Raw genomic sequence first — 57,671 nt, 5'->3', positions numbered from 1 at the left:
ACTCATACCATTTTGAAGAAGGTGCAAGAAAGTGATTTTCGTGGTCTAACTGAACTCAATCTCTCATGTCCCAATGTTCCAGGAAAACCTCAGATTGCCTATGATTTTGAAACAACAGACCGTATCTTGTCAGAAGTCTTTGAGTATTTTACAAAACCTCTAGGAATTAAGCTACCACCTTATTTTGATATTGTACATTTTGATCAAGCAGCAGCGATTTTTAACAAATACCCACTCAAGTTCGTCAACTGTGTTAACTCTATCGGAAATGGTCTTTATATTAAAGACGAGTCTGTCGTAATTCGTCCTAAGAATGGTTTTGGTGGAATTGGTGGAGAATACATTAAACCAACTGCACTTGCCAATGTCCATGCCTTTTATCAACGCTTAAATCCTCAAATTCAAATCATCGGAACTGGTGGAGTGCTCACAGGGCGTGATGCCTTTGAACATATCCTATGTGGTGCCAGCATGGTACAAGTAGGAACTACTCTTCATAAAGAAGGTGTAGGTGCTTTTGAACGTATTACAAAGGAACTCAAAGAAATTATGACGGAAAAAGGATACCAAAGCCTAGAGGATTTCCGTGGAAAATTGAATTATATGGATTAAACAGAAGCTAAATTAAAAAGAAAGGAGAATAAATGCTAGCCATAGAAGAAAGTCGAAAGCTATCCTTAGCAAACCTTCCTAGTTTGACCCTGTTTACAGGGGCAGATCAAGGCCAGTATGACGTCATGAAAGCACAGGTTCTAAAGCAAATCGGATACGATCCTGCAGATTTGAATTTTGCTTATTTTGACATGAAAGAAGTAGACTACAATAGCTTGGAACTTGAGCTGGTCAGTCTTCCTTTCTTTGCGGATGAAAAAATTGTTATTTTAGATCATTTTCTCGATATTACAACTGCTAAAAAACGCTATCTAACTGATGATGAGCTAAAGGCCTTTGAAGACTATCTGGAAAATCCTGTACCCTCAAGTAAATTAGTAATCTTTGCTGAAGGCAAGTTAGATAGCAAGAGACGTTTGGTCAAATTACTTAAGCGAGACGCGACAGTATTTGAGGCTCTTGAACCTAAAGAGCAAGAGTTGAGAGCCTATTTTCAAAAGTGGGCTCAGGAACAAGGACTTACTTTTGATGGAAATTCCTTTGAACAGTTGCTTATCAAATCTAGTTTTCAATTCAGTGAAATTCAGAAAAACCTGCTCTTCTTACTGTCTTATAAGGATAGTGGTCTGATAACAGAAGAAGATATTGTTGAGGCCATTCCAAAGACTTTGCAGGATAATATTTTTGATTTGACCCAATTAATATTAACTAAGAAAATTGATCAGGCACGAGATTTAGTTAAAGATTTGAGCTTACAGGGTGAAGATGAGATTAAGCTGATTGCCATTATGCTGGGACAGTTTAGACTCTATACACAGGTAAAAATATTGCAAGAGTCTGGTCAGACAGAATCTCAGATGGTCAGCAGTTTGGGTCACTATCTTGGTCGCAATCCGAATCCCTATCAAATCAAATTTGCCCTTCGTGACACGCGAGGATTGTCCCTGAAATTCCTGCAGGATTCTATTCGTTATCTCATCCAGGCAGATTATCAAATTAAGACTGGTGTTTACGAAAAAGGGTACTTGTTTGAGAAAGCTTTATTGCAGATTGCGAGCCAGTCAAAATGAGCAAATAACTTGAAAAAACAGGTTGTTTGCGTTATCATTTTTATATAAAAAGAAAAAGAGGTATTACAGATGGCTATTATCTTACCAGATCTTCCATACGCTTACGATGCATTGGAACCATACATCGATGCTGAAACGATGCACTTGCACCATGACAAACATCACCAAACATATGTCAACAACGCAAACGCAGCTCTTGAAAAACACCCTGAAATTGGTGAAGACCTTGAAGCATTGCTTGCTGACGTAGAATCTATCCCAGCTGATATCCGTCAAGCGCTTATCAACAACGGTGGTGGACACTTGAACCATGCTCTTTTCTGGAAATTGATGACTCCTGAAAAAACAGCTCCTTCAGCAGAACTTGCAGCAGCAATCGATGCAACATTTGGTTCATTCGAAGAATTCCAAGCAGCATTTACTGCGGCAGCAACTACTCGTTTCGGTTCTGGATGGGCATGGTTGGTTGTTAACAAAGAAGGTAAACTTGAAGTAACTTCAACTGCGAACCAAGACACACCAATCTCAGAAGGTAAGAAACCAATCTTGGGCTTGGACGTTTGGGAACATGCCTACTACGTGAAATACCGCAATGTTCGTCCTGACTACATCAAAGCTTTCTTCTCAGTTATTAATTGGAATAAAGTAGACGAGCTTTACGCAGCGGCTAAATAATCGCATTTGATAACACCCCTTTTTAGTTGGATTTTGGGTCTAGCTTTAAAGGTGTTTTTTTGTTTGCCTTTTTTAGAAGTAACTGTCTCATGATTTTCCTTTGTTGGATAGGCTTGATTTATGGTATAATGATAAGATAGAAATCGAAGGAGAAATCATGAATATTCAACAATTACGTTATGTTGTTGCTATTGCAAATAGTGGTACTTTTCGTGAAGCGGCTGAGAAAATGTACGTTAGCCAACCCAGTCTATCTATTTCTGTAAGAGATCTGGAGAAAGAGCTAGGATTCAAGATTTTCCGCAGAACCAGTTCGGGTACCTTTCTTACTCGTCGTGGAATGGAATTTTATGAAAAGGCCCAAGAGTTGGTCAAAGGATTTGATGTTTTCCAGAACCAGTATGCCAATCCTGAAGAGGAAAAGGATGAGTTTTCAATAGCCAGCCAGCACTATGATTTCTTGCCACCGACTATCACAACTTTTTCTCAAAGGTACCCAGACTATAAAAATTTCCGTATTTTTGAATCTACAACTGTTCAGATTTTGGATGAAGTAGCCCAAGGTCATAGTGAGATTGGGATTATTTACCTCAACAATCAAAACCAAAAGGGTATCATGCAACGGGTTGAAAAATTAGGTCTTGAAGTGATTGAGTTGATTCCTTTCCAGACGCATATCTATCTGCGTGAAGGACATCCTTTAGCTAAGAAAAAAGAGTTGGTCATGGAAGATTTAGTTGATTTGCCAACAGTTCGATTCACGCAAGAAAAGGATGAATATCTCTATTACTCAGAAAACTTTGTGGATACAAGTGCCAGCTCTCAGATGTTTAACGTAACAGACCGCGCTACTTTAAATGGAATTCTTGAAAGAACAAATGCTTATGCGACTGGTTCTGGATTCTTAGATAGAGATAGTGTCAACGGAATTACGGTTATTCCATTAAATGATAATCTCAATAATCGCATGGTTTATGTGAAACGTGAGGAAGTAGACTTGAGCCCAGCGGGAACCTTATTTGTAGAAGTTATGCAAGAGTATTTTGATCAGAAGAGGAAAGCATGAAAAAAAGAGTATTAGTAGCAGGGATTATAGCAGCCTTGATTGTATTAGATCAATTGGTAAAGGCTTATGTCGTTCAGAATATTGCTCTTGGTGAAATCAAATCATGGATTCCTAATCTGGTGAGTTTAACCTATCTGCAAAATAGGGGGGCAGCTTTTTCTATGCTTCAAGATCAACAGTGGTTTTTTGCAGTTATAACACTAGTAGTTATGGTGGGAGCTATTTGGTATTTGCATAAGCATATAGAGGATTCCCTCTGGACAGTCATTGGATTGGTTCTGATTATTGCAGGTGGTCTGGGAAACTTCATTGATCGCATTAGCCAAGGATTTGTCGTGGATATGTTTCACTTAGACTTTATCAATTTTGCGATTTTCAATGTGGCTGATAGTTATCTGACAGTAGGAGTAGTTGTGTTATTAATTGCAATGCTAAAAGAGGAAATGAATGGAAATTAAAATTGAAACCGGCGGGATACGCCTAGATAAGGCTTTGTCAGATTTGACAGAATTGTCTCGTAGTCTCGCCAATGAACAAATCAAGTCTGGTCAAGTCCTGGTCAACGGCCAGGTTAAGAAAGCCAAGTATACGGTCCAAGAGGGGGATGTCATCACCTATCAAGTTCCCGAACCAGAGGTTTTAGAGTATGTAGCTGAAGATATTCCTTTAGAAATCATTTATCAAGATGAGGATGTAGCAGTAGTCAACAAACCTCAAGGCATGGTTGTTCATCCAAGTGCTGGTCATACCAGTGGTACCTTGGTGAATGCTCTCATGTATCATATCAAAGACTTATCAGGAATCAATGGTGTGCTACGTCCAGGGATTGTCCATCGTATCGATAAGGACACATCTGGGCTTTTGATGATTGCCAAAAATGATGAAGCGCACATCGCACTTGCTCAAGAATTGAAGGACAAGAAATCTCTTCGTAAGTATTGGGCCATCGTTCATGGAAATCTTCCAAATGACCGAGGTGTTATTGAGGCGCCGATTGGTCGTAGCGAAAAAGACCGCAAGAAACAAGCTGTGACTGCTAAAGGAAAACCAGCAGTGACACGTTTCCAAGTCTTAGAACGCTTTGGTGACTATTCTTTATTAGAGTTGCAATTGGAAACAGGACGAACTCATCAAATCCGTGTGCACATGGCTTATATCGGCCATCCTGTAGCTGGGGATAAGGTTTATGGACTTCGTAAAACCCTAAAGGGACATGGACAATTTCTCCATGCCAAAACGCTAGGATTTACTCATCCAAGAACCGGTGAAACTATGGAATTTACTGCTGATATTCCAGAAATATTCAAGCAAACCTTGGAGAAACTTAGAAATAACTAAAAAAGAGGCTAGGACTTTTGTCCCAGCCTCTCAATTATCTTTGGATTGTCGATCAAGACGCAGTGGTTGAGTGGGCTCTACTACGCTGATTTCATCAGCTTTTACAGCCCTACTCAACTGTGCGGAGGTGGGACGACGAAATCGAATTCTAACGAATTACCGATTTCTGTCCCACTCTCTTTTTTATTTGCGTTTTTTCTTAGCTTTTTTCATTTTGTTGGCCATGCGTTTCATGGATTGTTTCATGGCAAATTCACCGATTTTACCCTTGAGACCTCCACCAAACATCTGGCTCATATCGGGCATTCCAGCTCCTCCGAGAGCAGACATATCCGGCATGCCACCTTGTCCCATCATACCTTCAAGGGCGGACATATCCATGCCACCAGGCATGTTTTTAGGAAGGTTGTTAGGGTTGATGCCCATTTGCTTCATCATCTTGTTCATGTCACCAGACATGACACCTTGCATGAGTTGTTTAGCTTGGTTAAAGTCTTTGATGAACTTGTTGACATCGATAAAGGTATTACCAGAACCAGCTGCAATACGACGACGACGGCTTGGAGTGAGCAAATCTGGATTTTCACGTTCTTCAGGAGTCATAGAAGACACGATAGCACGTTTGCGAGCTATTTGTTTTTCATCCACCTTCATGTTTTGGACAGCTGGATTGTTGGCCATACCAGGAATCATCTTGAGCAAATCTTCCATTGGTCCCATATTTTGTACCTGATCCAACTGATCAATGAAATCGTTGAAATCAAAGGTATTTTCACGCATTTTTTCAGCCATTTCAAGGGCTTTTTGCTCATCGTATTCTTGGGAAGCTTTCTCAATCAGAGTCAGCATATCTCCCATACCGAGAATACGGCTTGCCATACGGTCAGGGTGGAAGGTTTCAATGTCGGTAATCTTTTCACCAGTACCAGTGAATTTGATTGGTTTTCCAGTAATGTGACGAACAGAAAGGGCAGCACCACCACGAGTATCACCATCAATCTTGGTAAGGATGACACCGGTAACTTCTAATTGGGCGTTAAATTCACGCGCAACGTTTGCAGCTTCTTGACCAATCATGGCATCGATGACGAGAAGGATTTCATTTGGTTGAGCAAGAGCTTTAACATCACGGAGCTCGTTCATAAGAAGTTCGTCAATTTGCAAACGACCGGCCGTATCAATCAAAACATAGTCGTTATGGTTGGCTTTAGCTTGCTCCAAACCTTGGCGAACAATCTCCACTGCAGGAACTTCAGTTCCAAGAGCAAAGACAGGAACATCAATTTGTTGTCCTAGTGTTTTAAGCTGGTCAATAGCTGCAGGACGATAGATGTCGGCCGCAATCATCAGAGGACGAGCATCCTCTTCTTTTTTGAGTTTGTTAGCAAGTTTTCCAGCGAAGGTTGTTTTACCAGCCCCCTGCAAACCAACCATCATGATGATTGTAGGAATCTTAGGAGACTTGATAATCTCAGCTGTATCAGAACCAAGAACTTCCGTCAACTCTTCATTAACAATCTTGATGATTTGTTGAGCTGGATTGAGGGTATCAATGACTTCGTGCCCAATCGCACGTTCACGAACTTTTTTGATAAAATCCTTGACAACTGGAAGAGCAACGTCGGCTTCTAAAAGAGCCAGACGAATTTCCTTGGTTGCTTCTTGGATATCACTCTCTGTGATTTTTCCTTTTTTACGTAGATTTTTAAAGACGTTCTGTAAACGTTCTGTTAAATTTTCAAATGCCATATTTTTCTCCTATTTATTCAATTCAGTGGAAATCGTCCGAAATGTTGCAAACACTCTAGTTCTTCAGGTGTGACTTCTTTCATGATTTCATTTGGATATCCCCAACAGCTAAAACCTATTTGCATAGCTTTGGAGATATCATTGGGCGAGATAATCTGTAGTCGAGTAGGAAATGGTTCCTCTGCGGCTAATAGTTTGCAAGGTATTCCTTGATAATTAACTAGACTGCCCATGATTACTCCCGATTGTCAATACTTGTTAAAATCTCAACTTGCTCTTGTAGAAAAGCATCTTCTGGATAGCGCTCAATGATCTGATCAAAAATCTGACTGCGGACAATGTAATCAGAGTACATATGAAGCTTCATCTCATAATCTTCCAGAATCTTTTCTGTACGTTTGATATTATCATAAACAGCCTGACGACTGACACCGAACTCTTCTGCAATTTCAGCTAAACTATAGTCGTCTGCATAGTAAAGCTCGATATAGTTCATCTGCTTATCAGTCAAAAGGGCTGCATAAAATTCAAACAGAGCATTCATTCGATTGGTTTTTTCAATTTCCATAAGATTTATTATACCAAAAAATAGGCTGAACTGCTAGTAATGGATTGATTTTAAACACAAGTCAGAAAAAGGACTTTTAACTGTTATTTTCTGACTAAGAAAGCTTTTTTTGGTATAATGGAGTGTATTATAATGTTTTAGAAAGAGGTTCTTATGAAAGAATTAGAAACCGTGTTAGAGCAACGTTTTGGGCTTGTTTTTTCAGATAAACAGTTACTTGAAACAGCTTTTACTCACACTAGTTACGCCAATGAGCACCGCCTCTTAAAAATTTCACACAATGAACGCTTGGAATTTTTAGGAGACGCTGTTCTGCAATTATTGATTTCAGAATATCTGTACAAAAAATATCCTAAAAAACCAGAAGGTGACCTGTCTAAACTCCGTGCCATGATTGTACGCGAGGAGAGTTTAGCTGGTTTTGCCCGTGACTGCCAGTTTGACCAGTTTATCAAGCTAGGAAAGGGAGAGGAAAAATCTGGAGGCCGTAATCGAGATACCATCTTGGGAGATGCTTTCGAAGCCTTTTTGGGTGCCCTGCTTTTAGATAAGGATCTACTTACGGTAAAAGAGTTTATCTATCAGGTCATGATACCGAAGGTTGAGGCTGGTGATTTTGAGATGATTAAAGACTACAAGACTCACCTCCAAGAATTACTCCAAGTCAATGGTGATGTCGATATTCGTTATCAGGTGATTTCAGAGATTGGACCTGCCCATGATAAGATGTTTGAGGTTGAAGTCCTCGTCGAGGGTCAAAGTTTAGGTAGGGGTCAAGGACGATCTAAAAAATTGGCCGAACAAGAAGCCGCTAAAAATGCAGTTGAGGAAGGACTGGATTCATGTATTTAAAAGAAATTGAGATTCAGGGGTTTAAGTCCTTCGCTGACAAAACCAAGGTTGTCTTTGACCAAGGAGTAACAGCAGTTGTAGGACCCAATGGTTCTGGAAAATCTAACATCACAGAAAGTTTACGCTGGGCTCTTGGGGAATCCAGTGTCAAAAGTCTTCGTGGCGGGAAGATGCCAGATGTTATCTTTGCAGGAACAGAAAGTAGAAAACCATTAAACTATGCTTCTGTAGTTGTTACTCTAGATAACCAGGATGGTTTCATCAAGGATTCAGGACAGGAAATCAAGGTGGAGCGTCACATCTATCGTACGGGAGATAGTGAATACAAGATTGATGGGAAAAAAGTCCGTCTTCGTGATATTCATGATCTTTTCTTAGATACCGGACTTGGTCGCGACTCCTTCTCTATTATTTCCCAAGGGAAGGTTGAAGAAATCTTCAACTCTAAACCTGAGGAACGTCGCGCAATCTTTGAAGAAGCTGCCGGAGTTTTAAAATATAAAACTCGTCGCAAAGAGACGGAAAGCAAACTTCAACAAACTCAAGACAATTTAGACCGCTTGGAAGATATCATCTATGAGTTAGACAATCAAATCAAGCCCTTAGAAAAGCAAGCAGCAACAGCTCGTAAATTTATAGACTTGGACAGTCAGCGTAAAGGCATCTACTTAGATGTTTTAGTTGCACAAATTCAAGCCAATAAGGCTGAATTGAATCTAACAGAAGAAGAATTAAACCAAGTTCAAGAACTGTTGACTAGTTATTATCAAAAACGCGAGTCACTAGAACTTGAAAATCAATCTCTCAAGAAGCAGAGACAAGATTTACAAGCAGAGATGGCTAAAGATCAAACTAGTTTGATGGATTTGACTGCTCTAATCAGTGATTTAGAACGGAAATTGGCCTTGTCTAAACTGGAGACAGAGCAGGTTGCTCTCAATCAACAAGAGGCTCAAGCTCGTTTAGCTAGTTTGGATGAAAAGAGAAATGTTCTTATTCAAGAGAAGGAAGAAAAAGAAGCAAATCTCAGTCAGTTAGAAGAAAATCTTGCAGTCAATACCAAGGAGATCAATCGTTTAGAAGCTGAGTTAGTAGCATTTTCTGATGATCCAGATCAGATGATTGAGAAATTGCGTGAGCGCTTTGTTGCTTTCTTGCAGGAAGAAGCGGATGTCTCTAACCAATTGACACGGATTGAAAATGATCTTGAAAATAGTCGCCAACAGACTCAAAAGCAAGAAGAACAATTGGAGTCCTTGAAGGAACAATTAGCTTCTGCCAAATCTAAGGCAAGTGAACAAGAAACTGCTCTTAAATCAGCAAAAGAAAAAGTACAGACCTTGCTTGCTGACTATCAGACGAATGCTAAACAGGAAGAAGAACAAAAGCAGGCTTATCAAAGTCAGCAAAATCAACTTTTTGACCGCCTAGATAGTTTGAAAAACAAGCAGGCCAAGGCGCAAAGTCTGGAAAACATTCTTAAAAATCATAGTAATTTCTATGCGGGTGTTAAGAGTGTTCTACAAGAAAAAAATCGCCTGGGCGGTATTGTCGGAGCGGTCAGTGAACATTTAACTTTTGATGTTCGTTATCAAACAGCTCTTGAAATTGCCCTCGGTGCAAGTAGTCAACATATCATCGTTGAAGATGAACAGGCTGCGACTAAAGCTATTGATTTCCTTAAGCGAAACCGAGCTGGTCGTGCTACCTTCCTGCCTTTGACAACCATCAAGGCTCGTAGCATTTCTGGTCAGAACCAAGATGTGATTGCCTCAAGTCCAGGTTTTCTTGGAATGGCAGATGAATTGGTTACCTTTGATGCCAAGCATGAAGCTATTTTTAAAAACTTGCTAGCTACAACAGCAATCTTTGATACGGTAGAGCATGCGCGTGATGCTGCTCGTAAGGTACGTTATCAAGTTCGGATGGTAACCCTAGATGGTACAGAATTGCGTACAGGTGGTTCTTATGCTGGTGGTGCCAATCGTCAAAATAACAGCATTTTTATCAAGCCTGAATTAGAAGAGTTGCAAAAAGAAATTGCTAAGGAAGAGAAGATTCTTGGTCAGGAAGAAGAAAATCTGAAATCACTTCAAGAAAACTTGAGTGCTCTCGCTCAAACTTTGGAGACTATTAAGTCTCAAGGAGAGCAAGCTCGAATAGAGGAGCAAGGCTTATATCTGGCTTATCAACAAACTTGCCAACAAGTCGAAGAACTCGAAACACTTTTAGAACTTCAGGAGCAAGAGTTAACTAATCTCAGAGGTGGAGATTGGCAAGCTGAAAAAGAAAAATGTCAAGAACGTCTTGCAGTTATTTCAACTGAAAAGCAAAAGCTGGAGTCTGAGATTGAAGAAATCAAGTCCAATAAAAATGCGATTCAAGAACGTTATCAAAGCTTGCAGGATAAACTTTCTCAAGAACGTCTGCTCAAAACAGAAATGGTAGGGCGAAAACGTTACGAAGTTGCAGATATTGAACGGATTAACAAAGAGCTTGAATATCTTGATATGGAGCAAGAAGAGATTGAACGTCTTTTGCAAGAAAAGGTAGACAATCTTGAAAAGGTTGATACAGAACTTTTGGCCAAGCAGGAAAGAGAAGCTAAGAGTCAGAAGGAAGAAATTCAACAAGGACTCATTCGTAAGCAGTTTGAACTGGATGATATTGAAGGTCAATTGGATGATATTGCTAGTCATTTAGAACAAGCTCGTCAGCAAAATGAAGAATGGATTCGTAAGCAAACACGTGCAGAAGCAACCAAAGAGAAGATTACGGACCGCCTTCGCTATCTTCAAGGTCAACTGACTGAAGAATACCAGATTAGTTATACGGAAGCTTTAGAACAAGTCAATCCGTTAGAAGATTTGGCTGTCGCTGAACAAGAGGTCAAGGATTTAGAAAAATCTATCCGTTCACTTGGTCCAGTCAATCTGGATGCTATTGAACAGTTTGACGAAGTTCACGAACGCTTGGAATTCTTAAATAGTCAACGTGATGACATTCTTTCTGCCAAAAATCTTCTTCTTGAAACCATTACAGAGATGAACGATGAAGTGAAGGAACGATTTAAATCAACCTTTGAAGCTATTCGTGAATCCTTCAAAGTGACCTTCAAGCAGATGTTTGGTGGTGGTCAAGCGGACCTAATCCTTACCGAGGGAGATTTATTGACAGCAGGTGTTGAAATCTCTGTTCAACCGCCAGGTAAGAAAATCCAATCTCTCAACCTCATGAGTGGTGGAGAGAAGGCCTTGTCTGCCCTTGCCTTGCTTTTCTCAATCATTCGTGTCAAGACCATTCCATTTGTTATTTTGGATGAAGTAGAGGCTGCACTCGATGAAGCTAACGTTAAACGCTTTGGGGATTATCTCAATCGATTTGACAAGGATAGTCAATTTATCGTTGTTACCCACCGTAAGGGAACCATGGCAGCCGCAGACTCTATTTATGGGGTAACCATGCAAGAATCTGGTGTTTCTAAGATTGTCTCTGTTAAACTAAAAGATTTAGAAAATATGGATGCTTAGTTTGTTTTCAATATAACATTTCAAGCTAAAGTATTTAGAATAACCTTCAAGAAGTCAGAAAGGTTACAAAAATAAATTGAGGAGCTTACATGGATTTTGACCTATTCCTAATGATTTGTAATTATATTGGGACTATAGCCTTTGCGGCGTCAGGAGCCATCAAAGGATTTGGTAAACGTTTAGATATTTTTGGAATTAGTTTATTGGCAATTGTAACGGCAGTAGGTGGAGGTATTTTAAGAGATTCTATTATCAGTCGTTTTCCCTCCGCTCTCGCAGATCCTGGACCGATTTATGTCTCTATTCTAGTAGCTGTTATTATGTATGCATTTGTGACATCAAAACAAGCCAATGCTAGTCAAGAAAAAAAATTCTATAAGTGGCTGAGAGAAGCTTATCTTATCTTTGATTCGATTGGCTTAATCATCTTTTCCTTGATTGGAGCTACCGCCTTAGCTGATAGTAAATTGAACTTGATGTCTGCAGGGATTTTGGCCTGTTTAACAGGTGCTGGCGGAGGAATTATCCGAGATCTCCTTATAAATGAAGTTCCAAGTGTTCTAAAAGAAGACATCTATGCACTTCTATCTTTCGTAATTGGCGTTATTTATTACTGGTTGGCCTTTGTCCTTCACTTTCCAAGAATCACTGCCTTTATCATTCTCTCAATTGTCGGTTTTGTGATTCGACTCTGTATTATTAAGTTTAAGCTCTCTTTGCCAAATATGGATAAAAAGACTTGGAATTGATTGATGGTAGGAAAGTTCAATCACTCGATTGATAAATATTTTATAAATTACAAGTTTAATCAGGCGTCTAATCTCGTATGGATTAGGCGCTATTTTATTTTTTGCAAATACGGGAAATATTTGATGAAATTAATATTTTTTAGTATTATATCTAAAATTTTAAATAAGATAGGAGCTACAATGAGTAATTTAAAGAATTCAGTCGATTTTATTAAAGAAATAGAGAAGTTAAAGTCAGTAACAAGATTTAATAGAACTCTTGATGGAAGATTTGAAAATAGTGCCGAGCATTCTTGGCAAGGTGCTATAGCTGCTATAGTTCTTCAAGATTATTATCCTGAAAAGTTAAAAATGGAAAAAGTTATTTCTATGTTATTGATTCATGATTTAGGTGAGATTTATGCCGGAGATACTTGGGTTTTTGATGATAAAAAAAAGGTTCATTCTCATGATAGAGAGTTAGAATCTATAGAAAAAACAATGAGCCTCCTTCCAGAAGAGAAATATTTGAATATGAAAAATTTGTGGTTGGAATTTGAAAAAGGACAGAGTGCTGAATCAAGATATGCAAGAGTAATCGATGCATTGGTACCACTGATAAATCACTTAGAAGTGTCAGAATTAAATTATAACCCTGATAATATCAGTGCAGACATGGTATTAGAAAAGAAAAAGTTCATAAAAAGTGAATCAGAAGAATTATGGAAACTGACGGAAGATTTGATTCAGGAAAGTGTGGAAAGGGGGTTATATTTATAATAACAATTGGCCCTACAGATAGATTTATAGAATACAAGGACGTGTCAATTCAGCACGTCTTTTTTTACTTTTTCTATGGTATAATAGAAGATAGATTTACAACTGGAGAATAGAAGGATTTATGATTAAACTAGTCGCAACTGATATGGACGGGACTTTTTTGGATGAAGCTGGCCAATTTGATATGGAGCGCTTAAAAAAGCTCCTCCATTCTTATAAAGAAAAAGGAATTTACTTTGCTGTAGCTTCTGGTCGCGGTCTTTTGTCGCTTGAAAAGCATTTTTCGGATGTCAAAGATGAGATTATTTTCATTGCTGAAAATGGGAGTCTGGTTCGTTTTCATGGACAAGACCTCTATGAAGCGACCATGCCTAGAGATTTTTACCTATCAACTTTTGAAAAGCTAAAGACATCACCTTATTTTGATGAAAAGAAGATGCTCCTAACAGGTAAAAAAGCATGCTATGTTCTAGATACGGTTGATGAAACCTATCTCATGTTTAGTCATCATTACAATGAGAATATTCAAAAAGTAGCCAAACTTGAAGATATCACCGATGAAATTTTCAAATTCACAACTAACTTTACAGAAGAGACAGTAGAAGCTGGCGAAGCTTGGGTTAATGAACATGTGCCTGGTGTTAAGGCAATGACGACAGGTTTTGAATCCATTGATATTGTTCTTGATTATGTGGATAAGGGAGTTGCGATTGTCGAATTGGCTAAGAAGTTAAATCTAGATATGGACCAAGTGATGGCTTTTGGTGATAATCTTAATGATCTTCACATGATGCAAGTTGTAGGGCACCCAGTCGCACCTGAAAATGCCCGTCCAGAGATTTTGGAACTAGCTGAAACAGTTATCGGTCATCATAAGGACCAATCTGTTATCGCTTATATGGAGGGGTTATAATGGCAGATATTAAATTAATTGCCCTAGATTTAGATGGAACCTTGCTGACGACAGACAAGAAATTGACTGATCGTACCAAGGCAACTTTAAAGGCTGCGCGTGAACAAGGGGTCAAGGTAGTCCTAACAACTGGACGTCCTCTCAAGGCTATGGATTTCTTCCTTAAAGAGCTTGGGACAGATGGTCACGATGACGAATATACTATCACATTCAACGGTGGATTGGTTCAGAAAAATACAGGTGAGATTCTTGATAAGACAGTCTTTTCAATTGATGATGTGACACGTATTTATGAAGAAACTGAAAAATTAGAAATCCCCTTAGATGCAATTTCAGAAGGAACAGTTTACCAGATTCAGTCTGACCAAGAAAGTTTATATGCTCAGTTTAACCCAGCTCTAACTTTTGTTCCAACTACTTTTGAAGATTTGTCTAGTCAGGTAACATACAATAAATGTGTGACTGCCTTTCCTCAGGAGCCTTTGGATGCAGCTATTCAGAAGATTTCACCAGAATTATACGACCAATATGAAATTTTTAAATCACGTGAACTCTTGCTAGAATGGTCACCAAAGAATGTTCATAAGGCGACAGGATTATCTAAACTAATTGAACACCTGGGAATTGACCAAAGTCAGGTTATGGCCTGCGGAGATGAGGCTAATGACCTTTCGATGATTGAGTGGGCCGGTCTCGGTGTCGCTATGCAAAATGCTGTGCCAGCAGTTAAGGCTGTGGCAAATGTGGTAACACCAATGACTAATGACGAAGAAGCTGTTGCCTGGGCAATTGAAAAATATGTACTGAAGGAGAACTAAAGAATGGGATTATTTGACCGTTTATTTGGAAAAATAGAAGAACCTAAAATTGAAGATGTTGTCAAAGAGGCTCTAGAAAACATTGATTTATCGGATAATAGCGAGCAAACTGAGACGCTGGAATCTGAAAATATCGAAGTCAAAGAGCAAGATGGGACTGTCGTAGTCGAAGAAAATGATGAAGGATTAATTGAAGCAGAGGTTGACGAAGAAACTATTGTCGAACCAGTTGACGAAGCGAAGGTTTCTCAAGAAGGGTTAAATCAAGTCCAAGAAGCAGATAGTCCTCAAGAGGAATTGACTCATGCTGAAGAAGCAACTTCAAATGCTAGTGACGAAGAAGAAATTGTTCAGCCTCAATCAGACGAAGCAGAAACAGAGTTTTTTGAAGAAGAGGAAGCAAACCAAGCAATCGAAGAAACTCCTCAAGTCCAAGAGACTGAACAAGAAAAATATGACCGTAGTCTTAAGAAAACGCGTACTGGATTCGGTGCCCGTTTGAATGCTTTCTTTGCAAACTTCCGCTCAGTCGATGAAGATTTCTTTGAGGAACTTGAAGAACTGCTCATCATGAGTGACGTTGGTGTGCAGGTGGCTTCAAATCTTACGGAAGAATTGCGTTATGAAGCCAAGCTTGAGAATGCTAAGAAACCTGATGCCCTTCGCCGTGTTATCATCGAAAAATTGGTGGAGCTATACGAAAAGGATGGCATTTATAATGAAAATATTAACTTCCAAGATGGATTAACAGTTATGCTTTTTGTTGGAGTTAATGGGGTCGGGAAAACAACTTCAATTGGTAAATTGGCTAATCGATACAAACAAGCTGGTAAAAAGGTTATGCTTGTTGCTGCGGATACTTTCCGTGCGGGTGCGGTTGCTCAGTTAGCAGAATGGGGGCGTCGTGTAGATGTTCCTGTCGTTACTGGTCCTGAGAAAGCAGATCCAGCTAGCGTTGTCTTTGATGGGATGGAACGAGCAGTAGCAGAAGGTATTGATATTCTCATGATTGATACAGCTGGCCGTCTGCAAAACAAAGAAAACTTAATGGCAGAATTGGAAAAGATTGGTCGTATCATCAAACGCGTAGTGCCAGAAGCACCTCATGAAACCTTCCTAGCTCTTGACGCATCAACTGGTCAAAATGCTCTTGTACAAGCTAAAGAATTCTCAAAAATTACTCCTGTTACAGGGATTGTCTTAACCAAGATTGATGGAACTGCCCGAGGTGGGGTTGTTCTTGCTATCCGTGAGGAACTCAATATCCCTGTTAAGCTAATTGGTTTTGGTGAAAAAATTGATGATATCGGTGAGTTTAACTCTGAAAACTTTATGAAGGGCCTTCTAGAAGGTTTGATATAAAAGAAAATCCTGCAAGAATTCTTGCAGGATTGTTTTTGATTATTCTAAACGACCATCTTTACGATAGGCGATATCTGGTTGCCATGTCCATTTGGCTCCGTATTTTTCAAGGAGATCAAAGCTAGCCTGAGGTCCCATTGTACCAGCCTTGTAGTCATGAAGTGGAGCACCGTTTTCAGCCCAAAGCTTCTCGATACGGTCAATCAATTTCCATGATGCACTCACTTCATCCCAGTGGCTAAAGTTTGTTGAGTTATTGTTCAAAACATCATAGATTAGTTTTTCATATGGGTCAGGTGAAGCACCTGTTGCAGTCGCATCTGTTCGATAGTCAAGCGAATTTGGTGCGAGGCTAAACTCTTCCCCTACCTTCTTACCGTTAAGGCTAAGAGAGAATCCTTCCGTCGGTTGGATGTAGATGGTAAGCACATTCGGTGCTAGTGGTTCTCCAAAGATTGAATCCATTTGTTTGAAGATGATGTTTACGTGTGTTCCTTTTTCAGTTAGGCGTTTACCTGTACGGAAGAAGAAAGGTACATCACGGAAGCGATCGGTATCTACAAAGAAGGCACCTGAAGCGAAGGTTTCTGTCATTGATTCTGGGTTGACATTTGGTTCGCTGCGGTAAGAAATGTATTTCATGCCATCAACTTTACCAGAACGGTATTGCCCACGGATGAAGTGCTCTTTAAGTTCCTCATCTGTAGGGTGGTAAAGGTTCTTGAAGACCTTGATTTTCTCTGCGCGAATGTCATCCTTTGTAAAGCTTGCAGGCTTATCCATAGCAAGGAGTGACAGAAGCTGAAGTGTGTGGTTTTGAACCATGTCTCGAAGGGCACCAGACTCATCATAGTAGCCACCACGCTCTTCAACACCTAGACGTTCTGCAAAGGTAATTTGCACATTATCAATATGTTCCCGATTCCAAACATTTTCAAAGATCATATTGGCAAAACGAATGGCAAAAATACTCTGAATCATCTCTTTACCAAGATAGTGGTCGATACGATAGATTTGCTCTTCGTTAAAAGTAGCTAGAAGCTCTTCGTTTAGTTTGCTTGCAGTTTCATAATCCGTACCGAAAGGCTTCTCAACAATCAAACGTTCAAAGCCCTTACCATCAACGATTTGCTCAGACTTGAGGTGTTTAGCGATGGTACCGAAGAATTGTGGTGCCATTGAGAGGAAGAAGAGCTTGTTGTGTTCAGTTTGATACTTTTCATTTAACTCAGCCTGAAGCTTGCGCAATTCGATATAGTGCTCAGTGTCATTAACATCGTGACTTTGATAGTAAAAATGACTAGCAAAAGCTTGAGCCTCTTCTGCGCTATCTGCCAAGTCTAAAATAGATTCGACAACAACAGATTCGAAATATTCCTTACTCCAAGGTCTACGAGCAGTTCCAATAACAGCAAAATGATCAGACAAATTACCTGATTTATAAAGTCTAAAGAGTGAAGGGTAGAGCTTGCGTTTAGCCAAATCTCCACTAGCACCAAAAATTGTAACAATAACTTTAGATGACATCCAGCTACCTAATTTCTATTTACTTTCCTAGATATCCTAGGCATGAGGAATCCCCATTTTCATACCCTTTATTTTATCATAATTTTCTAAAAAATCCAAAATTCCAATACAAATAAGAAAAAAACTGCAAGGTATCCCTTGCAGTTTTTTTAAGCGTTAAGGACCTTGTCCAAAAATTCTTTTAGACGAGGGTGTTGTGGGTTATCAAAGATTTGATCAGGAGTTCCATCTTCTAGAAAGTCACCGTCTGCAGTAAAGATAACACGATTGGCAACCTTACGAGCAAATCCCATCTCGTGAGTTACGATGATCATGGTCATGCCTTGCTCTGCCAATTCCTTCATAACGTTAAGAACGTCGCCAACCATTTCAGGGTCAAGGGCAGAAGTTGGCTCATCAAAGAGCATGATATCAGGGTTCATTGCTAAACCTCGAGCAATAGCTACACGTTGTTTTTGTCCACCAGACAAACTATCAGGATTAGCATTGGCCTTGTCAGCAAGTCCAACTTTTTCAAGAAGTTCCATCCCCAATTTTTCAGCTTCTGGTTTGGTTAATAACTTATGCTCGATAGGAGCAAAAGTGATATTTTCCAAGACAGTCATATGTGGAAAGAGATTGAAGTGCTGGAATACCATTCCTACATTTTCACGAACATGGTCTACGTTGGTTGCTTTGTCAGTCAAATCATAACCATTAACTGTGATATGACCTTTTGTCCCTTCTTCGAGGAGATTCAAGCTACGCAAGAAAGTTGACTTACCTGACCCAGAAGGACCGATGATACAAACAACATCACCTTCGTAGAATTTTACAGAGATTCCTTTTAGAACCTTGTTTTTTCCATATTGTTTATGTAAATTATCGACATCAATTTTTAATTTTGCCATTATTGAATCCTCTTTTCTAAGCGTTTTGCTAGTCTAGTTAGAAGAGTGATAATCACAAGGTAAAAGACTGCGAGAATTGCATACATTTTGAAACTTTGGTAGTTACGAGCAATGATGATCTTACCAGTTTGGAAAAGTTCAACTAAACCGATTGCAGATACGATAGTTGTATCTTTAAGAGCGATAACAAATTGGTTAACAAAGTTTGGAAGCATGAGTTTGGTTGCTTGAGGCAAGACAATCTTACGCATGGTTTTTCCATATGAAATACCAAGACTTCGACTGGCTTCCATTTGTCCAACAGGAACAGCCTTGATACCACCACGAACAATTTCAGCAATGTAGGCAGCTGAGTTTAGGGAAAGTGCGATAGTACCAGCGACAAAGTCGTTGATTGGACTTTGTTGACCTGTGAGGGATTCGATAAAGTTAGGAACTCCCCAGAAAATGAAGGCTGCGAGAATCATCAATGGAATACCACGGATAACGTCAACGAAAATCTCTGAAATCAAACGGAGTGATTTATAAGGGCTGACACTAAACATACCAAAGATTATACCGATGAAAATCGCAATTACAAATGAAATAAGTGCTAATGAAAGTGTAATTCCGAGACCACTGAGGAGTTGTTTATAGTTATTTTTCAACAAGCCCCAAATAGTTGTTTCATCAGCAGTTGAAGTTGTGGTAGTAGAATCGCTAGCTAAATACTTATCAAGAATCTTTTGGAATTCTCCATTTGCCTTAAGGTTTGCGAGTCCCTTGTTGAACTTTTCGATTAATTCTGGATTGCTTCCTTTTTTAACAGCAAAGGCAGTTTCACCAATTGGAGTACCTGCGATTGGTGTTTTTAACTTTTGTCCTTGACTGATAGAATATTTAATAACAGGTTCGTCATCCATAACGGCATCAATTGAACCGGTATTTAAACTATCATACATAGAAGCAGCATCGGAAAAAGTTTTAATCTTGTAACCGTACTTGCTTTGATTCTCTGTTAGGAAGGTTTGTGAAGCAGTACCGTTCTTGACACCGACTGTCTTACCGTTCAAATCCTCATAAGAAGAAATGGTACTTGATTCTTTCACACCGAGAATGGTGTTTGCTGTATAGTAAGAGTCAGAGAAATCAAATGTTTCTTTACGAGCATCCGTAACTGACATACCTGCAATGATACCGTCTGCTTGTCCAGATTGAACCGCGTTGATAGCAGCATCAAAACCAGGGTTGGTAATTTCAATTTCAAAGCCTTGGTCTTCAGCGATTGCCTTGATTAGATCCATATCGATACCAGTGTATTGGTTGCTTGAGTCTTGGAAAACAAATGGTGCAAATGACGAGTCACTGGCAATGACATACTTGGTTTTCTCAGTATCAGCTTTTACTAGTCCTAATGAAACAATAGGAAATAAAATAAGCAAACAAGCTAGAATTTTTTTCTTCATGTGATGTCTCCTTTCAGGGTATTTTCAAATTATAGCAGAAAAAATTGTATCCGGCAAATATTTTATATTTTGATGTTAGAAGATGTAACATAAAGTTTCTTGTGATACTGTTTTTTTGATGTGAAAATTAAAAGAAGCCGAACACATATTGATGAGTTCGGCTTGTTCTATATAATGGGAATGATTAGCTTGACTTGTGCACCATTATTACTATTTTCTAAGTGCATAGTTCCATTATGAAGTTTCATGACGCGTTTGACGAAAGATAAACCAAGTCCATAGTGGCTTTCTTGAGAGGGGGTTCTTGCTTGGTCATCTTTATAGAAAAGATTTCCAGCATTTTGTAATATATTTTTTGAAAAACTAGATTGGTTATTCCATATAGTTAGAACTAATTGACTATTTACTTGTGAAATTGTTAGGTGGATTTGTGCATCATCTTCTTTTTGATGTTGTATAGCATTGTTAATAATATTTGTGATTGCTCGGAAAAATAGATTGGAATGAATTGCAATTTGTGTCGATGGATTTATTGTGTTTGTAAAAATAAAGTGTGTATTTTTAGAAACTAAAGGTCTGATATGTTCCTTTAATTGACGAGTTAATTGTTGAATTGATATCTTTTCAAGTTGAATATCTTGATCATAAAAAGTTTTGGAGTATTGGATGAAGTGATTAAAATAATCGTTTAACTGAATACTTGCTTGCTCCAGATCTTTTAGACATTCCATTACTTGGGGTGTTTGTTTGGTAGATTGTAGGAATTCAGCATTTCCTCTTATGACAGTTAGAGGAGTTCGAAGATCATGGGCAGCGCTAGATACTTGAAACATGAGTTCTTTTTTTTGTTCTTTTTCATTTTCAATCCTATTTTTTATATCGGATTGCATTTTTTCTATTAGATCATTTGTTTCAATAAATTCTTTAATCTGCAAATGGTGATTTTCATTTTTTGTGAAATATAAACCACTATGATAAACCATGTTCATTTCTTTTTGAATCTTGGTTAATAATTGTCTAATATTTGTCACAATGATAAGAATTAAAATGATGCAAAGATAAATCCAAGAACTAACGCTAAAAAATAAAGCAAAGAGATTGGCATTTTTCTCATTGATTCCAGATACAGAAGATAGAAGAGCTGGAACTATGTAGAAAAGTATAAGACATAGAAGAAATTGCCTAATGATTTTAAGGTAGGTATGCTGAATGAGTTGTTTGATTGTCATTTCTTTTGCCATTTGTATCCTCCTCCCCAAACCGTTTTGATAGGATCAATTTGATGAGCCTTAAATTTTTGTCTGATTTGATAGATGTATTCGGTGATTGAACGTAGCTGTACATCAGAGCTTACAGGATAGAGGTAATCGTAAAGTTCCTCTGCGCTAAATATTCGGTTCTCATTTTTAGCTAAAAGATAAAGTAAATCAAATTCTCGCTTAGTTAGAGAAATGCTCTTTGATTGATAATAAACTTCTTGACTATCTCGATAAAAAGTTATATCTGAAATCAATTCTTCTTTAGAGGTTTGGCACAATCTTTCCTCTCTACGAAGATGCATTTGGATTCTTGCAATCAATTCCTTAATGCTAAATGGTTTTGTGATGTAGTCATCTGCTCCAGCTTGTATCCCCTTTAGTAAATCTTCTTCAAAATCTTTAGCGGTTAGAAACAGGATTGGAGTAGTAATTTGTGAACGAATAGAGCGACAAATCTCTAAACCAGAAATAGGCATCATGACGTCAAGTAAAATCAGATCGAATCCAGTAAAGTCACAGATATCGATCTCTTCAATATTTGACCGAGTTTCTACGTTAAAGTTGTTTGCTTCTAATGCATTCCCTATTAATCGTAAGATTTTTTCATCATCGTCAATTGCTAAAATTTTATACTTCATAATCCCTCCAATTACTTGTGTATATTATAGCAAACATAGAAAGTAATTTGTTAGAAATGAAAAAATAATTATAAAAATATTTATTCTGATTTTTTCCTGATATTCTCCTGATATACTTGCTCCAAGTGAATGTGAAATTTCACAAAAAGTCAGAAGGGAAAAGAAGGAATGATAACAATTCAAAATCTACATAAGAAATATAATAATAAAATTGTCCTACAAAATGTAACTTTCAAAGCTAAGAAAGGTGAGGTCACAGGATTGATTGGACCAAATGGTTCTGGGAAATCAACTCTAATCAGAATTTTACTCGGTCTAGAATATAGTCAAATAGGGATGGCATTGATAAATGGCAAAAAATACTCTCAATTGGGAGATAATCCTTTTTGTGTTGTTGGATCATTCCTTGACAGTTGCCAACCTTACCCAACAAGAACAGGATTCCAGCATCTTCGGTGGATTGGCTTGGCTTGTGGTGTTAACAGAAATAGGTGCAACGAATGTTTAGACTTGGTGGGGTTAAGTGAAGCTAGAAATAAAAAAGTAAAGGACTATTCATTAGGGATGAAGCAACGTCTTGGTTTAGCAACAGCCTTATTAGCAAATCCTGACATTTTAATTTTAGATGAGCCAATCAATGGACTAGATCCAGAAGGAATACGCTGGGTACGTAATTTTTTACAATCTTTTGTCAGTGAAGGTAAAACTGTATTAATGACAAGTCATTATATGAGTGAGTTAGAATTAACTGTAGATCATCTGGTTGGGATTTCTAATGGGAAGATTGTTATTGATGGTCCTACCAAAGACATTTTGAAACAGTTTGGATCTTTTGAGGAAGCATATTTTAAGGCGCTCGAAGGGAAAGAAGGTGAATAATATGTTAAAGCGTTCCTTTTTTAGTGACCTTTATAAATATAGTAGTTTACCTACTTTTAAAATTACTTTTTTTCTTATTTTGGGAGTCAGCATATTTTTTACAATTCAAAATATCCAGGTGATAAATGCCTTAGTAGAAGGAAATGGCCAAGCAGTTAACCTTGATCCGTCTATGTTATCATCGAATCCAGTCTATACAGTCAGGGATGCTCTCTTATCTTCACCCTACCAAGCAAGTGTTATTTTCTTGCCTATCTTGGTTTCACTTGTTTATTCAACCCATTACCAATTTGGAGATGATTATTTTAGCCAATTATTGATTCCTAGCTGGAAAGTTCGCCTTACTGGTTTTATTGCAAGTTCGATTGTCTTATCGTTACTTGCTACTGTAATATTTTCAATAGTAAATGCTGTTATCTTACTCATTTTTCTAGATTCAACTTTAAAGAATTATTTAGAATTTACATTGTTCTTAGATGTCACTGTAAGAGTTATGATATTTGCAATCATTCTTACTTTATTAGCTTTACTTTTCGTAATAGTAACGAAAAAATCCATTTCTTCATTAATTGCAGATGTTTTATTATTGGTAATCACTTTATCAGGTATTTTAAGAGGAATTTCCTCTAAAATTGAAAATCTATTGCCTTTGATTGGAGCAAAGTCATTTGCTTTTGGCCGAATTGAAGGGATTCAAACGAGCCAATTGTATGGATTTACTCTTTTAGTAGTTGAAGGTGTTGTATTCTTAGTATTAATAATTATTGTAGAAAAGGTACGAATGGGGAGGAAGAATGGCAAGAATATTTATCAGTCTTATCGTTAAAAAATATAGCTTAAAACCCGTAAAGTACCAGATAGCTATACAGTCGCTTCTGATCGGTTTTGTGTGCCTACTAAGTGTGTTACCAGTTGCAATCAATGGTAGAATTGTAGAATTATCTTTAAAGCAAGCTCTTGTTTTTACATCAATGCTCTCTGTTGCTATTGGGTGTGTTAATGCATTTGTAGACTTACAATCACACGAAACAAAACTAGTTTATTTGGTTAGTGGAAAAAGGACCTTAAGTTCAATGAGTATCCTGTTCGTAGAGTTATGTGATGTAGTACTACAATCAACTTTATATTTCATTGTACTGCATATATGGTTCCATTTTTTAAGTAGCGGAAATGGTGTCAGTTTAGCAGTTTTCAGTTTCTATTTGATTGGCTCCATCCAATACTTTTTAGTTTCTTATTTTTTAAGTTATTTTTTCAAAAGTCCCATGGGGAGTTTAGCTATTTTGTTGCTATTTCCTATTTTGTTACAACCGTTCATAGAAAGAGTAGCAGAATCAATGACTAGTTATCTATTTTATAATATTATTACGGATATAATACTAGGGAGAGCATCCTACTTGCAACTCTGTGTTTACCCTATGGAATTGGTGTTTTCACTTGGAGCCGCTCTTTACCTTTTGATAAGAAATCAATCAGTTCAGTAGTAAATAAAAATGATACTAATGAGCAAACCATGCTAATTTTGTAAATCAATGACGTTGATGTTTATTACGTATTGCATTGTTTCAAATAAAAGACAAGACTTTCGAAGTAATATCGAGAGTCTTGTTTAGTCTTCACTTCTAATATGAGTCCATTTAATTATATTGTCATTTAAACATGTACTGATTTACGGGATTATTTTGTTACATCTTGTATTTCCCTTTTATTCCCCAACTCACAGAATTCTGGCGATTTATGGTAAAATAAGGTCTATATATGTGAGGACAAAGAGATGATCAATAGAATTACAAACAATAAATTTAAACTAGTATCTAAATACCAACCGTCTGGGGATCAACCGCAGGCTATTGAGCAGTTGGTAGATAACATCGAGGGTGGTGAAAAAGCTCAAATCTTGATGGGGGCGACTGGTACAGGGAAAACCTATACCATGAGTCAGGTGATTTCCAAAGTTAATAAACCAACTCTAGTCATCGCCCACAATAAGACCCTAGCAGGCCAGCTCTATGGGGAGTTCAAAGAATTTTTCCCAGAGAATGCGGTTGAGTATTTCGTTTCTTATTATGATTATTACCAACCAGAAGCCTATGTCCCATCGAGTGATACCTACATCGAAAAAGATAGCTCGGTCAATGACGAGATTGATAAATTACGCCACTCAGCAACATCAGCTTTGTTGGAGCGTAATGATGTTATCATTGTGGCATCAGTTTCTTGTATCTATGGTTTGGGTTCTCCAAAGGAATATGCTGATAGTGTGGTAAGTTTGCGTCCGGGTCTTGAGATTTCTCGAGATAAACTGCTGAACGACTTAGTAGATATCCAGTTTGAGCGCAATGACATCGACTTTCAACGGGGGAGATTCCGAGTCCGTGGGGATGTGGTGGAGATTTTCCCAGCCTCTCGTGACGAGCATGCCTTTCGTGTAGAGTTTTTCGGGGATGAGATTGACCGTATTCGTGAAGTCGAAGCTTTGACAGGGCAAGTTCTTGGTGAAGTGGACCATTTAGCAATTTTCCCGGCCACTCACTTTGTGACCAATGATGACCACATGGAAGTAGCGATTGCTAAGATCCAGGCTGAGTTGGAGGAGCAGTTAGCTCTCTTTGAGAAGGAAGGTAAGCTCCTTGAAGCCCAGCGTTTGAAACAGCGTACTGAGTATGATATTGAGATGCTCCGTGAAATGGGTTATACAAATGGTGTCGAAAACTACTCCCGTCACATGGATGGACGAAGCGAAGGAGAGCCTCCGTATACGCTTCTTGATTTCTTCCCTGATGATTTTTTGATTATGATAGATGAGAGCCACATGACCATGGGACAAATCAAGGGGATGTATAATGGAGACCGTTCTCGTAAGGAAATGTTGGTTAATTATGGTTTCCGTTTACCTTCTGCCCTAGACAACCGTCCTCTTCGTCGGGAAGAGTTTGAAAGTCATGTTCACCAGATTGTCTATGTATCAGCGACACCTGGAGATTATGAGATGGAACAAACGGACACCGTGATTGAGCAAATCATCCGTCCAACAGGTCTTTTGGATCCAGAAGTGGAAGTGCGCCCAACCATGGGACAGATTGATGACTTGCTTGGTGAAATTAATGCTCGTGTTGAAAAGAACGAGCGTACCTTTATTACAACTTTGACCAAGAAAATGGCAGAAGACTTGACCGATTACTTCAAGGAAATGGGGATCAAAGTCAAATACATGCACTCGGATATCAAGACTTTAGAGCGGACAGAGATTATCCGAGATTTACGATTAGGTGTCTTTGATGTCTTAGTCGGGATTAACCTCCTTCGTGAAGGGATTGACGTACCTGAAGTAAGTTTAGTTGCTATTCTCGATGCTGACAAGGAAGGTTTCCTCCGTAATGAACGTGGTCTGATCCAAACTATTGGTCGTGCAGCCCGTAATAGTGAAGGGCATGTCATTATGTATGCTGATACTATGACTCAATCTATGCAAAAAGCCATCAATGAAACGGCTCGTCGTCGTAAGATTCAAATGGCCTATAATGAAGAGCATGGTATTGTTCCCCAAACCATCAAGAAGGAAATCCGTGACCTGATTTCTGTTACAAAAGCTGTGGCTAAGGAAGAAGATAAAGAAGTCGACATCAATAGCCTTAACAAACAAGAACGCAAAGAATTGGTTAAGAAACTGGAAAAACAAATGCAAGAAGCCGTCGAAGTGCTTGACTTTGAGTTGGCAGCGCAAATACGTGATATGATGCTGGAAGTGAAAGCGTTGGATTAGATAGGAGAAAAATGAAATGAGTATATTGGATGATTATAAAAATGGTGTTTTCTATATTGAGTTAAAAAATTCTATACAGTCTTTAGCGGATTTAGATAGTAAGGTTGAGAATATTCATGACGTAATGGAAGCTTTTTTTCAATTTTCTCCAAAAGAAAAATGGGAAAAATTAGAAACAACTTTATATATATTATATGAATTTAGTAAATTTGTCGATAAAAACATTTTTAAAAACGTTTTATTAGAGGTAGAATCATTATTTAAAGAAAATAATAAAAGGTTTATTCTTGATAGAAATATTTTATATTATTACTTGAGTACTTTGAACAAATATTTGGAAAAAAGTTTGGGAGCGGAAGATTGCCAAGATTTCTTCAATGAGAATAGTATATTTTTTACAATTATTAATCGTATCAAAAATCAAGAATTAAATGGTATTGATAGAGTTACTTGTTCTAGAATGCTCAGTATAATGATTATCATTTTTGAAAAAGGTGAAGGTTTTGAAAGACTAAAAGAAAAAATAAAACAAGATTTGGGTTCTATTATGGATATAATTCTTTTAGAATTTTTGTTTGCTGGTATAATTATTAGCTATTTTGACCTTGATATTCTTGTAAAGATTTTTAAGTCGGAACATTTATATTTAATTAATAGCTTCTATAAAATCAATCCTGATGATTTAAGTGTAAGATTTTATTTGTCGTGGTTAGAGACAAAAGACTCTGACATTATCAAGGAATCTATAGAAACACTTCAAACTATACTAAAATATACTGACTCAGATATTCTGAAAAATGAAATTTTTAGCTTATTAGAGAAAGCAGGTGAAATAAAGAATGAAAATGAAGAGAAAAGAAATATACAAGATATTCAAGTAGATGAATTGGGAGAAATCGGAAATACTCTTATTGATGAAATTCGCTTTCACTTAACAATAAAAGCCCGAGATCTTGAGAATACTGAAGAATATGGTCATTATACTAAAATTGAAACTTTAACGAACCACTTAATTAAAACGATAAAATCTGGTGAATCAAGTGAACCTGCGTATTTGAGATTAACAAATTCCAAACAATTAAATGACCCTATGGAAGGAAGAGCAATCTATGACTATTTGGAAATAGAAAATTCCTCGGACTGCTATCAGAGTTCCAATGTCTTCCTATCTTCGATGACAACTATATCAGATAGTCTTCCCATGTGGAAAGAATACGCAGAAGAATCTAAAGGAGCATTTCTACAGTATGATAAAAAGTATTTACAACAAATTATTGAGCATGAGTCTTTAGAGTTTGTGAGAATATTCTATTTAAACAGTGCAAGGGAAGATGATTCTGATATTTTACATAAACTTAATGACTTAAAAGAGCTCGTTCAAGAATTAAAGGCTAGAAATACTGAAGAAAGTATGAAGGTACAGTCAAATATCTTTAAAAATTTAGCGAAAATATCCTATCTTTTTAAGGTATCTGATTATGAATATGAGAGTGAGTATCGTATTCTAATCAACTTTGATGATTCAGAAATTGAAGGACGACTAAATCCAGAACTCAAAACTGAAGATAAAATTGAACTTGAAGAACTCAAAGTTTTATCAGGTAGTATTGGCCTAAGTAAAAATGAGGAATCCGGTTATGATGATTTTAGGAAATATATTCATTTAGAATCAAAGGAGGATGGGCGATATGCTTTATTTGTATACATCAATTTATTACCTTTGAAATACTCAAAAGTAATTCTGGGTCCAAAGGTTACGGATGCAGACTATATTGCTCCTTATCTCAAACTTGCCAATCCTGATATAGAGATAGAAAGTTCAAAGATTCCTTATCGTTAAGTATAGAAATTAAAACAGATGATGGTTTGCAAGAGTTTATCTCGAATGGGATAGATAATGCTGGCTTGCTAGACGCCGTTTATACTGTTTCTTACTACTATGTTGCTAAAGGTTATCGTTCAGCAAATAGTGTCTCTTTAAAAATTCAGAATCGTAAACTGATAAGTTACGAAAAAAATAGAACTGGTCGGTTTTAGGTGATAAAATTAAACTTATCAGATAGTATCTCTCAAAAAGACTTTAGAATTTAAATGACTTGAAATAGTCATAAAAAATGAAAGATTAAGAAACGTATAAAAAAGAATGTCAGGGCACAGAAAAATTCAAAAAAACACTATAAGCCGAATCAAAAAATAAGCTGGCTGGATAAAGTAAAATTGTGGTTGTTACAGCATTCAAAAATAGCTTTTCTATTAGATAGTAGTGTATTTTGGTTCTCAGCTATCGGGTTACTTTATTTGTTGCTTGGGACAACTTTTGTTCCAAAACCATATCAAAACCTCAATTATGTCTTTCCACTTATTATGAATCTAGTATTCTTAGTGAATATACTTTATCAGGGTATTTTTAGAGATAATTTCGATGGAATGACTAGAGTCCAAGATTTTGCAAATCCATTCTTGTACCTAAATGGAGTAGGTTTGTTGTTTCACTTATTTTTGGAATAATGGGTCGAAATAGAAAGAGTATTCCTCCTCTGCTAACGTTAGATCCCCGCTACATCTGGTTTCCTATTCTTACCTATGTAATCTTCTTTTTTGTAGCTATGTTGATTATTTTAATTTCCAAGTATATTGAAAAGAAAAAAGGGAAAAAAGAAAATAAGGAAAATTCACTCAAATGAAAAAGAATAAAAGAAATTCAAATACAAAAAAGAATCTCTCGAGGAGAGAAAGTTTTCATCTTTGGCTAGATTCTCATAAATTTTTAGGATTCTTCTTGATCCTCGGTCTTATCCTAGCAATAGGACTAAGTTTGAATCTAATTTTTGAAAGTCTTCCTATTCCTTCGCCATACAGAGATATCAACTATAGTTTTCCACTATATATAAATCTTTTTTGTCTGGTATATCAGTTATTTGACTATTGGTTCCTAGACTTATCTGGGGCAAGGATGACAATAAAAAGATTTGTAGATTTATTTATTTATCTTAATAGTATCGGTTTAATAGTTCATCTATTTATTGGGATTGGTGGGAAAAATAGTAAAGGTATTTTGCCTTCTCTCTTATCCCTAGATCATCGCTATATTTGGTTTCCTATAGCAACCTATCTGGTCTTTTTTTCCGCAGCTGCTTTAACGATATTGTTTATGAAATTTATTGAAAAGAAAAGGAGTTAATGATGAGAAAACATCTAACTATATTTAGGATTCTTTACTTACTGTTCCTGGTATTTGTACTGATTCATTTTATCTTAGGTTTGTTCGGTTTAGCTTTTACACCTATCGTGTGGAATATCTGGTTTTTTGCCCTTGGCTTAACCTTGTTTATTCATCCATGGACAATCTTCTATAAAACTAGAATTTTTCAATGGCATCATCTTATTTTTCAGGCTCTCAGTGGTTTTTTTGCACTTTTAATCTGGTTGATGATATTCTTTTTCTTATCTTTCATTCCAGACTCATCGATTCCTGTCAGTATAGACTATCAAGTTAATACTAAAGACAAGGAGATAAGGATTAATAGAGGATCTTTTCTTGATGATATTCGAGAATATCACGACTGGATTAATCCCTTGATTATGAAATCTAAAGTTAAGTATAAGATAGAAAATTAAACATTAGAAAGTGGGTCCTATGTCTCGAGCACAATTAACCATTCTTACCAATATTTGTATGATTGAAGATCTAGAAAAGAAGCGCGTGGTTATGCAGTATCGATCACCTGAAACCAACCACTGGTCTGGCTATGCCTTTCCAGGAGGACATGTCGAAGACGGAGAGGCTTTTGCTGAATCTGTTATTCGTGAGATATACGAGGAAACAGGTCTGACAATTCAAAATCCTCAACTTGTCGGCATAAAAAATTGGCCGCTAGATACAGGTGAGCGCTACATTGTCTTTTGTTACAAGGCGACTGAATTTACGGGCACTCTCCAATCTTCTGAAGAAGGAGAAGTGTCCTGGGTACAAAAAGACCAGATTCCAAATTTGGATCTGGCCTATGATATGTTACCTTTGATGGAGATGATGGAAGCTCCAGATAAGTCAGAATTTTTCTACCGTCATCGTACCGAAGACGGATGGGAAAAGGAAATATTTTAGTCTTTTACCAAATATCCTAACTTGTCCAAGGCCTTCTCAATATAGAGGAGGTCTTGTTTATTTTCGGCTTCAATTAAGTGATAGTGGATCCCATCTGTCAATTCAGATAAAGGACGGAAATCACACGTCTTGACCTGGTTTAAAAAGTGCTCGACATCGCGTCTACAACTCAACTTGAGAAGGGTTTCGATTTCACCGTAGACAGGATGATCAATGAGAATATTTTGCACCCGACCTCCGTTATCAACGATAGCAAGTAGTTCCTGATCCATATCTTCCTCTTTATGTTTGACCTTAAAGAGTTTGTGAACAAAAGGATTGGCTTTGTTTTCCTTATAGATATAGCCACGATTAGTAGATAGAATAGGAGCTCCATCTGCGCGAAGCACAGCTATATCCTGAACAATAATCTGCCGAGTTACGTGAAAATGTTCTGCTAAACTTTGGCCATTCATTGGCTTTTGAGCTTCTTTTAAGAGTTGAATAAGCGCTTCTTTTCGGTCTTTAGTCATGATTTACTTTCTTAATGGCGTTTTTTTAGTGCTTTATAAACAGCTAATGCTAAGTAATAGTCTATCATACTATGAACAATAGTTCCAAAACCAACTAATACAAAGAGAACATAGAACATATTTTTTAGGTCTGTTCCTGTACTAGCATAGAAGATGATACAAGCAAATACTTCGGCGATAGCATGTACTAAACCAAGTACAAAGTTAAAAATCAAGGAAGATTTTTTGTTGTCCAAGGTTTGAGGATGTTTTTGAAGGTAGAAAGCTCCCAGGGTTCCAAAGAAGATATGAGAGAAAGCTCGAAGTACGATAACAATCGGATAACCGGCTAGTAAGAATCCAATACTAGAAGCAACAATGACAAAAATAGCCATCCATGGCGAGAGAAACATAGCGATAAAAATAGCTACGTGACTTCCAAGAGTGTAGGAAGCGGGTGGGATAACGATTTTAAATGGCATCACTATAGGAATCAAAATAGCGATAGCTGTCAGCAATGCGGTTAAAGTCATGAATTGGGTTTTCTTTTGTGTATTCATAATAACTCCTTTTTATGTGTATATACAGTTGTATAGTACACTAAATTATTTTTCAAGTCAAGAGGGAAATTGATTTTTGAGAAAAAAATAGATAAACTATAGTAAACTATCTTAGAAAACGGAGAGGTAAGATGATAGATATTGTATATCCGATTTTTGTCATTCATTATATATCTAAGCAGAAAAAAACAGGATTAAAAGTATCGAAATATACAACATTTACAGCTTATATCTTCTTGATAATTTCTTTAATTCGAATTGCCTTTGGAGCTTTAGGACTATTCATTTTCTCGATTCCTATTTTCGGTTTTCTCTATTTTGCTGTTATAGGTGAGATTCTTTTTCATATTAGCATCATTTATGGAATCATCTTACTATTCTTGTCATTATCACTTTTTTTAGACAGTCAAATATCTGGCCAAGATATTCAAATCACGCAACCCACACCATTTTTATTTCATGTCCTAATGTTAGCATTTCATGCGCTCTTAATCTATACTACCTTGGTACCAATCTTTTCCATTCAATGATAAAATCTAAGTATTTTCTCTCATAGACATTAGTAGAAGCAGGATAAAAAATAATCAATTTTTTTACAAAAAGACTTGCTTTGAAGTAACAAGTGTGATATACTTATAATCGGTTTGAAAAAACTGCCTAAGACAGTAGGGGAGCTAGACTCATAAATATCCTACCGAGGACAAAACGTATCATGTAAAAAGAAGCGTATTGTACTTTCGTGTCTAGGTTTGGGCGCGTTTTTCTTTTGGAAAAATTCCCCAAGCAAAATAATTACGGAGGTGAACACACTAATGAGTGAAGCAATTATTGCTAAGAAAGCGGAACTAGTTGACGTAGTAGCTGAGAAAATGAAAGCTGCTGCATCAATCGTCGTTGTAGACGCTCGTGGTTTGACAGTTGAACAAGATACAGTTCTTCGTCGTGAGCTTCGTGGAAGCGAAGTTGAGTATAAAGTTATTAAAAACTCAATCTTACGTCGTGCAGCTGAAAAAGCTGGTCTTGAAGATCTTGCATCTGTTTTTGTTGGACCATCTGCAGTAGCATTTTCTAACGAAGATGTTATCGCACCAGCGAAAATCTTGAACGACTTTGCTAAAAACGCTGACGCACTTGAAATCAAAGGTGGTGCAATCGAAGGCGCTGTCGCATCTAAAGAAGAGATTATTGCTCTTGCAACTCTTCCAAACCGCGAAGGACTTCTTTCTATGCTCCTTTCTGTACTTCAAGCGCCAGTGCGCAACGTTGCTCTTGCAGTCAAAGCGGTTGCAGACAACAAAGAAGACGCAGCTTAATCATAAGCTACGCATCGTAGCCTAGCTACAAAAAATTATAAAAATTAAAATTTAAACTTATTTTGGAGGAAATAACAATGGCATTGAACATTGAAAACATTATTGCTGAAATTAAAGAAGCTTCAATCCTTGAATTGAACGACCTTGTAAAAGCTATCGAAGAAGAATTTGGTGTAACTGCAGCTGCTCCTGTAGCTGTTGCTGCAGCTGGTGCTGCTGACGCTGGTGCTGCTAAAGACTCATTTGACGTTGAATTGACAGCTGCTGGTGACAAAAAAGTTGGCGTTATCAAAGTTGTACGTGAAATCACTGGTCTTGGACTTAAAGAAGCTAAAGAACTTGTTGATGGTGCACCAGGTGTCATCAAAGAAGGCGTTCCAACTGCAGAAGCTGAAGAAATCAAAGCTAAATTGGAAGAAGCTGGAGCATCAGTTACTCTTAAATAAGAGGCATATACCAATTAGAATTCGGAATACTATAGTATCAGCCTTTTAGAATCGTGAACACATTTTAGAAACTGATAAATTAATTTAGTTTCCTGCCAAAAACCCTACCAAAAATTAATTTGGCAGGGTTTTTCTTTTTAATAAAATTATTTTGGAGAACAGTTGAATATTGTTCTCCTTTTTTTATTTTCTGGAGGGAAAATGACAAAAGAATTACAATCATCACGCTATATTGTCATTTCATTTTTAGTACGTGAAATGGAAATTGACATTGTTGAAGCCATATCTCTTATGGCTGAATTAGAAAAAAGTGGCTTGGTTCGATTGGAATCAAGTGGAGATTTAATACTCAAAGAACTTGGAGGAGTGCTATGAAACGAATTACCGCAAATCAATACCAAACTTCAGAACGGTATTATAAATTACCTAAGATTCTTTTTGAAGATGAGAAATATATGGATATGAAACTAGAAGTAAAGGTGGCATATTCTATTTTAAAAGATCGCTTAGAATTATCTCTCAATCGTGGTTGGATAGATGAAGAAGGCGCGGTCTATTTAGTATTTTCTAATTCTAAACTGATGAGGCTGTTAGGTTGTTCGAAGTCCAAATTACTGTCCATCAAAAAGACTCTTAAAGAATATGACTTAATTGATGAAGTTCAACAGTCTTCAAGTGAGAAAGGAAGACTAGCCAATAAGATTTACTTAGGGGAATTATCTTCTACCCCAGTATCTATTTCTGACAGACCTAGTGTTAAAAAAAGACTAGGGCAGGATGAAAATGAAACGGCCCCCGTCTCACATTCAGCCCCTAGTGAGACTGAAGTTAGTGAGACTAAATATAGTGAGACTGATTCTTTATTTATTGAGGATGAGGAGGAGAGGTATACTCAACCTATCTTGAAAAGAAAAGTAGAAAAGGTCACAAAATATGATCAAGATTATATTTGGGGATTGGTACAAGATCAATTTAGACGAGAAGGTTTTTCTGAAACAGCCAGTGAAATTGCTATGACTGATTTTGAGAGAATCTATCAGTATGCTCTTGACAATGTTCGCTTTGTTAGAAGAGCGGAAGTACTTGCTGAATTTGTGTTTAATGGCCTATATTCCGTTTGGAATAACCGTGTTAGAAAAGGAGGTGGTTAAATGTCACCAATCGAGTGGATATTAGTTATGCTCATTTTCATTTCAAGTGGTGTGACTCTTTGGACATTGATAGTCGATCAGAAAGGGGTGATAAAGAAATGAAATTTATTGATTTATTTTCAGGTATCGGTGGTTTTCGACTAGGAATGGAAAGTGTCGGACACGAGTGTATTGGATTTTGTGAGATTGATAAATTTGCTAGAGAATCTTATAAGTCCATTTTTCAAACGGAAGGAGAAATTGAATTTCATGACATACGAGATGTTTCAGATGACGAATTTAAAAAACTTAGAGGGAAAGTCGATGTCATCTGTGGGGGATTCCCTTGTCAAGCATTTTCAATCGCAGGAAGACGATTGGGATTTGAAGATACTAGAGGAACTTTGTTCTTTGAAATTGCTCGGGCGGCCAAACAAATCCAACCACGTTTTCTTTTTCTTGAAAATGTTAAAGGCCTACTCAATCACGATAAGGGACGGACGTTCACCACAATCCTTACCACACTTGATGAGTTGGGGTTTGATGTTGAGTGGCAGGTGCTTAACAGTAAGGATTTTGGCGTTCCCCAAAACAGAGAGAGGGTGTTTATTATCGGACATTCTAGAAAGAAAGGTACCAGACTCTTATTTCCTTTCAGACGAGAAGGTCAAGCAACTAACTCTGAGACTTTGAAAGCACTAGGAAATTTGAATCCATCAAGAAGTGGAATGAGTGGTAAAGTCTATTATTCAGAAGGTCTTGCGCCAACCTTAGTTCGTGGAAAAGGAGAAGGATTTAAAGTTGCGCTTCCTTGTATGACACCAGACAGATTAGAAAAAAGACAAAATGGTAGACGTTTCAAGGATAATCAAGAGTCAATGTTTACTTTAAATACTCAGGATCGCCATGGTATTGTCGTTGTTGGAGATTTACCAACTAGCTTTAAGGAAACTGGTCGCGTCTATGGAAGTGAGGGCTTATCTCCAACACTGACTACGATGCAAGGTGGAGATAAAATCCCCAAAATACTGATTCCAGAACCAATCCAATTTCTAAAAGTCCGGGAAGCAACGAAAAAAGGATACGCTCAAGCAGAAATAGGAGATTCAATCAATTTGGAAAGACCAAGTTCTCAGTATCGTCGTGGTAGAGTTGGAAAAGGTATAGCGAATACGTTAACAACTAGTGGTCAAATGGGAGTAGTAGTTGCTAGTTATGAAGGAGAAGATAAACAAGTTTATCATGTAGCCGGTGTATTAATAGATGGACAATTTTACCGTTTGAGAATACGACGAATCACTCCTAAAGAGTGTTTTCGCCTGCAGGGCTTTCCTGATTGGGCTTTTGAAGCTGCTAGAAAAGTCTCTAGTAATAGTCAGCTCTATAAACAAGCTGGTAATAGTGTAACCGTTCCTGTGATTGCCGCAATCGCAAAGAAATTAAAAGAAATAGAGGAAAAAGATGAAAGCATTAAATAAAGAATCAATACTAGATTGTGATGAATTAGAAACAGAATTACATGATGCAGAAATCAAACAGCTGGATGAACAATTATTTTTGATACCCAATTATCCATGTGAGTTTGAAGTAACATTTTTAGATGATTACCATAAAAAACACAACTACCCACTATTTTACGAGTCCTATCTTCAAAACGTTATGGAATTCCTTGAAAGTCAAGACATAAAGAATGGGGTTGATGCCTTTGTAGATGATCATCAAAATCTCGTTTTTATTTTATATGGACAAGGCTATCGAGCCGAGGGAAAAGAGGGAATACTTACAACCCAAGTAACTGTAAAAGCCTATGATGAAGACAAGAAATCAATTAACTTCTCAGACCTATTAGATTCCTTAATCGTCTCAGAATATCAAATGCAACCGAATCTTTGGGAGGTCTCCCATGATTGATCTCTATCTAAGTAAAAATAACCATAGAAATCAACTTCTTTTAGATTTCTTTCAAAACTACGGAATAGAGGTATCTTGTCATTCGATTTCTGAAATGACAAAGGACAAATTAATTGAGATGATGAGCTATTCTTCAGATTGTTTTGAGTTTTTATCTCCTAATTTATTACGATTTAAGAACCGTGACAATCTAAGATTAACGGATTTCATTGAAATGATATTAAAAAATCCTGAACTAACTATCAGACTTCCTCTTGCGGTTTCAAATAAGAGAGTTTATCCAAATCTGAATCTAGAGGAGGCTAGAGCTTTATTGCCAAGAGATACGAAACAATTGATTTACATGGAACAAACACATTATTTATCTAGTTAAAGGAGAAGCAATATGGCTGAACGATTTTGGGAGAACTTGTCCATTATTTTGGCTGAAAGGAATATCAGCTGGATTGAGTTAACCAGAAAAATGTTTGCGGGAGAGTTTCACTATCCAAGTGAATTGAATCGTTTGTATCAAAAGATACGCCACTACAAGATGGAACAACGAATGCCTCAAAGTCCATGGGTAGAAAGGATTGTGCAGGTATTAGATTTAGATTATGAAGATTTATTTCGGAGGTAACTATGAAAAGAATAATTCCAGTTTATATATTCCAACAAGTAAATGTCTTATTGGTATCCCTATACTTACTGAAATTGCTTTGTATTAGTGAGTTAACCATACTACAGATTCTCTATTGTGCGTCGCTCATTTCTTTTTTATGGATGTATGGTCAACGAAAACAAGTTGTCAAGGTCAATATGAAAACTAGGATGAAATGGCTTGGTATTGTATTCGTTAGCCTACTGATTATAAATCTATGTTTTAGCCTAATCCATGCTCAAGGAACTACGAATCAAGCAAACTTAATTGGCCTTCAACATCAAGTCACTTGGTTTTCATTTTTATTGTTATTAATCAATGCGAGTATGGTTGAAGAATTTCTGTATCGAGAAATTTTATGGAACTTGGTTAGAAAATTAGATATTCGAGTTGCTTTGACAAGTATTTTATTTGCCTTAGCTCATCATCCAGGAACCATTTTAGCTTGGTGTTTGTATGTTTCACTTGGGATGTTTTTAGGGCTTGTGCGCTACAAATCGGACTTATGGGGCAGTATGGGGCTACATTTGGTGTGGAACTTATCAGTCTATGTCTTATTTTTTCTTTAATAATAGCTGGTCTGTCTTAAGCATGGATCAATTTTGAAATAAAAAAACTAAATGAATTGATTTTAAAGAAATAAAATGCTAACATATATAGTAGGTGTTAGCATTTTATTTCTAAGAAAGGAGAATGATATGGTTGATAAAAGAGAGAAACTGATGAACTCTTTCAATCAGTATGGTTTTTTAACTTTTAAACAAGTAATAGATGAAAATTTACACTACAAAACCTTATTAAAAATGGTTGCAGAAGGAAAAATCGATGCTGAAGAAAAAGGGTTATATCGCTTACCTGATATTTATTTAGATGAGTGGTTTGTCCTTCAGTATCGATTTCCAAAGGGAATCTTTTCTTTGGAGACAGCACTTTGGTTACATGGTTTATCTTTGACTATCCCTTTTAATATGACGATGAGTTTTCCTTATGGTACGAATACCAAAAACATTAAGGAAGCAGATATATGTCCTATTATTTTACGCTCTCACTATAGTGAAGGAATTATTGAAATAGAGCGCCTTCCTGGTCAATTTATTAAAGTTTATGAAGTTGAACGAGTTTTGGTTGAATGTCTAAGACCAGTTCATCAGGTGGATCTTCAAATTATTGCACCAGCGTTTAAAAAATATTTTCAACAAAATAAAATTCATTTACACAAATTATTTTATTATGCCCAGCTATTTAAAGTAACTGATAAGTTACAATCTTATACGGAGGTACTATCTTAATGTTTTCAAATGCGAATAGCTTTAAAGCAAAAATCAAAAACATTTCAAAAGATAAGGGAATTCCAGCTCAACAAGTACAACAACATTATTTAATTGAGCAAGTATTAAAGCTGATTTCTACTAGTTCTTATAGAGATTCCTTCATTGTAAAAGGAGGGTATCTAATAGGTCAAATGATTGGACTAGATAAGCGAACCACAATGGATTTAGATGTCACTCTGAAGGGAACCGAAATGAGCAGAGAAAATTTGATTCATATCTTTGAAGAGATTCTTTGTTCTAAAACTGATGGATTTTCATTTTCAGTAGATAAGCTAGAACCTATTCGCCAAGATGATGAATATGGAGGATTTTCATTAAAATTAAATGCAACTTTTGATACATTAAAGGAGGTTGTTTTTATTGATATTACTACTGGTGATAAGATTACACCAAGAGAAATTACTTATTCAATGACTTCTATCTTTACTAATGAAAGTATCAAGATATGGACATATAATCTAGAGACTGTACTTGCTGAAAAGTTAGAAACAATCATCAGTAGGGGATTAGCTTCGACACGCCCACGTGATCGATATGATCTTTTCACCTTGTATAAACTTAGAAAAGAAGAGATTAATCTAGAAGTATTAAAAAATGCACTTGAGAATACGGCAGAAAAACGTAAAAGTAAAGATACTATTTATAATTGGGAAGAACAAGTGAGAGGAATTGAAATTTCTGATTATCAGAAAGAGCTATGGATTCGTTATCAACGCCAATTTAAGTATGCTAAAGATATCTCATTTGATAACTCTGTTCAGGTCATTAGGGAAATTATGCAACAAATATTTTAGTACAAAAGCAACTCATTCGTAAAGCAGTGAGTTGCTTTTTTTATTCCAACAACCCCAAAAATGTGATAAAAATTTCAACTACTCTTATCTATAATAAAGCTACCTGTTCTTTGAAAATTGAATCCACTCCGTCTTGATTAGCGTGCCTGTGTAAGTAGGGACTGAGAGTATTTCCCTGTGAAGGGCAACTGGCACAAGACGTGTGTGAGAATTTTCTAACAGACACGGAGTTTATCGTTACCAGACTTAAACGATGCGACAAACTAGATAAAGGAGTTAATCATGAAGGTAGTAAACTTGTATGATTTGAAACAAATGGGAAATAAAGGTGGTTGTACCATCCAATTGATTCATCACTTTCCTTTTGGTATGGGCTTAGGACATCTCAAAAAAGACTACATTGAATTTAAACGTGTTGGTATCGTTGATGGGAAAGCAGTAGAAGTTACTCTTCGAGAATCTTATTCTAGAGATCTACTGCAGGTTGTCAAGTCGATTAAGCAACGTCAGAAATTGATAGCTTATCGTTATAAAGAAGGAAAGCTGCTATTTGTTAAGGAGGAGGCATCAGATGTCCTCTGAACAACAGGAACGAATGGCAGTTCAATATGCTGAGCGTAGTCTTTTATTTACTGTAAAAAGTCTCTTAAAGATTCTAGAATGGTCTAGACGTCAGGCTTTAGCACAGGATTCCGCCTATAAGGTAGGAGTGCAGAAATTAGAAGAATTGCTACAATCTCCTTATTCGATTGATACGATTAATCTGAAGAAAGATTTTTTAGACAAACCAATTGATATAGAGAAATTTAAAGCTTTTTTAGAAAAAGAAGAGATTCCTTTGGCCATCGCTTGGCAAGGGGATTCTCTGCATTTCTACACGAAAGACCGTTCAATTCTAGACAATCATTTAGACCATCTGTTAGAAAAAATGGTTAATGATCCGGAGAAATTAGCTGATTTTACCATGGATAAGTCTTTAGACCAAGCAATTGATGAGGCTAAATCCCAAATTACCTTTAGACAAGAAGGGGCCGTCAAACAGAAAGAGATGGTGAGATGATGTACAGTGGAAAGAAATTCCTACTATTCTCACTGTTAGGAATCTTACTAGGCTATCTTTTTCATCGTTTGACGCTTTTGTATGATTCCTATACTGGAAATAGCTTAGATAAATGGACTCATCTTCTGATGGAAGGTCAAGATGAAGTTCTTCAGTCGCCATGGAATGTTTCCTTTACTGGAAAATCAAGTGCTTTTTTTCTACTAGGATTTGTGATGATGTTGCTGGTTTATCTCTATTTAGAGACTGGCAAAAAACAATACCGAGAAGGGGCAGAATACGGGAGCGCCCGTTTTGGAACTCTAAAAGAAAAGAAGCTCTTTTACGGTAAAGAATTTTCTCATGATACAATCTTAGCACAAGATGTTCGTTTGACATTATTAGATAAAAAACCACCCCAATATGATAGAAATAAGAATATTGCGGTGATTGGAGGTTCAGGAAGTGGGAAGACCTTTCGCTTTGTGAAACCCAATCTGATTCAGATGAATAGTTCTAATATTGTAGTGGATCCTAAAGATCACTTGGCCGAAAAAACAGGCAAACTCTTTTTAGAACATGGCTACCAAGTAAAGGTATTAGATTTAGTCAATATGAAGAACTCAGATGGCTTTAATCCTTTCCGCTATATAGAGACAGAAAACGATTTGAATCGCATGCTGACGGTTTATTTCAATAACACCAAAGGCTCTGGCTCCCGTAGTGATCCATTTTGGGATGAAGCTTCTATGACTTTGGTACGAGCTTTAGCCTCCTACTTGGTCGATTTCTATAACCCACCTAAAACAAGAGAACAGCTCATTGAAGAGAGTCGTTTGAGTCAAAAGGAATACCAAAACTTGTTGAAACGTCAAAAAAAAGAAGTGGAAGAGCGAAAAAAACGAGGGCGTTATCCAAGTTTTGCTGAAATCTCAAAACTCATTAAACACCTATCCAAGGGTGAAAACCAAGAAAAAAGTGTCTTAGAAATTCTATTTGAAAATTATGCTAAAAAGTATGGGACTGAAAATTTTACCATGCGAAATTGGGCAGATTTTCAAAATTATAAGGATAAGACTCTGGATTCTGTTATAGCTGTAACCACTGCTAAATTTGCCCTCTTCAATATTCAAAGTGTCATGGATTTGACCAAAAGAGATACCCTTGATATGAAGACATGGGGCAAGGAAAAATCAATGGTTTACTTAGTTATTCCAGATAACGATAGTACCTTTCGCTTTCTTTCAGCCCTCTTTTTTTCAACCGTATTTCAAACCCTAACAAGACAAGCAGATATTGATTTTAAGGGTCAATTGCCTCTTCATGTGAGAGTTTACTTAGATGAGTTCGCAAATATCGGAGAAATTCCAGATTTTGCTGAACAAACCTCAACAGTTCGTTCTCGTAATATGAGTCTCGTTCCCATTCTTCAAAATATTGCCCAACTTCAAGGACTCTATAAAGAAAAAGAAGCTTGGAAAACCATTCTTGGGAACTGTGATAGCTTAGTATACTTAGGTGGGAATGATGAAGATACCTTTAAATTTATGAGTGGCTTACTCGGTAAACAAACCATTGATGTTCGAAATACTAGTCGTTCCTTTGGCCAGACAGGTTCAGGATCCCTTTCTCATCAAAAGATTGCTCGTGATTTAATGACACCTGATGAAGTCGGAAATATGAAACGACATGAATGCCTGGTTCGAATTGCCAATATGCCTGTCTTTAAAAGCAAAAAGTACAATTCCACTAAGCATCCAAACTGGAAATACCTAGCCAATCAAGAAACCGATGAACGGTGGTGGAACTATCAGATCAATCCTTTGAATCAAAGACAAGAAAATCATCTTGACGGCCTTAGAATTCGTGATCTAACTTTTGAATCTAGTTTAAAATAAAAATAGAAAAGAGGAAATAGATGATTACGCATTTTAAAGGTTTTGTTTATGGAGTAGACGCAAGTGCTATGTTTGCACAAGCTATGTCTTTGTTACAGAAGGGATTGATTGCGGTTGGTGCCTTTCTCGTTGTTGTAGGGATTGTCAACCTTGCAACCAATATTAAAGATGGTGGACCAGGTGTTCGGAATGCCATTCTTGAAATTGTCGGTGGTGTTATGGTAGGGGCTGCTGGAGCCTTTGTAACCCAGATTTCAATTTAGGAGGATGAACAATGACATGAATCTTAGTTTAGTCTCACCCTTTGTTTACCTTGCATCTGAAAAAATATCAGCTGAAAATTTATTTGAAGGATTTAATGTGGATTTACAATCTACGGTAGATCTGATTAAATCTCTATCTAGCTATAATCCAACCGTTTGGACTTATATGTCAAGTATTACTAAAAGTGTCATGCAGCCTCTTGGAGTTGCGATTTTATCAGTTGTTCTCATCTTAGAGTTTTCGAAGATGGCAAAGAAAATTGCTAACTCTGGTGGAGCGATGACCTTTGAAGCCATAGCGCCAATGCTGATTAGTTATATTATGGTCGCAGTTGTAATTACCAACACTACCGTCATTGTAGAAGCCATCATCGGGATTGCGAGTCATGCCATTGAACAAGTGGCCTCGATTGTGGCTCACGGTGGGGCAAAGTATGATACACTCTCTGGATTAAAAGGGTCAGGATTTATTGGCCGGATGATTGTGGGCTTTTTCGCCCTCCTCATTTGGCTTGTTCGGATAGTAAGTGCAGCCATGGTTAATCTTTTGGTATCTATTCGATTTATTCAACTCTACCTTATGATCCCATTTGCCCCTCTTACGATTCCAACATTTTTAAGTGATGAATGGAAGTCTATTGGTATAGGCTATTTAAAAAATATTATGGTCTATGCGGTACAAGGGGTTCTTATTTTTCTGATTGTTTCTCTTGTTCCTTTGTTTGAATCTGCTGGTAAAATAGCTGTTTCAAATGGTGCAGGAGTCCTGCAATCACTTGCGATTATGTTTGGTAGTTTGGTACAAGCTATCTTACTGATTATTGCCCTCGTTGGTTCTCAACGTACGGCTCGCTCAATCTTAGGTATGTAATTAGATAAAGGCTAGGAAGTGGTTGCTTCTTAGCCTTTTTAGAAAGGAAAGTCATGAATACACGTGTCTTTAAAGACATCTCAAAATACCAACACAGGGCTTGGTTAGGTTTCACCACAAGACAAATCATCTTTGTTTTACCAGCCTTTATTGTCACAATTATTGTTTTGGGCTTGAATCTCTTTTTCTGGCAATTTGGAGATTGGTTTGTTTACGGTTTTGTGTTTGCTTTTACCATCCCCCTCTTGCTTTTTGGAGTCTATAAACCCAATGATTTATATTTTGAACATTATTTGAAATACCGTCTTCATTTTGAACTAACGATACCCCTACGCACAATTTCAGGAAAGAAAGGACTTGAACATGAAAAGAAAATCAAATACATTAAAGAAACAAAAAACTTCAACGACTAATAAAAAGGAAGAAGTTAAAGATAAAAAAGAGGAAGTGTTACCATCAACGGCTAATACTCTTTCCTATCAAGCCTTGTATCAAAATGGTCTGATGCAGGTAAAAGAAGATTATTTTTCACAAAGCTATTTACTTGGTGATGTCAATTACCAGACTGTTGGTTTAGAAGATAAGGGAGCAATCATTGAGAAGTATTCTGATTTGATTAACTCTTTAGATGACCAAACCAACTTCCAATTGACCATTTTTAATAAAAGATTGAATTTAGAAAAATTCAGACACAGTGTTTTGTATGAGGAAAAAGAAGATGGGTACGATAGCTATCGTAAAGAATTGAATCGGATGATGAATCAAAATTTAGATAGTGGTGAAAATAACTTTTCGGCTGTGAAACTGATTAGTTTTGGTAGAAAGGATTCTAATCCCAAACAAGCTTATCGTTCCTTGTCTCAAATAGGCGAATATTTCAAGAGTGGTTTCTCAGAAATTGATGCTCGATTTGGATCCTTGACTGGAGAAGAACGGGTGAACTTGTTGGCAGATATGCTTAGAGGAGAACACCATCTTCCTTTTTCTTATCGTGATTTAACGAGATCTGGCCAGACAACTCGTCACTTCATAGCACCTAATCTCTTGGATTTTAAAAACAAGAATTACCTACAAATCAATGACCGCTTATTACAGATTGTCTATGTGAGAGACTACGGTATGGAATTAGGGGATCAGTTTATCCGAGACCTCATGCAAGGAGATCTGGAATTGATTGTAAGCCTTCATGCTCAAAGTTCGACCAAGGCAGATGCCATGAAGAAACTACGAACAAAGAAAACCTTAATGGAATCTCAAAAGATTGGGGAACAACAAAAACTAGCTCGTACAGGTATCTATTTGGAAAAAGTAGGTCATGTATTAGAAAGCAATATCGATGAAGCTGAGGAACTCTTAAAAACCATGACCGAGACAGGAGATAAACTATTTCAAACGGTCTTCTTGATTGGGGTCTTTGGTCAGGATGAAGAAGAACTCAAACAAGCCCTAGACACTATCCAACAAGTGGCCGGCTCAAATGACCTAATGATTGATAAACTTCCATATATGCAAGAAGCAGCCTTTAATAGTTTGCTGCCATTTGGTTGTGATTTTTTAGAGGGAGTATCACGGAGTTTATTAACGTCCAATATAGCAGTGAACTCACCTTGGACTTCAGTAGACTTACAAGATCGTAGTGGGAAATATTATGGTATCAATCAAATATCAAGTAATATTATTACCATTGATCGCAGCCTATTAAATACACCGTCTGGTCTGATTTTAGGGACATCTGGAGCTGGGAAAGGGATGGCAACCAAGCATGAAATTATCACGACCAAAATCAAGGAATCTGGTGAAAATACTGAAATTATCATCGTGGATCCAGAAGCAGAGTACAGTGTCATTGGACGGGCTTTTGGTGGAGAAATGATTGATATTGCGCCTGATTCCCAAACCTATCTCAATGTCCTTGACTTGTCTGAAGAAAATATGGATGAGGATCCTGTAAAGGTAAAATCAGAATTTCTTTTATCCTTTATCGGCAAATTATTGGATAGGAAAATGGATGGAAGAGAAAAATCGATTATCGACCGAGTTACGAGACTCACCTATCAGTCATTTAAAGAGCCTTCTTTGGAAGAATGGGTCTTTGTCTTGAGTCAACAACCAGAAGAAGAAGCGCAGAATTTGGCACTTGATATGGAACTGTATGTCGAAGGTTCTCTTGATATTTTTTCTCATAAGACCAATATTCAGACAGGATCTAACTTCTTAATCTATAATGTTAAAAAGTTAGGAGATGAGCTGAAACAAATCGCTCTTATGGTAGTGTTTGATCAGATATGGAATCGTGTTGTTCGAAACCAAAAATTAGGGAAGAAGACTTGGATTTATTTTGATGAAATGCAGCTTCTCTTATTAGATAAATATGCCAGTGATTTCTTCTTTAAATTGTGGAGTCGTGTCAGAAAATATGGAGCCAGTCCGACTGGAATAACTCAAAACGTCGAAACCTTATTGTTAGATCCAAATGGTAGACGGATTATTGCAAATAGTGAATTTATGATTCTCCTCAAGCAAGCAAAAAATGACCGAGAAGAACTGGTTCAACTCTTAGGTTTGTCAAAAGAACTTGAAAAATACCTTGTCAATCCAGAAAAAGGGGCTGGACTAATAAAAGCTGGTTCCGTTGTCGTTCCCTTTAAAAATAAGATTCCTCAAGGTACTCAATTGTTTGATATCATGAGTACGGATCCTGATAAAATGGCTTCTAATTAAGGGGAAGGTAAATGAAGGATAAAAGAGAAATCATACGTGCCCGAAAGGCATTTAGAAGAAGTCTAAAAGATGAGAAGAAATTCTTGAAAAAAGGAAAGAAGGAGGTGAAGAAACAGAAAAAAGATTCCGCTGAACTGGATGAAAAAGCATGGAAAAAAGAGATAAAGGAAATGCTGGAGGAGATGAGAGCAGCTTCAAAGGCTAGAGTAAAACAAGCAAATGAAGACTACAATCATATTCTTCAAAATAGTCCTCCATCTCTTTTAAATCGCAAAGAATTAAGAGACAGACGATTGCCTCATGCTAGGAAACGATTGAAAATAGCCAAGAATCAATTTAAGGAAGCAAAGGTAGAAGCAAAAGAAGAAAGAAAAGAGAGTCGTAAAGAAAGAAAAACCAATCAAAAATTTTTCTACGGTCAGGAATCGAAACATAAATCTAATTTTTTCTTTCAAGGGAAGAGTTTAGAAGAATTAAAAGCTAAGAAAGAAGTCAAGGCCGCAAAAGAGAATCTAAAATCTACTAAACAAGCCTATAAGTCCAAAAAAGTCAGTAGGAAAGCCAAAACTTTTCTTTATGTCCTTGGACGTGAAGGTGGAGAGTTAGCTTCAGAAAATGAAGATTTAGAAGGCTATCGCACACTTCAAGAGACAATTAGAAAAGGAAAACGCTACAGTCGCCTTTCTTATAACCTTGGAAAAGCTAGTGTCAAAACAGGACAAGCAACAGGTCGTTTTACCAAGAAAAGACTGACCAACACAAAAGAGCGATACCATCATTTTAAGGATGGAAAAGGATGGAAACTAGCGAAAGATAACCCAAGTTCTTTTAAAAATCGGTTTCGAAAATTAAAGAAACAAGGTCTTACAAGTGTCCGAAATATCTATCAAAAACTAAAAGCAGCCTTTTCCTTCTTTACATTTGCGGCTGGAAATCCTGTAACCTGGATAGTTGGAGGAATAATATTTCTTCTTTTACTTATAATGAGCTTCTTTTTAGGATTTTCATCTGCTAGTTTGATTCAACAAGATGAATTTGAATTAACAAAAGCTTATACCCACCTAACTTGGGAAGATGCAGAACATACTCGCACAAATGACAAAGGAATTACTTATTACACAAAAGTTGATGATGTGATGGGGTATATGAACTTTAAATTCCATGACTATGAGTTACATAAACCAGTTCACTTATTTAGTTCAGAAACTTACAAGGATTATCTGTCTGCTTTGTGGCATGATTTAAACGATGGGGATGATTTGAAATCCATGCAAGACCTCTATGAAACTCCTAAGTATAAACTATCGAAAGACGATCAAGAGGAAATAAAGGAACTAAAAGAAGAAGGTGTGTATGCTTCCATGCAGGAATTGGACAATCCATTTGAGGGGAAAAGTAACGAAGATAGTTTGACCATGACTTATCGTTATGGATACTATGATTTAGACGGAAAACCTACTCTTCAGGAGTACATTCTATTAGAAGCGAAGGCTCACCAAACGATTGTCGCACCAATGGATGGAGTTGTATCTCTAGATGGAGATGATGTTATTCTCACTAACGGAAAAGGTGAGAATGAGAGTCGTTTAACCTTATATTCCATTCATAATGGCCGTGCGATTGAGGGGACAAGGGTCTTAACGGGTGATGTTATTGGTGAAACACCAGATGATACAGGTTTGAAAGTTTCCTATCAAAAGTATAAGAACAAGAAAGAAAAATTGGTGTATGTCAATCCGCAATTTTATTTTCCAAAAGTCATTCAACTTCAGACCACTATCTTACCTTCCATTGGTCAGTTTGGTGGAGGTGAGTTTGAACGAGCAAAACATATTTATGAGTTTTTGAAATCTCAAGGGGCAAGTCCCCAAGCCATTGCGGCAATTTTAGGAAATTGGTCTGTAGAGTCTTCTATTAATCCAAAACGAGCTGAAGGAGATTATTTATCTCCTCCTGTTGGCGCTACCGATTCCTCATGGGATAATGAAACCTGGTTAGCGATAGGAGGTCCAGCCATTTATAGTGGTGCTTATCCTAATATCCTTCATAGAGGTTTGGGGTTAGGTCAATGGACGGATACCGCAGATGGGTCAACACGTCATACAGCCTTGTTAAATTATGCACGCACCCAAAATAAGAAATGGTATGATTTAGACCTACAACTTGATTTTATGCTTCATGGGGATAGTCCTTACTATCAAAGTTGGTTAAAGGATTTCTTTAAAAATACGGGCAGTGCAGCCAATCTAGCCCAACTCTTCCTTACCTATTGGGAGGGAAATTCTGGTGACAAACTACTGGAAAGACAAACCAGAGCAACGGAATGGTATTACCAAATTGAAAAAGGCTTTAGCCAAACAAATGGAGGACAGGCAAAGAGTGATCCACAATCACTTGAAGGTGTTCGTGGGGACTTGTATGATCATTCTGTTCCTGGTGGTGGAGATGGTATGGCCTATGCCTATGGACAATGTACATGGGGTGTTGCGGCTCGTATGAACCAGTTAGGCTTAAAATTAAAAGGTAGAAATGGAGAAAAGATTTCAATCATTAATACCATGGGAAATGGTCAGGACTGGGTTGCGACAGCTTCAAGTCTTGGAGGTGAAACAGGCTCTACACCAAGAGCAGGTGCTATTGTTTCTTTTGTGGGAGGTACACATGGCACACCAGCCATCTACGGTCATGTGGCTTTTGTAGAGAAGGTCTATGATGATGGTTCTTTCCTTGTGTCTGAAACTAACTATGGTGGCAACCCTAACTATACCTTTAGAAAAATCTCTCAAGCAGATAGTGCCATCAGTTTTGCTTATACGACCAAATAGAAGAGTTTACACTTGAAATTGTAGCTATTTAAAGATACAATATGTCTATAAATGAGTGGTCGGCTCATGGTCAATCTGATAGTAATCTTGGACATAAGGGCCAAGCGGTGGCGGACACCAGAACAAAATCCGATAGCAATCTTGGACGTAAGGGCCAAGCGGTGGCAGACACCAGAATAAACCGACTGACTAGGTGGCTTACAGGTTCTGTAAGTCATCTTTTTACTTTGATAATAATGTTTTATCATTTTAAGGAGAACGCAGTTTTGGCTCGTTCTCTTTTTTGTTGTGATACTTCTTTCAAGGAATATTTGGTAGGATTGGAGTGAAAAAAGATTAACTAGGAAAGAAGGAAGTATATGGAAGCCATTTATCAACGTGATTCGGATCAAGATGGATTAACTGATGCTCAAGAATTGGCGCTAGGAACCAATCCTCTTAGCGCAGATTCTGATGGTGATGGACGTTCAGATTTAGTGGAAATAGAAGAAGGAACCAATCCCTTAGAAAAGGATTTACAAGACATAGACCAAACAAGTATCACTGAACCGTCCTCAGTATTTATGGAAATGAAACAAAAGATTTCAGATATGATGGAGAGTCACTACAAGGAATTTATACAGGCTCTGATTAGTATTGAAACAGGGATTGAAAACGAACAAGACCTTGAAGACTTATATACTTACTACATGAGAACAGATGCCGTTTCTCTTTTGTCTAGTGATTTAGAAACCAGTTCTCAAGAGGTGGAAATGGAGATAGAGTTGTAGGGGAATCATATGATTCTCCTATTTTCGTATAGATGAAAGGAGCAATAATGGAAGTAATACAATTATTGGCTATGTTTCGTGGAACAATTCCAAAAGATAGAGAGAAAATGGACTTATTTCTTCGTTATCAAGCACAACATTTTGATGAGAAATGGCAGGACTTAGTAGAGAGTTTTTTGACTGAAGAGGGAAAGATAAAAGAGATACCTCATGTCTATTCTTTTCATCAAGATATTGTTTCTTTCCTAGAGGCCAGTTCTGAAAATAATGACCAAGATTTAGAAAGTTACACAAGAAATTTTGGACAAGCAGGTCTAAGTAAATTATCTCAATTAAGCAATTGGGAGAAAAACTTGGTTCTAGAAGTCGCAACCTATAACCTTTCCACTCGATTTCACATTCAATCTGAAAAAGAAGAACTAGAACAACTAAGTGAGCTTGTATTTTATCAGAATCAGGATGTCAATTTAGTCAATGTCTATCGGGTTGCGAATAATCTATCTGATCGCATTAGTAGAGATATAGAGAAGTTTCTTCTAATGGTTGATTCCAAAGAACTAAAAAAAGAGGTTCTTGAGATTCATTTTGAAGAAAAAGAGGGAGATGTTCTAGCCTATTTGGGTTCAGAATTGATGGCTACTTTAGATACCGTGACGGATCTTGTCCATCATGAAGAAAACTACACACAACTCCCACTGACACAAAAGCTGAAGATTATTACTCATTTTGATGAAGTGAAAGCTATAAGAGAAAAGTCTAATCAAGTAGAGGAATCTTTATCTCCTTCAAGAGATATTGAACAGGAAACGGAAGAAACGAACTCTTTTTCTAATGTCGATAAAATTGTAGAAGAAGCTTTGAGGGAATATCCAATTGGTTCACAAGTAAGTTATAAAGGACAAGTATTTCAGTTGGTTTCGATTGAAAATGCTCAGTTAAATGACTTGGTTCGCCTAGAACTATTCAGTGATTCCAACCAGTTATTTGAAGAGAATCCTATCTTATACTTGAACAGTTTGGAAGAGATTGAACAAGTGTTGTCTCATGTAGAACTTGAAAAAGAAGATTCAGAGATTGAGATTGATCCATCAAGTGAAAGTCAGGAAATAGATTTGTTTTCCTACCTGGAAGAAGATAATGAAAAGGAAAAGGACAAGGAAACAAAACCTTTAATTTCAGGTATAGAAGAGACGGATGTTACTGTTCAAGATTTTGTTTTTCCAGATGACTTAGAGGACTTTTATCCTAAGACAAATCGAGAAAAGATTGAAACGAATATCGCCGCAATTGAACTTGTTAAAAGATTAGAAAAAGAGGGACGACAAGCGAATCCAGAAGAACAAGAACTACTAGCCAAGTATGTCGGCTGGGGCGGTCTTGCCAATGAATTTTTCGATGAACTCAATCCAAAGTATGAAACAGAACGTTTAACTCTTAAGAGTTTAGTAAGTAAATCAGAATACTCCACTATGAAACAAAGTTCTCTCACAGCCTATTATACAGACCCAATGATTATTCGCCAGATTTGGCAAAAGCTACTAGATGATGGTTTTGAGGGAGGAAGGATATTAGATCCTTCTATGGGGACTGGGAACTTCTTTGCGGCTATGCCTAGAAGTATACGAGAGAGGTCAGAACTCTATGGAGTTGAATTAGACAGTGTGACAGGCGCAATCACAAAACAACTACATCCTAATGCTTATATTGAAGTTCGAGGATTTGAAGAAGTTCCCTTTCAAAATAATAGTTTTGATTTAGTCTTAACGAATGTTCCATTTGGAAATTTTCGCATTGCCGATAAAAACTATGATAAACCTTACATGATTCACGACTACTTTATCAAACACTCACTTGATTTAGTAAGAGACGGAGGGCAGGTGTCGATTATCTCTTCTATTGGCACAATGGATAAGCGGACAGATAATGTCTTACAAGAGATTAAATCTAGCACTCATTTTTTAGGGGGAGTTCGGTTGCCGGATACGGCTTTTAAAAAGATTGCAGGTACTCGAGTGACCACAGATCTCCTCTTCTTTCAAAAGGATCAAGCAAAGAATCTTAATGAGGAGGAACTTGTCTTTAGTGGCTCTATTCCCTTTGAGGAGGATAAGCGTGTCTGGATCAATCCTTATTTTGATGGGAAATACAATACACAAGTTTTGGGTGAATATGAGGTACGTAATTTTAATGGAGGAACCCTCAATGTTAAGGGGGAATCAGAAACATTAGCTACTGACATAATGAAAGCATTAGAGAATGTAGAAGCACCTAAACAAATTGACAATTCTTTGAAAGCACCTGTTTTTATCCAAGAAGAAGTGGATAATTCTATCCCAAGTCATATACGTGAGAACTTAGCGCTATATTCTTTTGGATATGAGGGAAATCAAATTTATTACCGAGATACGCATGGCATTCGGAAAAGTTCAAAAGTAGACGAAATTAGTTATTATGTAGATGAGAAGGGAGATTTTAAAGCTTGGGACAGTTCCTTGTCTGAACATAAAATAGATCGATTCGTGCAACTTCATTTGACAGATGAGGAAGCACTAGATGTATACAAGTCAGAAGAAGCGAGTAAAAGAGGGAAATATAAGGGCTTGTTCAAAAAAACGGTCTTTTATGAAAGCCCCTTATCGGATAAGGATATTAGTCGCATTAAGGGTATGGTTGATTTGAGAGAGACATATCAAGCCTTAATTGAAATTCAACGCCATCCAGATTATAGTCGGACAGATTTTCAGGTATTACTTAGTAAACTCAATCGTGACTATGATCGGTTTGTAAGCCAATTTGGATACTTGAATGTCTCAGTCAATCGGAACTTATTTGATAGTGACGATAAGTATTCTTTACTAGCAAGTTTAGAAGATGAATACATTGATTCTAAAGATCAGAAAGTAAAATATAAAAAATCTTTAGCCTTTGAGAAAGCATTGGTTAGGCCGGAGAGAGTGATTACAAGAGTTTCAACGGCTTTAGATGCATTAAACTCCAGTTTATCAGATGGTAGAGGGGTTGATATAGACTATATGGTATCAATTTACCCTGAACATAGCCAAGCAGCTATTTTAGATGAGTTGGGTGACCAGATCTTAATGGATCCAGAAAGCTATTTAAGAGGGGAAAGAAAATATCTTTCTAAGAACCAGTTTTTGTCAGGAGATATTCTCAACAAGATAGAAGTAGTTCAACTATTAGTAGAGGAAAACAATCAAGAATGTGACTGGTCTCATGCTTTAGATTTGTTAGAATCTGTTCGCCCTCCAAGGATTCATCTGGCAGATATTGAGTTTAAAATAGGGTCACGTTGGATTCCTCAATCCGTTTATGGTAAATTTGCCTTTGAATGTTTTACCAACCGTGAATTTGAATTGTCTTCGCCTGATGTTGAACAAGTCATTGAAGTGAATCCTGTCGATGGGCAGGTTCATTTAAGGACATCATTTGCTTATCGCTATCCAAGTGCCAAAGATAGTAGTCTTGGAGTCAGTGGCTCACGTTATGATACAGGAAGAAAGATTTTTGAGAATTTACTTAATTCGAACCAACCGACTATTACTATGACTGTTACGGAAGGGGAAAAGAAAAAGACCATCACAGATTTGGAAAAAACCTCTGTTCTAAGAGCAAAAGAGCAGCATTTACAAGAGCTCTTTCAAGAATTTGTCTCACGGTATCCAGAAGTCCAACAAGTCATTGAAGAAAGTTATAATCGTCTTTATAATCGAACGGTTAGTCGAGAGTATGACGGTAGCCATCTAGTCATTTATGGCTTGGCACAAAACATCAGTCTTCGTCCTCATCAAGAGAATGCCATTCAAAGAATCGTAGAAGAAAAAAGAGCTTTATTAGCTCATGAGGTAGGTTCAGGAAAGACCTTGACCATGCTTGGTGCTGGGTTTAAATTAAAAGAGTTGGGGATGGTTCATAAGCCCTTGTATGTGGTGCCCTCTAGTTTATCTGCTCAATTTGGCCAAGAAATCATGAAATTTTTCCCTACTAAAAAGGTCTTTGTGACTACTAAGAAAGATTTTGTGAAGGCAAGAAGAAAACAGTTTGTGTCACGTATTATTACAGGAGATTACGATGCCATTGTCATTGGGGATTCTCAATTTGAAAAGATCCCTGTCAGTAAAGAAAGACAGATGAATTATATCGAGGATAAACTTAATGAACTACGAGAGATTAAAACACATTCTGAAAATAAGTATACTGTTAAAGAAGCAGAACAATCAATAAGTGGTCTAGAGAAACAATTGGAAGAACTCCAACGCTTTAATCGTGATAGTTTTATTGATTTTGAGAACTTAGGAATTGATTTTCTCTTTGTGGATGAAGCACATCACTTTAAAAATATACGTCCCATTACTGGACTTGGAAATGTAGCAGGGATTACCAATACAACTTCTAAGAAGAATGTGGATATGGAAATGAAGGTTCGACAGATTCAGGAAGAACATGATTTTAAAAATATTGTCTTTGCGACAGGAACACCTGTTTCAAATTCTATTAGTGAGTTATACACTATGATGAACTATATTCAACCAGATATCTTAAAACGCTATCAAGTTGATTATTTTGACTCTTGGGTAGGTGCTTTTGGAGAAATTCAAAACTCTATGGAATTAGCTCCTACAGGGGATAAGTACCAACCTAAGAAACGATTTAAAAAGTTTGTCAATCTACCTGAGTTGATGAAAATCTATAAAGAAACAGCCGACATTCAAACACAAGATATGTTGGATTTACCTGTTCCAGAAGCTCGTATTATACCTATTGAGAGTGAGTTAACTGAAAACCAGAAACTCTATCTAGAAGAATTAGTTATGAGGTCAGATGCGGTTAAATGTGGAACAGTTGATCCGAGTCAGGATAACATGTTAAAGATAACAGGTGAGGCACGGAAACTAGCTATTGATATGCGTTTATTAGACTCTAGTTATAGTCTAGCAGACAATCATAAACTGCTTCAGGTAGTGGATAATGTTGAAAGAATTTATCGTGAAGGAATGGAAAATAAGGCTACTCAGATGATTTTTTCAGATATTGGAACACCTAAGAAAAAGGACAATGGCTTTGATGTTTATTCTGAGATTAAGGCTTTATTAGTTGATAGAGGAGTCCCTAGTAAGGAAATTGCCTTTGTACATGATGCCAATAGTGATGAAAAGAAGAATAGTTTGTCTCGAAAGGTCAATGCAGGAGAGGTGCGGATCTTACTTGCCTCAACTGAAAAAGGAGGAACAGGTTTAAATGTTCAGAGCAAGATGAAAGCAGTTCATCACCTGGATGTACCGTGGAGACCAAGTGACATTCAGCAACGCAATGGACGGATTATCCGACAAGGAAATGAAAATAAGGAAGTGGATATTTACCACTACATTACAAAAGGTTCATTTGATAATTATCTATGGGCAACTCAGGAGAACAAACTCCGTTATATTAAGCAGATTATGACTTCTAAGGAGCCAATTCGTGCTGCGGAAGACATTGATGAACAGACTATGACAGCTTCTGATTTTAAGGCACTAGCAACAGGTAATCCTTATCTCAAATATAAGATGGAACTAGAGAATGATCTAACTCTATTAGAAAATCAAAGACGCGCCTTTCAACGCAGCAAGGATCACTATCGTCATACAATCTCCTACTGTGAAGAAAATATGCCCATTCTTGAGAAACGATTAAGCAAGTATGAAGGCGATATTCAACAGTCTGAAGTGTCGAAAGACCAAGCATTTTCTATGACAGTAGGCAAGCAAGTTTTTGATCAACGAGCTGAAGCAGGTGAATCCCTACACCGTCTTATCCGTCATAATCAATCTGACAGCAAAGAATTCCGAACCCTAGCAAGCTATCGAGGATTTGACATTAAAATGCTTAGTCTTCCAACAAATCAACCTCTTCCTGAAACCTTCTCTGTTAAGATTGTAGGAGAAAATCAGTATTCTGTCAGTTTAGATTTGTATTCTCCTTTGGGGACGATTCAAAGGCTTCAGCATACGATTGATCATATTAAAGAGGACCAAGTGAAAACTCAGAACTTATTGGATGAATTAAAGGATAAATGGACTACTGCTAAGGTAGAAATTGAGAAAAACTTTCCAAAGGAAGAGGATTATCAAACTAAAAAGGCCGAATACGATGTACTCGCGCCATTGATTGAAACGGAAACGGATTTAGATATTATTGATCAGGCCTTAAGACAATTCCATGAAAAAGGAAAAGAAAAGCAAGAACAACTTTCTTTTGAATTGGAGTAAAAAATAGATACAAATAGCGGACAAGAAAAGAAAAGCGCGGTAGAATAAAGATAGAAAGAAACGAGGTAACGATTATGATGGAAGATACCTATTATCAATTAGAAGAGGCTTTGGTACAGGGATTTCAAACACCTGAAGAATACCAAGCCTACAAGGAGCTAAAGAAACATTATGAGGAAGTGACAGGCGATTACAGCTTTTCCAAACGAGAACTCACTAGTCAATTGGAAATCGCTCTTCAGAATCACCGAGGTGTGGACTTTGAAGATCATGAGAAAGAGGAGTATTTGGACTTAGTTCAAAAGCTAGAGGAATTTGATTCCTCTCTTGCCACCCATTACCGTCAGTTGATTAATTAGGAAGGAACAAGTCATGAATGATTTACTCCTTATCCCGGTAATTTTTATAGCAGTAGGAGGAATTCTCATTCTTTTATGGAGACTCTTTCTTATTGCTAGTGGACTTTTCCTTATTGGTTTTGTCAGTTTTCTTATTTTCGTGGAGGGATATGGAATTTATCTGTTCTTTACAGAGACTGAACTTTACACGGAAGATTTGGCACAGAATGGATTATTTAGTTTTACGATTTTCTTTATCATCTTTAATTTAGTTTTACTTGTATTAGTAAGTTTGGCGGGATACAAATGGAAGAGGGGATATTAACAAAAGTGGAGAAAACTATATTAGTTCCTCTCCACTTTTACGTTTCTAGCTAATTGGTAATTATAACTTATTACGATTGAAGTCACCTATCCTTATCTTTTAAAAAATGATCAATCTTAGCCATCATGAGCTTGTGCTCGTATATTTAACAGATATCACGAGCCTGTAAATAATAGTCAAGAATTTCATCGTGCTTTAAAAAATCTTTTCCGGCATTTGCAACGATAGTTAAAAGAGGCGCCAGCTGATAGCTGGTCTCTTTTTGTTTACAAAAGTCAATGGTTTCTAAGGCTTCTTGGACGGCTTCTAATTCCTTACCTTTAGAGTGTAAATAATAGGCGAAATTATGTTTAACTCGAATATAACCAAATAAATACTCTTGGTGGTTTAAATCTTTTTCCTGATACAAACTGATAAGAAGTGAGTTATTTTCTTCGTATTCTGCATCACGCCCTACAGAAAAATAAAAATTAGATAAAGTATTGAGGAGTTTAAGATACACAGATGAGCTGACCGAAAGCTTTGGCAAAGCGTTTTCTAGACTGGTGATAGCTTCATCTTTGGAACTATGTAAGTAGAAAAGGATAATCGCTTGAATCCATAGAAGATAAAATTCATCCTCAGTAGACAGATACTGATACTTTTCTTTTTCTAAGTTTAAGAGGTATTCTAAATCCTCGTAATTACGATCTTCAAGTAATTTTTCTGCTAATTTCTTAAACGGTGCTATATTGGAAGTCATTTTAATCTGTTCATCGAAAAAATAATCTAAGGGAACTTGAAGCCGATTTGCAAGTTTATAGAGTAAATCAGCAGCAGGCATATAGTTACCACGTTCTATTTTGCTGATTTGGCTTTGCTCACAAATTCCTTCGGAAAGTGTTTTTTGTGAGAATCCTTTTTCTTTTCTCTTGGCTTTTAGTTTATCAGATAATATGCTCATCTTTAAACCTTCTTTAAATAAATTTACGATTAATTATATACTTTTAAAACTAAAAATTTATGTACAATTGACTAAACTAGAGCTAAACTATTGATACAACTGAATTAGAAGCATAAAGTACATTCTTTAAAAAGTGTACTTTATTTTTGTTTTGTACATTATTTGTTGATTGCTTAATCAATACTACATCTCTATCAGGCAATTCAGACTTCATTTAGTCCTCTAAAAC

The 57,671-nt window shown here is 36.9% G+C and carries 56 protein-coding genes, 1 pseudogene and 1 other annotated feature (1 of these 58 running past the window's edge); of the genes and pseudogenes, 45 read left to right on the top strand and 12 right to left on the bottom strand.

Annotation, left to right across the window (positions count from 1 at the left end):
- The 6 genes from NML75_RS07705 to NML75_RS07680 form a co-directional block, all read left to right on the top strand.
- Positions 1 to 612, top strand: partial view of a dihydroorotate oxidase gene (locus NML75_RS07705; RefSeq protein ID WP_049494575.1) — the 3' portion only. The gene continues 324 nt to the left of window position 1, outside the view; 612 of the gene's 936 nt are visible here — the last part of the coding sequence; its start codon lies off the left edge, out of view; its stop codon occupies positions 610 to 612.
- 32 nt (positions 613 to 644) lie between these two features.
- Positions 645 to 1,682 carry a DNA polymerase III subunit delta gene (gene holA, locus NML75_RS07700; RefSeq protein WP_254804347.1) on the top strand — a complete coding sequence of 346 codons (1,038 nt, stop codon included), beginning with the start codon at positions 645 to 647 and terminating at the stop codon, positions 1,680 to 1,682.
- A 69-nt stretch (positions 1,683 to 1,751) separates the two neighbouring features.
- Positions 1,752 to 2,357 carry a superoxide dismutase SodA gene (gene sodA, locus NML75_RS07695; RefSeq protein WP_049494573.1) on the top strand — a complete coding sequence of 202 codons (606 nt, stop codon included), beginning with the start codon at positions 1,752 to 1,754 and terminating at the stop codon, positions 2,355 to 2,357.
- Positions 2,358 to 2,514: 157 nt separating this feature from the next.
- A complete protein-coding gene (locus NML75_RS07690) occupies positions 2,515 to 3,423 on the top strand; it encodes a LysR family transcriptional regulator (RefSeq protein WP_049494572.1) in 909 nt (302 codons plus the stop codon).
- A complete protein-coding gene (gene lspA, locus NML75_RS07685; protein WP_049494571.1) occupies positions 3,420 to 3,881 on the top strand; it encodes a signal peptidase II in 462 nt (153 codons plus the stop codon). Before NML75_RS07690 ends, lspA begins: the two co-directional genes overlap by 4 nt.
- Entirely contained in the window at positions 3,871 to 4,761 is an 891-nt protein-coding gene (locus NML75_RS07680; protein WP_049494570.1) for an RluA family pseudouridine synthase, read from the top strand. Before lspA ends, NML75_RS07680 begins: the two co-directional genes overlap by 11 nt.
- A 183-nt stretch (positions 4,762 to 4,944) precedes the next feature.
- On the opposite strand, the gene ffh is transcribed toward NML75_RS07680, so the two are convergent.
- The 3 genes from ffh to NML75_RS07665 are packed head-to-tail and all read right to left on the bottom strand — an operon-like array spanning position 4,945 to position 7,078.
- On the bottom strand, positions 4,945 to 6,510 hold the full coding sequence (gene ffh / locus NML75_RS07675; protein ID WP_178895140.1) for a signal recognition particle protein: 1,566 nt from the start codon (positions 6,508 to 6,510) through the stop codon (positions 4,945 to 4,947).
- Positions 6,511 to 6,527: 17 nt separating this feature from the next.
- Positions 6,528 to 6,743 (bottom strand): hypothetical protein, encoded by a 216-nt coding sequence (locus NML75_RS07670; RefSeq protein WP_049494484.1) that lies wholly within the window; start codon positions 6,741 to 6,743, stop codon positions 6,528 to 6,530.
- Positions 6,744 to 6,745: 2 nt separating this feature from the next.
- Positions 6,746 to 7,078 carry a putative DNA-binding protein gene (locus NML75_RS07665; protein ID WP_004252600.1) on the bottom strand — a complete coding sequence of 111 codons (333 nt, stop codon included), beginning with the start codon at positions 7,076 to 7,078 and terminating at the stop codon, positions 6,746 to 6,748.
- A 153-nt stretch (positions 7,079 to 7,231) separates the two neighbouring features.
- On the opposite strand from NML75_RS07665, the gene rnc reads away from it, so the two are divergent.
- The 7 genes from rnc to ftsY all read left to right on the top strand — a co-directional run bounded on the left by rnc (position 7,232) and on the right by ftsY (position 16,061).
- The gene (rnc, locus tag NML75_RS07660; protein WP_006148257.1) at positions 7,232 to 7,930 is read left to right on the top strand and encodes a ribonuclease III; all 699 of its coding nucleotides are present in this window, start codon (positions 7,232 to 7,234) and stop codon (positions 7,928 to 7,930) included.
- Positions 7,921 to 11,460 (top strand): chromosome segregation protein SMC, encoded by a 3,540-nt coding sequence (gene smc, locus NML75_RS07655; RefSeq protein ID WP_254804346.1) that lies wholly within the window; start codon positions 7,921 to 7,923, stop codon positions 11,458 to 11,460. The genes rnc and smc overlap by 10 nt, the downstream gene beginning before the upstream one ends.
- An 89-nt stretch (positions 11,461 to 11,549) precedes the next feature.
- Positions 11,550 to 12,209, top strand: coding sequence for a trimeric intracellular cation channel family protein (locus NML75_RS07650; RefSeq protein WP_006148259.1), 660 nt, complete (start codon positions 11,550 to 11,552; stop codon positions 12,207 to 12,209).
- 180 nt (positions 12,210 to 12,389) lie between these two features.
- The gene (locus NML75_RS07645; protein WP_254804360.1) at positions 12,390 to 12,968 is read left to right on the top strand and encodes an HD domain-containing protein; all 579 of its coding nucleotides are present in this window, start codon (positions 12,390 to 12,392) and stop codon (positions 12,966 to 12,968) included.
- Positions 12,969 to 13,089: 121 nt separating this feature from the next.
- Positions 13,090 to 13,881, top strand: coding sequence for a Cof-type HAD-IIB family hydrolase (locus NML75_RS07640; RefSeq protein WP_070678093.1), 792 nt, complete (start codon positions 13,090 to 13,092; stop codon positions 13,879 to 13,881).
- Positions 13,881 to 14,699, top strand: a complete 819-nt coding sequence (locus tag NML75_RS07635; protein WP_254804345.1) for a Cof-type HAD-IIB family hydrolase — start codon at positions 13,881 to 13,883, stop codon at positions 14,697 to 14,699. Before NML75_RS07640 ends, NML75_RS07635 begins: the two co-directional genes overlap by 1 nt.
- A gap of 3 nt (positions 14,700 to 14,702) precedes the next feature.
- Positions 14,703 to 16,061 (top strand): signal recognition particle-docking protein FtsY, encoded by a 1,359-nt coding sequence (gene ftsY / locus NML75_RS07630; RefSeq protein ID WP_254804344.1) that lies wholly within the window; start codon positions 14,703 to 14,705, stop codon positions 16,059 to 16,061.
- A gap of 39 nt (positions 16,062 to 16,100) precedes the next feature.
- Here the strand turns inward: ftsY and zwf are convergent, their stop codons facing one another.
- The 5 genes from zwf to NML75_RS07605 all read right to left on the bottom strand — a co-directional run bounded on the left by zwf (position 16,101) and on the right by NML75_RS07605 (position 21,820).
- Positions 16,101 to 17,588 carry a glucose-6-phosphate dehydrogenase gene (gene zwf, locus NML75_RS07625; RefSeq protein WP_254804343.1) on the bottom strand — a complete coding sequence of 496 codons (1,488 nt, stop codon included), beginning with the start codon at positions 17,586 to 17,588 and terminating at the stop codon, positions 16,101 to 16,103.
- 149 nt (positions 17,589 to 17,737) lie between these two features.
- Entirely contained in the window at positions 17,738 to 18,478 is a 741-nt protein-coding gene (locus tag NML75_RS07620) for an amino acid ABC transporter ATP-binding protein (RefSeq protein WP_254804342.1), read from the bottom strand.
- Positions 18,478 to 19,923, bottom strand: a complete 1,446-nt coding sequence (locus tag NML75_RS07615; protein ID WP_254804341.1) for an amino acid ABC transporter substrate-binding protein/permease — start codon at positions 19,921 to 19,923, stop codon at positions 18,478 to 18,480. Before NML75_RS07615 ends, NML75_RS07620 begins: the two co-directional genes overlap by 1 nt.
- A 167-nt stretch (positions 19,924 to 20,090) precedes the next feature.
- Entirely contained in the window at positions 20,091 to 21,164 is a 1,074-nt protein-coding gene (locus NML75_RS07610) for a sensor histidine kinase (protein WP_254804340.1), read from the bottom strand.
- Positions 21,149 to 21,820, bottom strand: a complete 672-nt coding sequence (locus NML75_RS07605) for a response regulator transcription factor (protein WP_254804339.1) — start codon at positions 21,818 to 21,820, stop codon at positions 21,149 to 21,151. The genes NML75_RS07610 and NML75_RS07605 overlap by 16 nt, the downstream gene beginning before the upstream one ends.
- A gap of 168 nt (positions 21,821 to 21,988) precedes the next feature.
- Here NML75_RS07605 and NML75_RS07600 point away from each other — a divergent pair, with 168 nt between their 5' ends.
- From NML75_RS07600 to NML75_RS07565, 8 genes are all read left to right on the top strand, one after another.
- Complete coding sequence (locus NML75_RS07600; RefSeq protein WP_254804338.1) at positions 21,989 to 22,699, top strand: ABC transporter ATP-binding protein; 711 nt, start codon at positions 21,989 to 21,991, stop codon at positions 22,697 to 22,699.
- A gap of 1 nt (position 22,700) precedes the next feature.
- On the top strand, positions 22,701 to 23,525 hold the full coding sequence (locus NML75_RS07595) for a hypothetical protein (RefSeq protein ID WP_254804337.1): 825 nt from the start codon (positions 22,701 to 22,703) through the stop codon (positions 23,523 to 23,525).
- A complete protein-coding gene (locus NML75_RS07590; RefSeq protein WP_254804336.1) occupies positions 23,494 to 24,183 on the top strand; it encodes a hypothetical protein in 690 nt (229 codons plus the stop codon). The genes NML75_RS07595 and NML75_RS07590 overlap by 32 nt, the downstream gene beginning before the upstream one ends.
- Positions 24,184 to 24,473: 290 nt before the next feature.
- The gene (gene uvrB, locus NML75_RS07585; RefSeq protein WP_254804335.1) at positions 24,474 to 26,462 is read left to right on the top strand and encodes an excinuclease ABC subunit UvrB; all 1,989 of its coding nucleotides are present in this window, start codon (positions 24,474 to 24,476) and stop codon (positions 26,460 to 26,462) included.
- Between the two features lie 16 nt (positions 26,463 to 26,478).
- Positions 26,479 to 28,302 (top strand): DUF2971 domain-containing protein, encoded by a 1,824-nt coding sequence (locus NML75_RS07580; RefSeq protein WP_254804334.1) that lies wholly within the window; start codon positions 26,479 to 26,481, stop codon positions 28,300 to 28,302.
- 840 nt (positions 28,303 to 29,142) lie between these two features.
- The gene (locus NML75_RS07575) at positions 29,143 to 29,643 is read left to right on the top strand and encodes a hypothetical protein (protein ID WP_254804333.1); all 501 of its coding nucleotides are present in this window, start codon (positions 29,143 to 29,145) and stop codon (positions 29,641 to 29,643) included.
- Positions 29,644 to 29,645: 2 nt separating this feature from the next.
- On the top strand, positions 29,646 to 30,080 hold the full coding sequence (locus NML75_RS07570) for a hypothetical protein (RefSeq protein ID WP_254804332.1): 435 nt from the start codon (positions 29,646 to 29,648) through the stop codon (positions 30,078 to 30,080).
- A gap of 19 nt (positions 30,081 to 30,099) precedes the next feature.
- Positions 30,100 to 30,567: an 8-oxo-dGTP diphosphatase gene (locus NML75_RS07565; RefSeq protein WP_254804331.1), complete on the top strand. Its 468-nt coding sequence runs from the start codon at positions 30,100 to 30,102 to the stop codon at positions 30,565 to 30,567.
- Here NML75_RS07565 and NML75_RS07560 read toward each other — a convergent pair.
- Together NML75_RS07560 and NML75_RS07555 are read right to left on the bottom strand one after the other, a co-directional pair.
- On the bottom strand, positions 30,564 to 31,079 hold the full coding sequence (locus NML75_RS07560) for a transcription repressor NadR (RefSeq protein ID WP_254804330.1): 516 nt from the start codon (positions 31,077 to 31,079) through the stop codon (positions 30,564 to 30,566). The genes NML75_RS07565 and NML75_RS07560 overlap by 4 nt on opposite strands.
- 11 nt (positions 31,080 to 31,090) lie before the next feature.
- Positions 31,091 to 31,618 carry an ECF transporter S component gene (locus tag NML75_RS07555; protein ID WP_254804329.1) on the bottom strand — a complete coding sequence of 176 codons (528 nt, stop codon included), beginning with the start codon at positions 31,616 to 31,618 and terminating at the stop codon, positions 31,091 to 31,093.
- A gap of 131 nt (positions 31,619 to 31,749) precedes the next feature.
- Here NML75_RS07555 and NML75_RS07550 point away from each other — a divergent pair, with 131 nt between their 5' ends.
- From NML75_RS07550 to NML75_RS07455, 20 genes are all read left to right on the top strand, one after another.
- Entirely contained in the window at positions 31,750 to 32,148 is a 399-nt protein-coding gene (locus tag NML75_RS07550; RefSeq protein ID WP_254804328.1) for a hypothetical protein, read from the top strand.
- Positions 32,149 to 32,256: 108 nt separating this feature from the next.
- Positions 32,257 to 32,392, top strand: a sequence feature (ribosomal protein L10 leader region).
- Between the two features lie 38 nt (positions 32,393 to 32,430).
- Positions 32,431 to 32,931, top strand: a complete 501-nt coding sequence (gene rplJ / locus NML75_RS07545) for a 50S ribosomal protein L10 (protein WP_254804327.1) — start codon at positions 32,431 to 32,433, stop codon at positions 32,929 to 32,931.
- Between the two features lie 77 nt (positions 32,932 to 33,008).
- Positions 33,009 to 33,377, top strand: coding sequence for a 50S ribosomal protein L7/L12 (gene rplL, locus NML75_RS07540; RefSeq protein WP_001196964.1), 369 nt, complete (start codon positions 33,009 to 33,011; stop codon positions 33,375 to 33,377).
- A 201-nt stretch (positions 33,378 to 33,578) separates the two neighbouring features.
- Positions 33,579 to 33,752 carry a hypothetical protein gene (locus tag NML75_RS07535; protein WP_191620815.1) on the top strand — a complete coding sequence of 58 codons (174 nt, stop codon included), beginning with the start codon at positions 33,579 to 33,581 and terminating at the stop codon, positions 33,750 to 33,752.
- The gene (locus NML75_RS07530; RefSeq protein WP_049512256.1) at positions 33,749 to 34,528 is read left to right on the top strand and encodes a replication initiator protein A; all 780 of its coding nucleotides are present in this window, start codon (positions 33,749 to 33,751) and stop codon (positions 34,526 to 34,528) included. The genes NML75_RS07535 and NML75_RS07530 overlap by 4 nt, the downstream gene beginning before the upstream one ends.
- A 98-nt stretch (positions 34,529 to 34,626) precedes the next feature.
- The gene (dcm, locus tag NML75_RS07525) at positions 34,627 to 35,985 is read left to right on the top strand and encodes a DNA (cytosine-5-)-methyltransferase (protein ID WP_254804326.1); all 1,359 of its coding nucleotides are present in this window, start codon (positions 34,627 to 34,629) and stop codon (positions 35,983 to 35,985) included.
- Positions 35,969 to 36,418: a hypothetical protein gene (locus NML75_RS07520; protein WP_049512260.1), complete on the top strand. Its 450-nt coding sequence runs from the start codon at positions 35,969 to 35,971 to the stop codon at positions 36,416 to 36,418. The genes dcm and NML75_RS07520 overlap by 17 nt, the downstream gene beginning before the upstream one ends.
- Positions 36,411 to 36,791 carry an arsenate reductase gene (locus tag NML75_RS07515; protein WP_022524954.1) on the top strand — a complete coding sequence of 127 codons (381 nt, stop codon included), beginning with the start codon at positions 36,411 to 36,413 and terminating at the stop codon, positions 36,789 to 36,791. Before NML75_RS07520 ends, NML75_RS07515 begins: the two co-directional genes overlap by 8 nt.
- A 12-nt stretch (positions 36,792 to 36,803) precedes the next feature.
- Positions 36,804 to 37,037 (top strand): hypothetical protein, encoded by a 234-nt coding sequence (locus tag NML75_RS07510; protein WP_000840776.1) that lies wholly within the window; start codon positions 36,804 to 36,806, stop codon positions 37,035 to 37,037.
- Positions 37,038 to 37,039: 2 nt separating this feature from the next.
- Positions 37,040 to 37,627, top strand: coding sequence for a CPBP family intramembrane glutamic endopeptidase (locus NML75_RS07505; protein WP_254804325.1), 588 nt, complete (start codon positions 37,040 to 37,042; stop codon positions 37,625 to 37,627).
- 129 nt (positions 37,628 to 37,756) lie between these two features.
- Entirely contained in the window at positions 37,757 to 38,347 is a 591-nt protein-coding gene (locus tag NML75_RS07500) for a type IV toxin-antitoxin system AbiEi family antitoxin domain-containing protein (protein ID WP_000227919.1), read from the top strand.
- Positions 38,347 to 39,183, top strand: a complete 837-nt coding sequence (locus tag NML75_RS07495; protein WP_000492399.1) for a nucleotidyl transferase AbiEii/AbiGii toxin family protein — start codon at positions 38,347 to 38,349, stop codon at positions 39,181 to 39,183. Before NML75_RS07500 ends, NML75_RS07495 begins: the two co-directional genes overlap by 1 nt.
- A 282-nt stretch (positions 39,184 to 39,465) precedes the next feature.
- Positions 39,466 to 39,765, top strand: coding sequence for a hypothetical protein (locus NML75_RS07490; RefSeq protein ID WP_049474495.1), 300 nt, complete (start codon positions 39,466 to 39,468; stop codon positions 39,763 to 39,765).
- Positions 39,755 to 40,243 carry a hypothetical protein gene (locus NML75_RS07485; RefSeq protein ID WP_049474493.1) on the top strand — a complete coding sequence of 163 codons (489 nt, stop codon included), beginning with the start codon at positions 39,755 to 39,757 and terminating at the stop codon, positions 40,241 to 40,243. Before NML75_RS07490 ends, NML75_RS07485 begins: the two co-directional genes overlap by 11 nt.
- On the top strand, positions 40,243 to 42,120 hold the full coding sequence (locus NML75_RS07480) for a VirD4-like conjugal transfer protein, CD1115 family (RefSeq protein ID WP_105026568.1): 1,878 nt from the start codon (positions 40,243 to 40,245) through the stop codon (positions 42,118 to 42,120). The genes NML75_RS07485 and NML75_RS07480 overlap by 1 nt, the downstream gene beginning before the upstream one ends.
- A gap of 20 nt (positions 42,121 to 42,140) precedes the next feature.
- Complete coding sequence (locus NML75_RS07475) at positions 42,141 to 42,383, top strand: hypothetical protein (RefSeq protein ID WP_000627865.1); 243 nt, start codon at positions 42,141 to 42,143, stop codon at positions 42,381 to 42,383.
- 16 nt (positions 42,384 to 42,399) lie between these two features.
- Positions 42,400 to 43,254 (top strand): hypothetical protein, encoded by an 855-nt coding sequence (locus NML75_RS07470; protein WP_049512298.1) that lies wholly within the window; start codon positions 42,400 to 42,402, stop codon positions 43,252 to 43,254.
- A 53-nt stretch (positions 43,255 to 43,307) separates the two neighbouring features.
- Positions 43,308 to 43,667: a PrgI family protein gene (locus tag NML75_RS07465; RefSeq protein ID WP_074324869.1), complete on the top strand. Its 360-nt coding sequence runs from the start codon at positions 43,308 to 43,310 to the stop codon at positions 43,665 to 43,667.
- Positions 43,618 to 45,975, top strand: a complete 2,358-nt coding sequence (locus NML75_RS07460; RefSeq protein WP_000824180.1) for a VirB4-like conjugal transfer ATPase, CD1110 family — start codon at positions 43,618 to 43,620, stop codon at positions 45,973 to 45,975. The genes NML75_RS07465 and NML75_RS07460 overlap by 50 nt, the downstream gene beginning before the upstream one ends.
- An 11-nt stretch (positions 45,976 to 45,986) precedes the next feature.
- Positions 45,987 to 48,800, top strand: coding sequence for a phage tail tip lysozyme (locus tag NML75_RS07455; RefSeq protein ID WP_049512269.1), 2,814 nt, complete (start codon positions 45,987 to 45,989; stop codon positions 48,798 to 48,800).
- Here NML75_RS07455 and NML75_RS07450 read toward each other — a convergent pair.
- Positions 48,785 to 49,018, bottom strand: coding sequence for a hypothetical protein (locus NML75_RS07450; protein WP_218672824.1), 234 nt, complete (start codon positions 49,016 to 49,018; stop codon positions 48,785 to 48,787). The two genes, NML75_RS07455 and NML75_RS07450, sit on opposite strands and share 16 nt — an antisense overlap.
- 141 nt (positions 49,019 to 49,159) lie before the next feature.
- Here NML75_RS07450 and NML75_RS07445 point away from each other — a divergent pair, with 141 nt between their 5' ends.
- The 4 genes from NML75_RS07445 (at position 49,160) to NML75_RS07430 (ending at position 56,499) form a co-directional block, all read left to right on the top strand.
- On the top strand, positions 49,160 to 49,570 hold the full coding sequence (locus NML75_RS07445) for a thrombospondin type 3 repeat-containing protein (protein WP_074324868.1): 411 nt from the start codon (positions 49,160 to 49,162) through the stop codon (positions 49,568 to 49,570).
- 47 nt (positions 49,571 to 49,617) lie between these two features.
- Positions 49,618 to 55,836, top strand: coding sequence for a DEAD/DEAH box helicase family protein (locus tag NML75_RS07440; protein WP_254804324.1), 6,219 nt, complete (start codon positions 49,618 to 49,620; stop codon positions 55,834 to 55,836).
- 74 nt (positions 55,837 to 55,910) lie between these two features.
- On the top strand, positions 55,911 to 56,195 hold the full coding sequence (locus NML75_RS07435; protein WP_049512275.1) for a DUF5962 family protein: 285 nt from the start codon (positions 55,911 to 55,913) through the stop codon (positions 56,193 to 56,195).
- A gap of 13 nt (positions 56,196 to 56,208) precedes the next feature.
- Positions 56,209 to 56,499 (top strand): DUF5966 family protein, encoded by a 291-nt coding sequence (locus tag NML75_RS07430; RefSeq protein WP_049512277.1) that lies wholly within the window; start codon positions 56,209 to 56,211, stop codon positions 56,497 to 56,499.
- 148 nt (positions 56,500 to 56,647) lie between these two features.
- Here NML75_RS07430 and NML75_RS07425 read toward each other — a convergent pair.
- A pseudogene (locus NML75_RS07425) lies at positions 56,648 to 57,442 on the bottom strand (helix-turn-helix domain-containing protein); the annotation flags it as partial.
- Positions 57,443 to 57,671 lie beyond the last annotated feature (229 nt).

Source organism: Streptococcus sp. CF4-3 (assembly GCF_024295385.1).
In the GTDB taxonomy this organism is placed as follows: Bacteria; Bacillota; Bacilli; order Lactobacillales; family Streptococcaceae; genus Streptococcus; species Streptococcus infantis_I.
The sequence above is the reverse complement of the archived record's forward strand: the minus strand, read 5'-3'. Positions and strand labels throughout refer to the sequence as shown.

Bases quoted from the DNA above. Each gene is read 5' to 3' on its own strand.
- holA (WP_254804347.1), top strand. From the start codon at position 645: ATGCTAGCCATAGAAGAAAGTCGAAAGCTATCCTTAGCAAACCTTCCT.
- sodA (WP_049494573.1), top strand. From the start codon at position 1,752: ATGGCTATTATCTTACCAGATCTTCCATACGCTTACGATGCATTGGAA.
- NML75_RS07690 (WP_049494572.1), top strand. From the start codon at position 2,515: ATGAATATTCAACAATTACGTTATGTTGTTGCTATTGCAAATAGTGGT.
- lspA (WP_049494571.1), top strand. From the start codon at position 3,420: ATGAAAAAAAGAGTATTAGTAGCAGGGATTATAGCAGCCTTGATTGTA.
- NML75_RS07680 (WP_049494570.1), top strand. From the start codon at position 3,871: ATGGAAATTAAAATTGAAACCGGCGGGATACGCCTAGATAAGGCTTTG.
- ffh (WP_178895140.1), bottom strand. From the start codon at position 6,510: ATGGCATTTGAAAATTTAACAGAACGTTTACAGAACGTCTTTAAAAAT.
- NML75_RS07670 (WP_049494484.1), bottom strand. From the start codon at position 6,743: ATGGGCAGTCTAGTTAATTATCAAGGAATACCTTGCAAACTATTAGCC.
- NML75_RS07665 (WP_004252600.1), bottom strand. From the start codon at position 7,078: ATGGAAATTGAAAAAACCAATCGAATGAATGCTCTGTTTGAATTTTAT.
- rnc (WP_006148257.1), top strand. From the start codon at position 7,232: ATGAAAGAATTAGAAACCGTGTTAGAGCAACGTTTTGGGCTTGTTTTT.
- smc (WP_254804346.1), top strand. From the start codon at position 7,921: ATGTATTTAAAAGAAATTGAGATTCAGGGGTTTAAGTCCTTCGCTGAC.
- NML75_RS07650 (WP_006148259.1), top strand. From the start codon at position 11,550: ATGGATTTTGACCTATTCCTAATGATTTGTAATTATATTGGGACTATA.
- NML75_RS07645 (WP_254804360.1), top strand. From the start codon at position 12,390: ATGAGTAATTTAAAGAATTCAGTCGATTTTATTAAAGAAATAGAGAAG.
- NML75_RS07640 (WP_070678093.1), top strand. From the start codon at position 13,090: ATGATTAAACTAGTCGCAACTGATATGGACGGGACTTTTTTGGATGAA.
- NML75_RS07635 (WP_254804345.1), top strand. From the start codon at position 13,881: ATGGCAGATATTAAATTAATTGCCCTAGATTTAGATGGAACCTTGCTG.
- ftsY (WP_254804344.1), top strand. From the start codon at position 14,703: ATGGGATTATTTGACCGTTTATTTGGAAAAATAGAAGAACCTAAAATT.
- zwf (WP_254804343.1), bottom strand. From the start codon at position 17,588: ATGTCATCTAAAGTTATTGTTACAATTTTTGGTGCTAGTGGAGATTTG.
- NML75_RS07620 (WP_254804342.1), bottom strand. From the start codon at position 18,478: ATGGCAAAATTAAAAATTGATGTCGATAATTTACATAAACAATATGGA.
- NML75_RS07615 (WP_254804341.1), bottom strand. From the start codon at position 19,923: ATGAAGAAAAAAATTCTAGCTTGTTTGCTTATTTTATTTCCTATTGTT.
- NML75_RS07610 (WP_254804340.1), bottom strand. From the start codon at position 21,164: ATGGCAAAAGAAATGACAATCAAACAACTCATTCAGCATACCTACCTT.
- NML75_RS07605 (WP_254804339.1), bottom strand. From the start codon at position 21,820: ATGAAGTATAAAATTTTAGCAATTGACGATGATGAAAAAATCTTACGA.
- NML75_RS07600 (WP_254804338.1), top strand. From the start codon at position 21,989: ATGATAACAATTCAAAATCTACATAAGAAATATAATAATAAAATTGTC.
- NML75_RS07595 (WP_254804337.1), top strand. From the start codon at position 22,701: ATGTTAAAGCGTTCCTTTTTTAGTGACCTTTATAAATATAGTAGTTTA.
- NML75_RS07590 (WP_254804336.1), top strand. From the start codon at position 23,494: ATGGCAAGAATATTTATCAGTCTTATCGTTAAAAAATATAGCTTAAAA.
- uvrB (WP_254804335.1), top strand. From the start codon at position 24,474: ATGATCAATAGAATTACAAACAATAAATTTAAACTAGTATCTAAATAC.
- NML75_RS07580 (WP_254804334.1), top strand. From the start codon at position 26,479: ATGAGTATATTGGATGATTATAAAAATGGTGTTTTCTATATTGAGTTA.
- NML75_RS07575 (WP_254804333.1), top strand. From the start codon at position 29,143: ATGAAAAAGAATAAAAGAAATTCAAATACAAAAAAGAATCTCTCGAGG.
- NML75_RS07570 (WP_254804332.1), top strand. From the start codon at position 29,646: ATGAGAAAACATCTAACTATATTTAGGATTCTTTACTTACTGTTCCTG.
- NML75_RS07565 (WP_254804331.1), top strand. From the start codon at position 30,100: ATGTCTCGAGCACAATTAACCATTCTTACCAATATTTGTATGATTGAA.
- NML75_RS07560 (WP_254804330.1), bottom strand. From the start codon at position 31,079: ATGACTAAAGACCGAAAAGAAGCGCTTATTCAACTCTTAAAAGAAGCT.
- NML75_RS07555 (WP_254804329.1), bottom strand. From the start codon at position 31,618: ATGAATACACAAAAGAAAACCCAATTCATGACTTTAACCGCATTGCTG.
- NML75_RS07550 (WP_254804328.1), top strand. From the start codon at position 31,750: ATGATAGATATTGTATATCCGATTTTTGTCATTCATTATATATCTAAG.
- rplJ (WP_254804327.1), top strand. From the start codon at position 32,431: ATGAGTGAAGCAATTATTGCTAAGAAAGCGGAACTAGTTGACGTAGTA.
- rplL (WP_001196964.1), top strand. From the start codon at position 33,009: ATGGCATTGAACATTGAAAACATTATTGCTGAAATTAAAGAAGCTTCA.
- NML75_RS07535 (WP_191620815.1), top strand. From the start codon at position 33,579: ATGACAAAAGAATTACAATCATCACGCTATATTGTCATTTCATTTTTA.
- NML75_RS07530 (WP_049512256.1), top strand. From the start codon at position 33,749: ATGAAACGAATTACCGCAAATCAATACCAAACTTCAGAACGGTATTAT.
- dcm (WP_254804326.1), top strand. From the start codon at position 34,627: ATGAAATTTATTGATTTATTTTCAGGTATCGGTGGTTTTCGACTAGGA.
- NML75_RS07520 (WP_049512260.1), top strand. From the start codon at position 35,969: ATGAAAGCATTAAATAAAGAATCAATACTAGATTGTGATGAATTAGAA.
- NML75_RS07515 (WP_022524954.1), top strand. From the start codon at position 36,411: ATGATTGATCTCTATCTAAGTAAAAATAACCATAGAAATCAACTTCTT.
- NML75_RS07510 (WP_000840776.1), top strand. From the start codon at position 36,804: ATGGCTGAACGATTTTGGGAGAACTTGTCCATTATTTTGGCTGAAAGG.
- NML75_RS07505 (WP_254804325.1), top strand. From the start codon at position 37,040: ATGAAAAGAATAATTCCAGTTTATATATTCCAACAAGTAAATGTCTTA.
- NML75_RS07500 (WP_000227919.1), top strand. From the start codon at position 37,757: ATGGTTGATAAAAGAGAGAAACTGATGAACTCTTTCAATCAGTATGGT.
- NML75_RS07495 (WP_000492399.1), top strand. From the start codon at position 38,347: ATGTTTTCAAATGCGAATAGCTTTAAAGCAAAAATCAAAAACATTTCA.
- NML75_RS07490 (WP_049474495.1), top strand. From the start codon at position 39,466: ATGAAGGTAGTAAACTTGTATGATTTGAAACAAATGGGAAATAAAGGT.
- NML75_RS07485 (WP_049474493.1), top strand. From the start codon at position 39,755: ATGTCCTCTGAACAACAGGAACGAATGGCAGTTCAATATGCTGAGCGT.
- NML75_RS07480 (WP_105026568.1), top strand. From the start codon at position 40,243: ATGTACAGTGGAAAGAAATTCCTACTATTCTCACTGTTAGGAATCTTA.
- NML75_RS07475 (WP_000627865.1), top strand. From the start codon at position 42,141: ATGATTACGCATTTTAAAGGTTTTGTTTATGGAGTAGACGCAAGTGCT.
- NML75_RS07470 (WP_049512298.1), top strand. From the start codon at position 42,400: ATGAATCTTAGTTTAGTCTCACCCTTTGTTTACCTTGCATCTGAAAAA.
- NML75_RS07465 (WP_074324869.1), top strand. From the start codon at position 43,308: ATGAATACACGTGTCTTTAAAGACATCTCAAAATACCAACACAGGGCT.
- NML75_RS07460 (WP_000824180.1), top strand. From the start codon at position 43,618: ATGAAAAGAAAATCAAATACATTAAAGAAACAAAAAACTTCAACGACT.
- NML75_RS07455 (WP_049512269.1), top strand. From the start codon at position 45,987: ATGAAGGATAAAAGAGAAATCATACGTGCCCGAAAGGCATTTAGAAGA.
- NML75_RS07450 (WP_218672824.1), bottom strand. From the start codon at position 49,018: ATGACTTACAGAACCTGTAAGCCACCTAGTCAGTCGGTTTATTCTGGT.
- NML75_RS07445 (WP_074324868.1), top strand. From the start codon at position 49,160: ATGGAAGCCATTTATCAACGTGATTCGGATCAAGATGGATTAACTGAT.
- NML75_RS07440 (WP_254804324.1), top strand. From the start codon at position 49,618: ATGGAAGTAATACAATTATTGGCTATGTTTCGTGGAACAATTCCAAAA.
- NML75_RS07435 (WP_049512275.1), top strand. From the start codon at position 55,911: ATGATGGAAGATACCTATTATCAATTAGAAGAGGCTTTGGTACAGGGA.
- NML75_RS07430 (WP_049512277.1), top strand. From the start codon at position 56,209: ATGAATGATTTACTCCTTATCCCGGTAATTTTTATAGCAGTAGGAGGA.